At 74.1% G+C, this 42,713-nt stretch carries 36 protein-coding genes and 1 pseudogene; 18 read left to right on the forward strand and 19 right to left on the reverse strand.

Features of this window, described 5'->3' with window-relative positions:
* Together ACIRBY_RS37525 and ACIRBY_RS37530 are read left to right on the forward strand one after the other, a co-directional pair.
* Positions 1-137 (forward strand): adenosylhomocysteinase (locus ACIRBY_RS37525; RefSeq protein ID WP_366450250.1); only part of this gene is annotated, 137 nt, incomplete at its 5' end.
* Positions 138-151: 14 nt separating this feature from the next.
* Positions 152-847: a maleylpyruvate isomerase family mycothiol-dependent enzyme gene (locus tag ACIRBY_RS37530; protein ID WP_403909551.1), complete on the forward strand. Its 696-nt coding sequence runs from the start codon at positions 152-154 to the stop codon at positions 845-847.
* A 42-nt stretch (positions 848-889) separates the two neighbouring features.
* Here ACIRBY_RS37530 and ACIRBY_RS37535 read toward each other — a convergent pair whose 3' ends face one another.
* Positions 890-1,636 carry a PIG-L deacetylase family protein gene (locus ACIRBY_RS37535; RefSeq protein WP_403909553.1) on the reverse strand — a complete coding sequence of 249 codons (747 nt, stop codon included), beginning with the start codon at positions 1,634-1,636 and terminating at the stop codon, positions 890-892.
* 144 nt (positions 1,637-1,780) lie between these two features.
* Between ACIRBY_RS37535 and ACIRBY_RS37540 the strand changes: the two genes are divergently transcribed.
* The 3 genes from ACIRBY_RS37540 (at position 1,781) to mshA (ending at position 6,940) form a co-directional block, all read left to right on the forward strand.
* The gene (locus ACIRBY_RS37540; RefSeq protein WP_403909556.1) at positions 1,781-3,595 is read left to right on the forward strand and encodes an asparagine synthetase B family protein; all 1,815 of its coding nucleotides are present in this window, start codon (positions 1,781-1,783) and stop codon (positions 3,593-3,595) included.
* Between the two features lie 254 nt (positions 3,596-3,849).
* Positions 3,850-5,424: a class I tRNA ligase family protein gene (locus ACIRBY_RS37545; protein WP_403909559.1), complete on the forward strand. Its 1,575-nt coding sequence runs from the start codon at positions 3,850-3,852 to the stop codon at positions 5,422-5,424.
* Positions 5,425-5,617: 193 nt separating this feature from the next.
* A complete protein-coding gene (mshA, locus tag ACIRBY_RS37550; protein ID WP_403909646.1) occupies positions 5,618-6,940 on the forward strand; it encodes a D-inositol-3-phosphate glycosyltransferase in 1,323 nt (440 codons plus the stop codon).
* Between the two features lie 344 nt (positions 6,941-7,284).
* Here the strand turns inward: mshA and ACIRBY_RS37555 are convergent, their stop codons facing one another.
* The 9 genes from ACIRBY_RS37555 to ACIRBY_RS37595 form a co-directional block, all read right to left on the reverse strand.
* The gene (locus ACIRBY_RS37555; RefSeq protein WP_403909562.1) at positions 7,285-8,337 is read right to left on the reverse strand and encodes a LuxR C-terminal-related transcriptional regulator; all 1,053 of its coding nucleotides are present in this window, start codon (positions 8,335-8,337) and stop codon (positions 7,285-7,287) included.
* A gap of 200 nt (positions 8,338-8,537) precedes the next feature.
* Positions 8,538-8,978 (reverse strand): Fur family transcriptional regulator, encoded by a 441-nt coding sequence (locus ACIRBY_RS37560; protein ID WP_403909565.1) that lies wholly within the window; start codon positions 8,976-8,978, stop codon positions 8,538-8,540.
* Positions 8,979-9,087: 109 nt separating this feature from the next.
* Positions 9,088-9,993: an SAM-dependent methyltransferase gene (locus ACIRBY_RS37565; protein ID WP_403909568.1), complete on the reverse strand. Its 906-nt coding sequence runs from the start codon at positions 9,991-9,993 to the stop codon at positions 9,088-9,090.
* Positions 9,994-10,192: 199 nt separating this feature from the next.
* Entirely contained in the window at positions 10,193-10,672 is a 480-nt protein-coding gene (locus ACIRBY_RS37570; RefSeq protein ID WP_403909571.1) for a GNAT family N-acetyltransferase, read from the reverse strand.
* 130 nt (positions 10,673-10,802) lie between these two features.
* Positions 10,803-11,711, reverse strand: a complete 909-nt coding sequence (locus tag ACIRBY_RS37575) for a M56 family metallopeptidase (RefSeq protein WP_403909574.1) — start codon at positions 11,709-11,711, stop codon at positions 10,803-10,805.
* Entirely contained in the window at positions 11,708-12,103 is a 396-nt protein-coding gene (locus ACIRBY_RS37580) for a BlaI/MecI/CopY family transcriptional regulator (RefSeq protein WP_403909577.1), read from the reverse strand. Before ACIRBY_RS37580 ends, ACIRBY_RS37575 begins: the two co-directional genes overlap by 4 nt.
* Positions 12,104-12,269: 166 nt before the next feature.
* Positions 12,270-12,551 carry a metal-sensitive transcriptional regulator gene (locus tag ACIRBY_RS37585; protein ID WP_403909580.1) on the reverse strand — a complete coding sequence of 94 codons (282 nt, stop codon included), beginning with the start codon at positions 12,549-12,551 and terminating at the stop codon, positions 12,270-12,272.
* A gap of 9 nt (positions 12,552-12,560) precedes the next feature.
* Entirely contained in the window at positions 12,561-14,828 is a 2,268-nt protein-coding gene (locus ACIRBY_RS37590) for a heavy metal translocating P-type ATPase (RefSeq protein WP_403909583.1), read from the reverse strand.
* A gap of 96 nt (positions 14,829-14,924) precedes the next feature.
* A complete protein-coding gene (locus ACIRBY_RS37595; protein ID WP_403909586.1) occupies positions 14,925-15,212 on the reverse strand; it encodes a cation transporter in 288 nt (95 codons plus the stop codon).
* Between the two features lie 177 nt (positions 15,213-15,389).
* Here ACIRBY_RS37595 and ACIRBY_RS37600 point away from each other — a divergent pair, with 177 nt between their 5' ends.
* Complete coding sequence (locus tag ACIRBY_RS37600; protein ID WP_403909589.1) at positions 15,390-16,352, forward strand: hypothetical protein; 963 nt, start codon at positions 15,390-15,392, stop codon at positions 16,350-16,352.
* 87 nt (positions 16,353-16,439) lie between these two features.
* Positions 16,440-16,721, forward strand: a complete 282-nt coding sequence (locus ACIRBY_RS37605; RefSeq protein ID WP_042816407.1) for a metal-sensitive transcriptional regulator — start codon at positions 16,440-16,442, stop codon at positions 16,719-16,721.
* A gap of 96 nt (positions 16,722-16,817) precedes the next feature.
* Here the strand turns inward: ACIRBY_RS37605 and katG are convergent, their stop codons facing one another.
* Complete coding sequence (gene katG / locus ACIRBY_RS37610; protein ID WP_403909592.1) at positions 16,818-19,016, reverse strand: catalase/peroxidase HPI; 2,199 nt, start codon at positions 19,014-19,016, stop codon at positions 16,818-16,820.
* Positions 19,017-19,168: 152 nt separating this feature from the next.
* On the opposite strand from katG, the gene ACIRBY_RS37615 reads away from it, so the two are divergent.
* Positions 19,169-19,579 carry a Fur family transcriptional regulator gene (locus ACIRBY_RS37615; protein WP_403909596.1) on the forward strand — a complete coding sequence of 137 codons (411 nt, stop codon included), beginning with the start codon at positions 19,169-19,171 and terminating at the stop codon, positions 19,577-19,579.
* A gap of 216 nt (positions 19,580-19,795) precedes the next feature.
* Positions 19,796-21,841: a DNA helicase RecQ gene (gene recQ / locus ACIRBY_RS37620; RefSeq protein WP_403909599.1), complete on the forward strand. Its 2,046-nt coding sequence runs from the start codon at positions 19,796-19,798 to the stop codon at positions 21,839-21,841.
* 45 nt (positions 21,842-21,886) lie between these two features.
* On the opposite strand, the gene ACIRBY_RS37625 is transcribed toward recQ, so the two are convergent.
* Positions 21,887-24,274 (reverse strand): ATP-binding cassette domain-containing protein, encoded by a 2,388-nt coding sequence (locus ACIRBY_RS37625; RefSeq protein ID WP_403909602.1) that lies wholly within the window; start codon positions 24,272-24,274, stop codon positions 21,887-21,889.
* Positions 24,275-24,558: 284 nt separating this feature from the next.
* Here ACIRBY_RS37625 and ACIRBY_RS37630 point away from each other — a divergent pair, with 284 nt between their 5' ends.
* Both ACIRBY_RS37630 and ACIRBY_RS37635 read left to right on the forward strand, forming a co-directional pair.
* Entirely contained in the window at positions 24,559-25,500 is a 942-nt protein-coding gene (locus tag ACIRBY_RS37630) for an NAD-dependent epimerase/dehydratase family protein (RefSeq protein ID WP_403909604.1), read from the forward strand.
* Between the two features lie 17 nt (positions 25,501-25,517).
* On the forward strand, positions 25,518-28,886 hold the full coding sequence (locus ACIRBY_RS37635) for an aminotransferase class I/II-fold pyridoxal phosphate-dependent enzyme (protein WP_403909607.1): 3,369 nt from the start codon (positions 25,518-25,520) through the stop codon (positions 28,884-28,886).
* Positions 28,887-28,895: 9 nt separating this feature from the next.
* Here ACIRBY_RS37635 and ACIRBY_RS37640 read toward each other — a convergent pair whose 3' ends face one another.
* The 5 genes from ACIRBY_RS37640 to ACIRBY_RS37660 form a co-directional block, all read right to left on the reverse strand.
* Entirely contained in the window at positions 28,896-29,474 is a 579-nt protein-coding gene (locus ACIRBY_RS37640; RefSeq protein ID WP_403909610.1) for a toxin, read from the reverse strand.
* A complete protein-coding gene (locus ACIRBY_RS37645; protein WP_403909613.1) occupies positions 29,471-29,950 on the reverse strand; it encodes an XRE family transcriptional regulator in 480 nt (159 codons plus the stop codon). The genes ACIRBY_RS37640 and ACIRBY_RS37645 overlap by 4 nt, the downstream gene beginning before the upstream one ends.
* Positions 29,951-30,251: 301 nt before the next feature.
* Complete coding sequence (locus tag ACIRBY_RS37650) at positions 30,252-31,412, reverse strand: MAB_1171c family putative transporter (RefSeq protein WP_403909616.1); 1,161 nt, start codon at positions 31,410-31,412, stop codon at positions 30,252-30,254.
* Positions 31,413-31,454: 42 nt separating this feature from the next.
* Positions 31,455-32,171: a TetR/AcrR family transcriptional regulator gene (locus tag ACIRBY_RS37655; protein ID WP_403909619.1), complete on the reverse strand. Its 717-nt coding sequence runs from the start codon at positions 32,169-32,171 to the stop codon at positions 31,455-31,457.
* Between the two features lie 135 nt (positions 32,172-32,306).
* Positions 32,307-32,810 (reverse strand): GNAT family N-acetyltransferase, encoded by a 504-nt coding sequence (locus tag ACIRBY_RS37660; protein ID WP_403909622.1) that lies wholly within the window; start codon positions 32,808-32,810, stop codon positions 32,307-32,309.
* 137 nt (positions 32,811-32,947) lie between these two features.
* On the opposite strand from ACIRBY_RS37660, the gene ACIRBY_RS37665 reads away from it, so the two are divergent.
* Both ACIRBY_RS37665 and ACIRBY_RS37670 read left to right on the forward strand, forming a co-directional pair.
* Positions 32,948-33,517, forward strand: a complete 570-nt coding sequence (locus ACIRBY_RS37665; RefSeq protein ID WP_403909625.1) for a PadR family transcriptional regulator — start codon at positions 32,948-32,950, stop codon at positions 33,515-33,517.
* Between the two features lie 36 nt (positions 33,518-33,553).
* Positions 33,554-35,272: an acyl-CoA dehydrogenase family protein gene (locus ACIRBY_RS37670; protein ID WP_403909628.1), complete on the forward strand. Its 1,719-nt coding sequence runs from the start codon at positions 33,554-33,556 to the stop codon at positions 35,270-35,272.
* A gap of 67 nt (positions 35,273-35,339) precedes the next feature.
* On the opposite strand, the gene ACIRBY_RS37675 is transcribed toward ACIRBY_RS37670, so the two are convergent.
* Positions 35,340-36,512, reverse strand: coding sequence for an agmatine deiminase family protein (locus tag ACIRBY_RS37675; protein ID WP_403909631.1), 1,173 nt, complete (start codon positions 36,510-36,512; stop codon positions 35,340-35,342).
* 222 nt (positions 36,513-36,734) lie between these two features.
* On the reverse strand, positions 36,735-37,316 hold the full coding sequence (locus ACIRBY_RS37680) for a TetR/AcrR family transcriptional regulator (RefSeq protein ID WP_403909634.1): 582 nt from the start codon (positions 37,314-37,316) through the stop codon (positions 36,735-36,737).
* Positions 37,317-37,446: 130 nt separating this feature from the next.
* Between ACIRBY_RS37680 and ACIRBY_RS37685 the strand changes: the two genes are divergently transcribed.
* The 5 genes and pseudogenes from ACIRBY_RS37685 to ACIRBY_RS37705 form a co-directional block, all read left to right on the forward strand.
* Positions 37,447-39,135: a serine/threonine-protein kinase gene (locus ACIRBY_RS37685; protein ID WP_403909637.1), complete on the forward strand. Its 1,689-nt coding sequence runs from the start codon at positions 37,447-37,449 to the stop codon at positions 39,133-39,135.
* A gap of 117 nt (positions 39,136-39,252) precedes the next feature.
* Entirely contained in the window at positions 39,253-40,416 is a 1,164-nt protein-coding gene (locus ACIRBY_RS37690) for an agmatine deiminase family protein (protein ID WP_403909640.1), read from the forward strand.
* Between the two features lie 83 nt (positions 40,417-40,499).
* The gene (locus ACIRBY_RS37695; protein ID WP_042810795.1) at positions 40,500-41,081 is read left to right on the forward strand and encodes a TetR/AcrR family transcriptional regulator; all 582 of its coding nucleotides are present in this window, start codon (positions 40,500-40,502) and stop codon (positions 41,079-41,081) included.
* Between the two features lie 215 nt (positions 41,082-41,296).
* The gene (gene ureA, locus ACIRBY_RS37700; RefSeq protein ID WP_403909643.1) at positions 41,297-42,001 is read left to right on the forward strand and encodes an urease subunit gamma; all 705 of its coding nucleotides are present in this window, start codon (positions 41,297-41,299) and stop codon (positions 41,999-42,001) included.
* Positions 41,998-42,713, forward strand: a pseudogene (locus ACIRBY_RS37705) (urease subunit alpha); the annotation flags it as partial. The gene ureA and the pseudogene ACIRBY_RS37705, both read left to right, overlap by 4 nt.

Consider the following 42,713-nt stretch of genomic DNA (forward strand, 5'->3'; position numbering starts at 1 on the left):
AGCACCTCGACGAGAAGGTCGCCCGCCTCCACCTCGACGCCCTCGGCGTCAAGCTCACCACGCTGCGCCCGGAGCAGGCCGAGTACATCGGCGTCGAGGTCGAGGGCCCGTACAAGCCCGACCACTACCGCTACTGACCGACGGGAACACCGTGGACACCATCGTGGAGACCGCTCCGGACACCGCCGCCGTCCCCGACGTGCGGGACCCGTGGCTCCCGGACCTGCTGCTGCGCACCGAACGGGACGCGCTGATCCCGCTGTTGCGGCGCACGCCGGAGGCCTCGTACGGACTGCGCACCGCCTGCCCGGGCTGGACCGTGCGGGAGGTCCTCGCCCACTGCGCGGCCGCCCTCGTACGGATCGTCGAGGACCGCCTGGAGGAGGGCGTCTTCCTCCCCGCGGCCAACGCCGCCGACGTCGCCGAGCGCGCGCACTGGCCGCTGGGCCGGATCGTCGACGAACTGGAGCGCGGGTTCGGCGAGGCCGGCCCGGTCATCGCCGCCGGCGACGGCCGGCTGGACACGGTGGCCCTGGGGGAGTGGATCCACGCCGGCGACGTCCGCGAGGCGTTGGGGGAGCCCGGCGCGTACGCCGGGGACAGCCAGCCGCTCGCCCTGCCCCTCCTGCGCACCGCCAGCCGCAAGCGCGAGACGCCCCGGCTGATCGCCGACCTCGGCGGTCGCACCGGAGCGCTGGAACTGGGCAACGAGGTGGACGGCCGGCCCCCGGCCCGGTTCAGCGGCGACGCGGCGACGCTGATCCGGATCTACTCGGGCCGTCCCCTGGTCGCCACCCGCTACGAACTGGCGGGCGCGACCGAAGCGGAACTGCTCGTCTACCGGTGAGCCCGGGGGTGCGCCCGGGCCGGGTCCCGGCCCGGGCGGCCCTCATCCCTCGATCCGCACGACCTGGAAGGCCTCCGCCATCCGCCCCGCGGGCAGCCCCGCCGCCCGCGCGTGCTCGCCCAGCCACTCCCGCAGCAGCCCCGCCAGATCGTCGAAGTGGGCGGTCTGCGAGGTGTGGATGCGCAGTGCCTCCACCTTCCGGTCGAAGACCGGGGTGACGTCCACGTACTGGTTCGGGGTCGGGCCGGTCATCAGCCACAGCTCGGGCACGATCCACGGCTCCAGCCCCTCCTCCTTGAGCAGGGACGGGTGGGCGAAGGGGTTGCGGGCCTCGGGGTAGACCGCCCGGAGGGCGGCGTCGCCCACGGCGCGGTGGTCCGGGTGCAGGTCGGCCACGCGGGACCAGTTGATCTCCGGGCTCGGGATGACGGCCCGCTGCGGGCGGACCTCCCGGATCACCCGGCACAGGTCGCGGCGCAGTTCCACGCTCGGCTCGACGTAACTGTCGGGGTAGCCGAGGAAGCGGACGTCGTCGACGCCGCTGCGCTTGGCCGAATGGACCTGCTCGGCCCGGCGGAGGTCGCCCATGGCCTGGCGCGGGAGCCGCTCGTCGTAGCCGCCGGCGCCGCCGTCCGTGACGATGCAGTACGTCACGCGCCGGGTGCCCTGCGCGATCCACCGCATGACCGTCCCGCTGACGCAGAACTCGATGTCGTCCGGGTGCGCGGCCACGACCAGCAGGGATTCCGGTGCGCTGCGGTCAATGTGATGGGTCGCGAAGTGTTCCATGAGGTCAGCCTGTTGGGCGTGACCGTGGGCCGCAAGGCGGCCCCTTTGGCGTACTCGCGACATGTCGTCCGTACGCCACCCGAGGACTTCACCGCACCACATCGCTCAGGAACCACGCGCGCGTGGGAAGCGGAGGCGCCCGTCATGTGCAGGATCTTCGGCTCCTTCTCGGCCGCTCCGGCCGACCCCGACCCGGCCGAACTCGCCGCCGTCTCCGCCCGGCAGCGGCACGGCGGCCCCGACGAGCACCGGGTGCTGCGCGGGCCCGGCTGGTCGCTCGGCTGCGACCGGCTCGCCGTGACCGACCCGCGCGGCGGGAGCCAGCCGTACCGGCTCGCGCACCTGCCGGGTATCACGGCCGTCCTCAACGGCCAGATCTACAACCACGCGGCGCTTCGCGCCGAACTCGCCGCACGCGGCCACCGGTTCCCCGACCGCTGCGACGGCACCCTGCTGCCCGCGCTGTACGCCGAGTACGGGCCGGACTTCGCGCGGCGGCTCGACGGGATGTTCGCCGTCGCCGTCCTCGACCTGCGCGCGGCCCCCCGGCTGGTCCTCGCCGTCGACCCGCTGGGGACGAAGCCCCTCCACTACCACCAGGGCCCGGACGGCACGTTCCGCTTCGCCTCGGAGATCCCGGCGCTGCTGGCCTTCGACGGGGTGCGGGCCGCTCCGCGCGAGGACAGCCTCGACACCGTCCTGTGCCTGCGCACCCCGGTCTCCGCCCGTACCGCCCTGGAGGGGATCGGGCTGCTGCCGCCCGGCGCGACCGCCGTCGTACGCCCCGGCCGGGCACCCGTCGTACGGCGCAGGCCCCCCGGGCCGCCGATCCCCGCGCAGGCTCCCGGGGAGGAGTGCGAGGACGCCGGGGACCTGCTGCGCCGGGAGGTGCGCGCCCTGGCGCGGGCCGACGTGCCGGTGTGCGTCCTCACCAGCGGCGGCCTGGCCTCCGGCCTGGTCACGGCCCTGGCCGCCGAGTACGCGCGGGAGACCGGGGCGCCCGCCCCGCACACCTTCCACCTCGCCCTGCGCGGCCGGTGGCCCGGTGCCGAGCACGGCCGGGCCCGGCAGACCGCCCGGCACGCCCGCACCCTCCACCAGGAGGTCGCCCTGGACCCGGCCGAACTGCCCTCGCTGCTCACCCGGACCACCCGCCACCTGGGGCAGCCGGACGCGGACCCCGCCGCCCCCGCCGCGTACGCCCTCTTCCGGGCGGTCCGGCAGGCCGGCTACACGGTCGCGCTCACCGGGGACGGCGCGGACGAGCTGTTCGGCGGGCCGGCGCGGCTGCACGCCGCCTCCCGCGCACCCTCCGGACCGGACTGGGCCGCCTCCTACACCGACGCGCTGGGCGCCGCGCCCCGGATGCTGCGCGAGTGGCTTTACACACCCGCATACCGGGCGTTCCTCGCCGACGAGGGCTCGGCCGCCGACCGCGTCGAGCGGGAACTGCGCTCCTGTCCGGACGGCGACCGGCGGGCCGCCGTGACCGCCTTCGAGACCCGCTGGCGGCTGCCCGCCGGGCCCCTGCGCCGGGCCGACCACCTGGGCATGGCCTGGGCGGTCGAGGCCAGGATGCCCTTCTGCCGCCCCGCCGTCGCCGCGTACGCCCGCACCCTCGCGCCCGGCCGCGTGCAGGACCGGCCGGCCCTGCACGCGGCCGGGGGCGAGCTGCTGCCCAGGGCCGTGGCGCAGCGCGCCCGGCAGCCGGCCGCCCTGCCCGTGGCCGCCCTGGTCTCCCCCGGAGGCCCGCTCCTGGACCCCGTACGCGAACTGCTCTCCGCCGAGCGCCTGGCGCGGGCCGGACAGGTCCGGCCGGAACGCGTCCGGGCGCTGCTCGCGCGCCAGTTGGAACGCCCCTCGGAGCGCGACGCGCTCGCACTGTGGGCGCTGGCCGCGCACGAGCTGTGGACCGAGGTGGTCCGGGGCATGCGCGTCCCGCTGGACTGCGCCGCCTGAACGGCCGTACGGGCCCGCGGGAACGGGCCCGACGGGCCGGGGGAGCACCCGGCCGACCGGCCGGTACCTCCTGGCGTGTCCACGCAACGGCGTGAACGCGCACCCGCATATCAGACCGTACGGTTCGTTTCTCTGCCACGCTGGTACGGCACCCCGGGCTTCCCGGCGGCCGGGCAGCGGCCCGCCCGCCCCGACCGCTCATTCCCGTTGCAAGCCCCGCTGCGTACTGCGCACCACAACGTCAAGGAGGTCCCATGAGCACCCCCGTATGGATCACCGCGACCCCGCCGGCCACCCACGGCGAACTCCACGTCGGCCACCTCGCGGGCCCCTACGTCGCGGCGGACGTCCTGTCGCGCTTCCTGAGGGCCGAGGGCGAGCCCGTCCTGTTCACCACGGGCACCGCCGACCACAACAGCTCCGTGCACGCCCGGGCCCTGCGCGCGGGCCGCAAACCGGAGGAGGTCGCGGAGGGGTACCGCGCCGCGATCACCTCGGACTGGCTCCGCTCGGGCGTGGAGTTCGACCACGTCGTGCGCCCCCGCCAGGACAAGGGCTACGGACGCTGGCTCGCGGACCTCTTCCGGCGCCTGCACGCCGAGGGCGTCATCGCCGCCCGCACCCGCCTGACCCCGTACTGCGAGCCCTGCGCACGCTGGCTGCACGGCGCCCACGTCACCGGCGCCTGCCCGCACTGCGCGGCCTCCAGCGACGGCGGCATGTGCCACGAGTGCGCCCGCCCCAACGACGGCGGCGACCTGCTGGAGCCCCGCTGCGCCCAGTGCGGCTCCCCGGCCGTGCCCCGGCGCTGCCGACGCCTCTACATCCCGCTGGAGCCGCACCGCGAGGCCCTCGCCGAGTACTGGGCCGGCACCGGCCTGCCGCCGCGGCTGGCCGCGCTGTGCGAGTCCCTCGTCGAGGACGGGCTGCCCGACATCGCGGTGGCCCACCCGGCGGAGTGGGGGCTGCCCGTCCCGGTCGACGGCTTCCCCGAGCACCGGATCGACGGCTGCTTCGAGGCCGCCGCCATGCACCTGTTCGGCTACGGGGACCAGGCCCTGCCCGAACGGGCCATCCACTTCTGCGGCTTCGGGCACGCCTTCTGCCACGCCGTGCTGCTGCCGGTCCTGCTCTTCGCCCAGGGCGTCAAGCTGCCGCAGCACTTCTGCGTCAACGAGGCGTACGTGGTCGAGGACGAGGCCCTCGTCTGGGGCTCCGGCCAGAAGGCCTGGGCCCTGGACCTGATCACCGAGTACGGATCGGACACGCTGCGCCGGCACGTCCTCCAGGCACGCCCGCTGGGCCGCCGCACGGAGTTCCACCCCGAGCGGCTCTCCGCCGCCCGCCGCGAGCTCGACGAGAGCTGGAACAGCTGGCTGGCGCGGCTGTTCGCGGCCGTCCGGGAGGAGTGCGCCGGGCTGGCCCCGGCCGCCCTGCCCGGCGGCGCCGGCTGGGAGGTGCTGGAACGCCGGCTGCTGCGCGCGGTGGAGGACCTGCGCGACGCGTACGCGCCGGAGTCCTTCGACCCCCGCAGGGCGGTCGCCCTGCTCGACGAGGCGGTGCGCTCGGCCGCCGACTTCGGCCACGTCAACGCGCACGAGGCGCACCGCCCCACCGCCGACAGCCGCCACCTGCCGGCCCTGGCGGCGCAGCTGGCCGTGGCCCGGGCGCTCGCCGCCTGGGCGCGGCCGGTGATGCCGGAGGGCGCGGACCGGCTGGCCGCGGCCCTCACGTCGCAGCCGGGCGGGCCGGTTTCGGCGGCGGCCCTCGTCCCGCCCGCCCCGGGCACCCGGCTGGCCCCGCCCTCGGGTCCGGTCTTCGGCTTCTGAACCGGCCCGGTCCGGCCCCGGCTCCACCCGGCCCGTGCCGCCGCCCCCCACACGGCGGCACGCCGGGAGCACCACCCGCACCCCAGCGAGACGACCACCCTCCTTCGCCGCGTGACCGCGCGCCGGTCACCCGGCGGTGCGGGGCGCACGCGGCCCCTCCCCGTAGGAGCTCCACGTGTCCCTGCGCGTCGCCATGCTCAGCGTCCACACCTCACCGCTGCACCAGCCCGGCACCGGGGACGCGGGCGGCATGAACGTCTACATGGTCCAGCTCTCCCGCGCCCTGGCCGAACAGGGCGTCGAGGTGGACCTGTTCACCCGCTGCCGGGGCGAGGAGCACCCGGACCCGGCCGGCCTCGGCCCCGGCGTCCGGGTGCGCCACCTGGAGGCCGGACCGCGCGCACCCCTCCCCAAGGAGGACATGCCCGCCCTGGTGGTGCCGTTCTCGCTGGCGCTGCTCAAGGAGGAGCGGCGCTACGACCTGGTCCACTCGCACTACTGGCTCTCCGGTCAGGCGGGCCGCATCGCGGCCGCCGGCTGGCGGATCCCGTTCGTGCACACCGCCCACACGCTGGCCCGGGTCAAGAACGCCGCCCTCGCCGAGGGGGACACCCCCGAGCCGGAGCTGCGCGTCCGCGGCGAGCACCAGGTCGTCGGCTCCGCCGACCGCCTGATCGCCAACACCGGCGACGAGGCGCGGGCGCTGGGCGAGCTGTACGGGGCCGACGCGCGCCGGACCCGGATCGTGCGGCCGGGCGTGGACCTGACCACCTTCGGCCCCGGCCGGGGGAAGGCGCGGGCGCGGGCCCGGCTGGGCCTGCCCGCCGACGCGTTCGTCCCCCTGTACGCGGGGCGCATCCAGCCCCTCAAGGGACCCGACGTGATGGTGCGCGCGGTCGCCGCACTGCTGGAGCGGGCCCCGCACCTGCGCCGGCGCACCCTCGTCCCGGTGGTGGGCGGCAACTCGGGCGCCGGACCGCGCGGGGAGGCCTGGGAACTGGCCCGCGAGCTCGGGGTCTCGGACGTCCTGCGCCACCACCCGCCGGTGCCCCAGGAGGAGTTGGCCCTGTGGTACCGGGCGGCGGACGTGCTGATGGTGCCCTCGCGCAGCGAGTCCTTCGGACTGGTCGCCCTGGAGGCGCAGGCGTGCGGAACCCCGGTGCTCGCCTCGGCCGTCGGCGGGTTGCCGACCGCGGTGCGGGACGGGGTGACGGGCGTGCTCGTCCACGGCAACGACCCGGCGGAGTACGCCCGCAGGCTGCTGTGGTTCGCCGAACACCCGGCGCGGGCCGCGGTGATGGGCCGGGCGGCGGTGGCCCACGCCCGGAGCATGAGCTGGGGGAGCGCCGCGGCCAGGACCCTGGAGGTCTACCGGGACGTCCTGCGGGAGGAAGGGGCGCGGCCGGCCCCGGACGGGAACGAGGCAGGAGCGGCGGCACGCTCCTGCCTCGCCGGCGCCTCTCCCCTGGAGGGCCGAGAAGGCCGGAATTCCAGCCTAGCAGCAGTTTTGGGCTGACCAAAGATGCGCAGGCGTAACGTCTGTATGAACTCCTTCAGATCCGCCTCAGGTGCGCTATAGGGAAGTGGCCCGCCCCCGGAATCCGTACGACAATAGAGAGGTCTTCGAAGGAATACCGGCGGCACGGATCCGCGGAGACGGAAAAGCCCTTTCGTAATTCCTGGAGGAATCATGTCCGCTGCGCACACCGCCCCCGCCCGCCCGCTCTGTACGGTCCGCACCAACGGCAACGGCTGGGACTGAACAACCGGTCACGTCGGCGGACACGACCCCGCGATCGCCCGTCCGGGCGGCCGCGGGGTCTTTTCGTTCCCCTTCCCGGCGGATGAACGGCCCGTAGGTCAATCGAGCCAGCCGAGGCGCTGCGCGCGTACTCCCGCCTCGAACCGGCTGGACGCCCCCATTTCCTGCATGAGCTCGGACAGCATGCGGCTCACCGTGCGCAGGGAAACTCCCAGGGTCCGGGCGACCTTTTCGTCCTTCATTCCCGAGGCCAGCATTTTCAGGGCCGCCCGCTGCTGCTCGGACAGTCCGTCGCCGCCGAGTTCCGGCGCCGCGTCGTCGCCGTAGGGGGTGGCGGCGTGCCAGCAGTGCTCGTACAGCGCGAGGTAGGAGCGGACCAGGGCCGGGCCGCGGGCGAGGATCGCGCCGGCCGCCCGGTCGTCGGGGTGCACGGGCAGGACGGCGAACTGCTGGTCCGCGATGATCATGTTCATCGGGACGGCGGGGGAGAGGCGGATCTCCACGCCCGCCTCGACCCGGCGCCGGAGCATCTCCACGGCCTCCGGGGAGGTGGTGATCCGCTGGTGGTAGATGGCGCGGATGCGCACCCCGTTGTCGATCTGCCGGCGGTCCCGGCTCAGCACCCGGTCGGCCACCTCCCGTACCAGGGCGGTGACGTGCATGGACGTCAGGTCGTGCCGGATGACGTCGGTGATGTCCTCCAGGACCTGCTGGATCCGCCCGTAGTCGTCGAGGATCTCCACCTCGACCTCGGAACCGCTCAGCGCGCCGGGCCGCAGGAACCTTCCGACCAGCGTCTCCAACGCGCTGTACGCGCGGTCCGACTCGTCCAGGTGCTCGCGCAGCCGCTCCCGTTCGCGCTGGAGCATCCGCAGCAGGGCGATCTCGGGGTCGACGGCCGCGACCGCGTCCGGACCCGGCCGCCACGCACCGGACTGGAGGTCGGCGCGGGTGGCGTGGGTGGTGCCGGTCGGCACGATGAGGCCGAGCGAGATCAGCTCGGCCCGCCACTTCTCGCGCTCCTCGGCCGAGAGGCCGAGCTCCTCGAAGGCGTCGCCCAGGCTGGACACCCCGCGCAGGCGCAGCTCCTGATAGAGGGCCAGCACCTTGTCGGCCGACTGGATGCCGTCCCTGCCATCGCCCGATGCCATCGCGAAGCGACCCCCTCGTCTTACGAATCGACAGTCACACTTTGGCACATGCCAATGGGGGAGCCACCGCCCCCCTGTTTCGGATGTGACGGGGGTCACTCAACGCCTCTGAGGTGCGGGCCTTGCCCGCCTGCCGCCCGCAACGGCCGCCGCGCCCGGCCCCCGCGGTCGCGGGGAAACGGGCGCGGAGGGGTCCGGGCTCAGTCGCGGGCCGCGGCGAGGCAGTCGGGGCACAGCCCCTTGAAGACGACCTCGGCGCCGTCCATCCGCCAGGCGGTGAGCGCCTCGCCGGCCGGCTCCGGCACCTCGGCCTCCACGTTCTCCACCCGCCCGCAGCGCAGGCACAGCGCGTGCTGGTGCGGCGGGCCGGAGATCTCGAAGACGGCCGGCAGGCCCGGGCGGTCGAACTTCGCGGCCAGGCCGGTCTCCAGGAAGTGCCGCAGCATCTCGTAGACGGCCTGGCTGGTCAGGGTGCCGAGCCGCTCGCGGGCGGTGGCCGTGATGGACTCGACGTCCATGTGGCCGCCGGCGGACAGGACCTGGAGCACTTCGAGGCGCGGGCCCGTCACCCGCAGTCCCACGTCGCGGAGGCGCTGGATCACTGCCTCGCGGCCGGTCGACTCCTCCACGACAGCCCTCACTGCGCCACCATCCGCCATCTGGTCCACTCAAACCTTTGGGGGCATCGTACCTCTTGCGAGTCCTCCTCGAGCGGGAGGAGAGGGAAGGGGCCGCGGGGGCGCCGGGCCGTCAGCCGCCGGCCCGGCACACGAGCAGGACGCTCTCGGTCCGCTCGTCCAGCCGGTGGGTGCGCCGCCGTTCCACGCGCAGCCCCGCCGCGTGCAGTTCGGCGGCCAGGCACTCCGGATCGATGATCCACTTGTCGGTGGTCCGCGCCACCCGCTCGGTGCGCACCTTGCCCGTGCGCACGGAGTGGTAGGTGATCCGCTCGCTCATCCCGTCCAGGTCGAAGACCTGCCGGGCCACGGTCCACTCCTCGACCCCGTCGAACCGGGGTACCTGGAACGCCCAGGTGCGCTCGGGCTCCTCGGACAGCCCGCGCAGCCCGTGGGCGGTGTAGTCCAAGGCCAGCACCCCGCCCGGCTCCAGGCGGCCGGCCACCTCCCGCAGCAGGCCGGGGCGGGCGCGGGGCGGCACGGCAGCGATCATCGTCCCGGCCAGCAGGGTCAGCCGGTACGTCCCCCGCAGCCTCAGCCGCGCCAGATCGGCCCGCGTGGTGACCAGGCGCCGCGACACCTGGGGGCCGATCCGCCCGCCCCACGCCCGCAGCCGCTCCAGGCTGGCCGCGTCCCGGTCCACGGCCTCGACGTGGAAGCCCTGCCGGGCGAACGGCACCGCCAGGCGCCCCGCCCCGCACCCCAGGTCCAGGACCGGCCCGCCGCAGCTGCGGGCGAGGCCCAGGTAGCGGACGATGTCCGCGCTGTGCGGGCCCAGCAGCGCGTCGTGCAGCCAGCCGGAGTCCTCGTCCACCGGGGCGGCCGACTCCAGGCCGGGCAGGTAGTCCGCCGGGGGCGGCACGGCCGTCCCCCCGTACGGGGGGAGGCCGGCGCCCTCCGGCGCGGAGGGCGCGACCGGTGCGAACGCGGCGGGCACGACCGGCATGACGGGCAGGGAAGTGCCGCTCGGTGTGTGCATCGCTCCTCCAGGGGCTCGCTCGGTCCAGCCGTCCGGGGCGTGGCTCCCGTGCCGCCGGGGGACCGCGCCGCTGGGGAAATCCTGTCCTGCGGGCGGGTGGCGGGGCCAGCGTTGCGGGCTGCGTGAACACGCGATGGCGTGGATCTGCCACGGTCCCGGCGGAGCGGGGGGGGGGGAGAGAGGAGGAGGAGGGCAGTCGCTAGAGCGCGCGGCCGAGCCGGAGCGGGGTGAGCGCGGTGAACCCGTGGTGCGTGAAGAACGGCAGGCCCGGGGCCCGTTCGGCGGGCAGCGTCATCCGCTGGGACGTCGCCCCGTGCGCCCGCATGCGCTCGCCGGCGGCCGCCAGCAGGGCCGTGCCGACGCCCTGCCGGCGGCGGGCGGGGGCGGTGCACAGGGCGTAGAGCTCGCCCCCGGAGGCCACGGGGACACCGCCCGAGACGGCACCCACCACCGCCCCGTCGGCATCGGCGGCCACCAGCCAGCCGAGCCAGGCCGGCGCCCCGCCGGGAATTTCTATTTCCGCTCGAATGCGGGGGAGTGAGCAATGGTCCGACACCAGTCGGCCGACGGGCATTTCACCGAGCAGGCCGGCGTAGTCCTCGCGTATGGCCTCGGCGAGGAGTCGGGAAATCGCCGCCGCGTCACGCGGAGCTGCCGTCCGCACGTCAGCCAGCAGCATCTATCCCCCACCTCTCGCCGTACCGGTCCTGAGCCCGCACGCGCCCACAATAGCGGCCAATTCGAGTGGTCGGGGTCGGGGGGAAATCTACGAATTGGCTTAGTAAATAGCCGGGTTGGGTGATCCTCTATCAACGGGTCCAACAACAGAGCGCGACCAGGGGAAGGATGGCGGACGCCGAGGCGGCCACCGCGAACAGCCCCCGCAGCACCGGGCGCCCCGCCCGGCGCGGCCCCAGGATGCGCCGCATCCGCACCGCCGCCGACGGACCGCCCGCCGCGAACGCCCGCTGCGGCGCGTGCCCGGTCGCCAGCGCGTACAGCGCCGAGGCCAGGGCGTCGCTCGAACAGCGGCGCAGCGCCCGGTCGTCGGCGGCCATCTCCAGCAGCAGCGGCACCGTCCGCCCGCCGATCCGGGCCAGCGGCAGCCGGCGGAACACCGACGCGTACGCCCCCGCCGCCGCCACCATCAGATGGTGGCGGCCACCGATGTGGGCCCGCTCGTGCGCGAGCGCGGCGGCCAGCTCCCGCTCCGACAGCACCTCCAGGGCCCCGGTCGAGACCACAACCCGGCGCGAGCGCCCCGGCAGGCAGTACACCGCCGGGCGCGGGTCCTCCAGTACGGTCACCCCCAGCCGCTCGTCGTACCGGCCCACCAGCCGCAGCAGTTCGGCATGGCGCGTACGGGCCCGGCGCGCCCGCACCAGCTCCCGGACGAAGCCGGTCCCCGGCACCGCCAGCACCACGAGCGCCGACAGCGCGGCGAGGGCCTCGCGCGGCGTCGCACCGAGCAGCCGGCGCGGCGAGGGAAGCTCCAGGGTCAGGGCCATGTCGACGAGCCGGTGGCTGGTCCGCGCGGGCAGCACCAGCTGCGCCGGCAGCAGCGCCGTGGCCGCCGCGAACAGGGCGCCGCACAGGATCCACACGGCCAGCCCCAGCCGGGGCGCCTGCTGCGCCCACACGGCGCGGACCAGCATCAGCGGCAGCACCAGCCCGGTGATCAGGGCCAGCCCCAGCGGCGGCAGCACGTGGTGGTTCACAGGGCGTCACCCGCCGCGCCGGACGGGCGTTCGGAGCGGGCCGTGCGCAGGGCCTCGTCCAGCGCCTCCACGTCCTCGCGGGACATCCTCTCCACGAACCGCAGCAGCGTGGCGCGGCGGTCCTGGCTGTCTCCGAGGGCGTCCTGCATGAGCGCCGCGGTGTACTCCTCGCGGCTGCGCACCGCCTGGTACATCCAGGCCCGGCCGGACTTCTCGCGGCTCAGCCAGCCCTTGCGGTACAGGATGTCGGCCACGGTCATGACGGTGGTGTAGGCGACCGTGCGGCCCCGGTTGATGTCGTCGACGATCTCGCGGACGGAGGCGGGCCGTTCCCACAGCCACACCCGGTCCATGATCTCGGCTTCCAGCTCTCCCAGCCGGCGTACGCGCATGCTTGTCGCCCTCCCCCTCGCGAGCGGCTCATCGTACGGCCCGCCCTCCCGCCGGGGGCACACCCCCACCCGGTATCAGGGGCCCGGGCGGCCGGGCCGTGGAACGCCGCGAGCCCCTCCGCACGGACACCGTGGGGAGGGGCTCGCGGACCCTGCGGCCGCCGGGCTACGCGCGGATCAGCCGGGCTATGGCCCTGCTCGCCTCGCCGACCTTGACCCGGGCCTGGTCCCCGCCCTGGGCGATGGCCTCGGTGACGCAGCAGGCGAGGTGCTCGTCGAGCAGGGTCACGGCGCAGGACTGGAGCGCGGCGTTGACCGCGGACACCTGGGTGAGCACGTCGATGCAGTAGACGTCCTCGGCGACCATCCGCTGGACGCCGCGGACCTGGCCCTCGATCCGCCGCAGGCGCCGGATGACGTCTTCCTTGTGTTCTACGTAACCGGCCACGGGGGCTCCTCAGTTGGCGGCGGCCCTGAAGCCGCGCAGACGCAGGCTGTTGCCGACGACGAAGACCGAGGAGAAGGCCATGGCCGCTCCGGCGATCATCGGGTTGAGCAGTCCGGCCGCGGCGAGCGGCAGGGCGGCCACGTTGTAGGCGAAGGCCCAGAACAGGTTCGAGCGGATCGTGCCGAGCGTCCTGCGGGCGAGCCGGATGGCGTCGGCCGCCGCCCGCAGGTCGCCCCGTACGAGGGTCAGGTCGCCGGCCTCGATGGCGGCGTCGGTGCCGGTGCCCATGGCCAGGCCCAGGTCGGCCTGGGCGAGGGCGGCGGCGTCGTTGACCCCGTCGCCGACCATCGCGACGCTGCGGCCCTCGGCCTGGAGCCGCTTGACCACGTCCACCTTGTCCTGCGGCATGACCTCGGCGATGACCTCGTCGATGCCCACCTCGCGGGCCACCGTCTCGGCCACGGCCTGGTTGTCGCCGGTCAGCAGGATCGGGGTCAGGCCCAGGGCGCGCAGCCGGCGGATGGCCTCGGCGCTGGTGTCCTTGACGGCGTCCGCGACCTCCAGCACCGCGCGCGCCTCGCCGTCCCAGGCCACCGCGATCGCGGTGCGGCCGGCGGACTCGGCGTCGGACTTGGCGCGCTCCAGGTGCGGGGGCAGCTCCATCGCCCACTCGGCGAGCAGCTTGCCGCGGCCGACGAGGACGGCATGGCCCTCGACGACGCCCTGGACGCCGAGGCCGGGGATGTTGGCGAAGTCCTCGGGGGCGGGCAGGGTCCCGACGCGGGCGGCGGCGCCGGCGGCGACGGCCTGGGCGATGGGGTGCTCGGAGGCGTGCTCCAGGGCGCCGGCCAGGCGCAGCACCTCGGTCTCGTCGGTGCCCTCGGCGGTGTGCACGTGCAGCAGGGTCATCCGGCCCGTGGTGACGGTGCCGGTCTTGTCGAGGACGATGGTGTCGACCTTGCGGGTGGACTCCAGCACCTCGGGGCCCTTGATCAGGATGCCGAGCTGGGCGCCGCGGCCGGTGCCGACCAGGAGGGCGGTGGGGGTGGCCAGGCCCAGGGCGCAGGGGCAGGCGATGATCAGGACGGCGACGGCCGCGGTGAAGGCGGCCGAGAGGCCGGAGCCGGTGCCGAGCCAGAACCCGAGGGTGGCCAGGGCGATCGCGATGACGACGGGCACGAACACGGCGGAGATCTTGTCGGCGAGCCGCTGGGCGGCGGCCTTGCCGTTCTGCGCGTCCTCGACCAGCCGGGCCATGCGGGAGAGCTGGGTGTCGGAGCCGACGCGGGTGGCCTCGACGACCAGGCGGCCGCCGGCGTTGAGGGTGGCGCCGGTGACGGAGTCGCCGACGGAGACCTCGACCGGGACGGACTCGCCCGTGAGCATCGAGGCGTCCACGGCGGAGGAGCCCTCGACGACGGTGCCGTCGGTGGCGATCTTCTCGCCCGGGCGGACCAGGAAGCGGTCCCCGACCTGGAGGTCGGCCGTGGGCACGGTCACCTCCAGGCCGCCGCGCAGCACGGTGACCTCCTTGGCGCCCAGTTCCAGCAGCGCCTTGAGGGCGGCGCCGGCCTTGCGCTTGGACTTCGCCTCGAAGTACCGGCCGGCCAGGATGAAGGTGGTGACGCCGGCCGCCGCCTCCAGGTAGATGTTCCCGGCGCCGTCGGTGCGGGCGATGGTGAACTCGAAGGCGTGCCTCATGCCGGGGGTGCCGGCCGTGCCGAAGAACAGGGCCCACAGCGACCACAGGAACGCGGCGATCGTGCCCACCGAGATCAGGGTGTCCATGGTGGCCGCGCCGTGCTTGGCGTTGGTCCAGGCGGCGCGGTGGAAGGGCCAGGCGGCGTAGGTGACGACGGGCGCGGCCAGGGTCAGCGAGAGCCACTGCCAGAAGTCGATCTGGAGCGCCGGGACCATCGCCATCGCGATGACGGGCACGGAGAGGACGACGGCGGTGGTGAGCCGCTGGCGCAGCGGGGCCAGCTCGTCGGCCTCGGCCGGCGGCTCCTCCCCGGCGCCGGACGGGGCGGAGGAGCGGGGCGGCGCGGGCTCGTGCGCGGTGTAGCCGGTGGCCTCGACGGTGGCGATCAGGTCCGCGACGGAGATGTCGGCGTCGGCGTCGAAGGTGACCTTGGCCTTCTCGGTGGCGTAGTTGACGGTCGCCTCGACGCCGTCCATGCGGTTGAGCTTCTTCTCGATGCGTGCCGCGCACGAGGCGCAGGTCATGCCGCCGATGGCGAGCTCTACCTGGGCGGCGCCGGGAGTGATGGTGGTCATGAGTGCTGCTCCTCGTTCGAGCGCGGGGTCGGTGCCGGGGCCCGGTGGACGGACGGGGCCCCGGCGTCCGGGGCGGGTCGGGGTCGGTCCGGGGTGTCAGGCCCGGCCGGTGAGCTCGTAGCCGGCGTCGTCCACGGCCGCGGCGACCGCGGCGTCGTCCGGCTCGCCGGCGGTGGTCACGGTGACCACGCCGCCGTCCACGTCCACGTCCACCGAGAGGACCCCGGCGAGGGCGCCGACGGACGCGGTGATGGCGGTCCGGCAGTGTCCGCAGCTCATGCCGGACACGCGGTAGACGGTGGCGGTGCTGTCGACGACGGCGACGGTGGTCGTGGTCTCACCGTTCGAGGCGCAGGCGCCATCGGGGGAACAGCAGGAAGACATGGGCTTCTCCTTGATCGTGCAGATACCCTCTGGGGGTATCCGGGCTGACTCCAGATATACCCCCCGGAGGTATCTGTCCGCAAGAGTTTCCCCCGCTTGACTTGATACCCCCTGGGGGTATGGTGGAGATCCATTGAACCGCTGTACGCGGCACCTACGTCGTACGGGAGACCAGGCATGAACACCGGAGTGAAGATCACCGCCTTCGCCGCCGCACTCGCGGCGGCCTTCGGCGCCGCCTACGGGGTCGGCGCGGGCGTCGGCCCCGTGGGCGCGCCGGCGAAGGCGGAGCACGCGGGCCACGCGACCCAGGCGAAGGCGCCCGGGGGCGGGCACGGCGGCCACGACCAGGCCGCGGCCCAGGGCCCGGCGGCCGGCGGCCTCCAGGTCTCCGACGGCGGCTACACCCTGAGCCTGGACACCCCGCAGGTGGCCCCGGGCCAGGGCGAGCTCAGGTTCTCGGTGAAGGACGCGGCCGGGCGCAAGGTCACCGGCTACAAGACCGAGCACGGCAAGGAGCTGCACTTCATCGTCGCCTCACGCGACCTGACGGTCTTCCGCCACCTCCACCCCGTGCGTGCGCAGGACGGGACCTGGTCGACCCCGGTGGACCTGCCCGCCGCGGGCGCCTACAAGGCCTTCGCCGACTTCGCCCCGTCGGCCGGGGACGCGAAGAACGTCACCCTCGGCGCGGACCTCGCGGTCCCCGGGGCGTACGCGCCCGCCCCGATGCCCCCGGTCGCGCCCGCCGCGGAGGTGGACGGCTACCAGGTGGCGCTCGGCGGGACCCTCGACCCCGGCAAGCCCGGCGAGCTGAAGCTCACCGTCAGCAAGGACGGCAGGCCCGTCACCGACCTGGAGCCCTACCTCGGGGCGTACGGGCACCTCGTCGCCCTGCGCGACGGCGACCTCGCCTACCTGCACGTCCACCCCAACGAGGGCGGGCCCGGCCCGGACGTCTCCTTCACGGCCACCGCCCCCAGCGCCGGCACCTACCGGCTCTTCCTGGACTTCCAGCACCAGGGCAAGGTCCGCACCGCGGCCTTCACCGTCCGGGCGGGCGGCGATCAGACGGCCCCTGAGGCCGCCCCGCAGCCCGCACAGCCGGCCGGGGAGGAGCAGGGCGGTCACTCCCACTGACCGCCCGGCGGAACATCCCGCGGCCCGTCCTCGTTGTCGACATACCCCCGAGGGGTACAGAAGGCCCGATGAAGGGAAGCGATCGCCGTGCCCGGTTACACCTCCCACAAGGACGACGTCCTCAAGCGGCTGCGCCGGATCGAAGGCCAGGTGCGCGGCCTCCAGCGCATGGTCGAGGAGGGGACGTACTGCATCGACGTGCTCACCCAGGTCAGCGCCGCCACCAAGGCCCTGCAGTCCTTCGGGCTGACCATGATGGAGGACCACCTGCACTCCTGCGTCGCCGACGCCATCGCCGAGGGCGGCGACCAGGCCCGGGGCAGGGTCGAGGAGGCCTCGCGGGCCATCGCCCGCCTGGTCCGCGCCTGACGCGGCGCGCCCCGGCCGCCCGGGGCCGGCCCCCGGAACGGGTCCGGGCCGGCCCCCTGGCGGGGCCGGCCCCCGGACGCGTCGTACCGGAGGGCGTCAGACGAGGTCGAACCGGTCCAGGTCCATGACCTTGGCCCAGGCCGCGACGAAGTCCTTCACGAACGCCTCCTTCGCGTCGTCGCTCGCGTAGACCTCCGCCAGGGCCCGCAGCTCGGAGTTGGACCCGAAGACCAGGTCCGCCCGGCTGCCCGTCCACCGGACGGCGCCCGTCGCGGCGTCACGGCCCTCGAAGAGGGTCTCGTCCTCGGACACCGCCTTCCAGGTCGTGCCCAGGTCGAGCAGGTTGACGAAGAAGTCGTTGGTCAGCGTCCCGGGGGTGTCGGTGAGGACGCCCAGCGACGACTGCCCGTGGTTGGCGCCCAGGACGCGCAGGCCGCCGACGAGGACGGTCATCTCGGGCGCGCTCAGGGTCAGCAGGTTGGCCTTGTCGAGCAGCAGGTACTCGGCCGGCAGCCGGTTGCCCTTGCCGAGGTAGTTGCGGAAGCCGTCGGCCGCCGGCTCCAGCGCTGCGAAGGACTCCACGTCCGTCTGCTCCTGCGAGGCGTCCACCCGGCCCGGGGTGAAGGGCACCTCCACCTCGAAGCCCGCCCGCCCGGCCGCCCGCTCGACCGCGGCGCCGCCCGCGAGCACCACCAGGTCGGCCAGCGAGACCCGCCGGCCGTCCGAGCGTCCCTCGTTGAAGGACCGCCGGATCCCCTCCAGGGTGCTCAGCACCGTCGCCAGCCGGTCGGGGTCGTTGGCCTCCCAGCCGCTCTGCGGCTGGAGGCGGATGCGTCCGCCGTTGGCGCCGCCGCGCTTGTCGCTGCCGCGGAAGGAGGAGGCGGCCGCCCACGCGGCGGACACCAGGTCGGACACCGACAGGTCCGACGCGAGCACACGGGCCTTGAGGTCGGCGACCTCCGCGGCGCCGACGGGCTCGTGCGTCCGGGCCGGCAGCGGGTCCTGCCACAGCAGCTGCTCGGCCGGGACCTCCGGGCCCCGGTAGCGGACGACGGGGCCCATGTCGCGGTGCGTCAGCTTGTACCAGGCGCGGGCGAACGCGTCCGCGAACGCGGCGGGGTCGGCCCGGAAGCGCCGCGAGATCGGCTCGTAGACCGGGTCGAAGCGCAGCGACAGGTCCGTCGTCAGCATGGTCGGGGCGTGGCGCTTCGCCGGGTCGTGGGCGTCCGGGACGGTGCCCGCGCCGGCGCCCTCCTTCGGCCGCCACTGGTGGGCGCCGGCGGGGCTCTCGAACAGCTCCCACTCGTAGCCGAAGAGGATGTCGAAGAAGCTGTTGTCCCAGGTGGTCGGGGTGTCGGTCCATATGCCCTCGAGACCGCTGGTGATCGCGTCCCCGCCCTTGCCGGTGCCGTACGCGTTCGCCCAGCCCAGGCCCTGCGCCGCCATCGGGGCGCCCTCCGGGGCCTCGCCGACGTTCTCGGCCGGGCCCGCGCCGTGGGTCTTGCCGAAGGTGTGGCCGCCCGCGATGAGGGCGACCGTCTCCTCGTCGTTCATCGCCATCCGGTGGAACGTCTCGCGGATGTCGCGGGCGGCGGCGATCGGGTCCGGGTTGCCGTTGGGGCCCTCCGGGTTGACGTAGATCAGGCCCATCTGGACCGCGCCGAGCGGGTTCTCCAGCTCGCGGTCGCCGGTGTAGCGCCGGTCGTCGAGCCAGGTGGTCTCGGGGCCCCAGTACACGTCCTCGTCGGGCTCCCAGACGTCCGCGCGGCCGCCGCCGAAGCCGAAGGTCTCGAAGCCCATCGTCTCCAGGGCGACGTTGCCGGCGAGGATCATCAGGTCGGCCCAGGAGAGGCTGCGGCCGTACTTCTTCTTCACCGGCCACAGCAGGCGGCGGGCCTTGTCGAGGTTGCCGTTGTCCGGCCAGCTGTTGAGGGGCGCGAAGCGCTGCTGGCCGGCCCCGGCGCCGCCGCGGCCGTCGCTGATCCGGTAGGTGCCCGCGCTGTGCCAGGCCATGCGGATCATGAACGGCCCGTAGTGGCCGAAGTCGGCCGGCCACCAGTCCTGCGAGGTCGTCAGGACCTCCGCGATGTCCTGCTTCACGGCGGGCAGGTCGAGGGTGTCGAACGCCTTCGCGTAGTCGAAGTCCTCGCCCAGCGGATTCGCCACGGCGGGGTTCTTCGCGAGGATCTTCAGGTTGAGTGAATCCGGCCACCACTGCCGGTTCCCGCCGCCCTGGGTGGGGTGCGGGGCACGGCCGTGGGCGACCGGACAACCTTCGGCTTGCTTCTCAGACATGGGAATCCTTCCGCACCGGCGGGTAACGCGGTGCTCGGAAATCGCTGGAGTGTTTTCCTGTCCCTTGGCCATCGGCGAAACCGATCCTACGATGGACCGATTCCAAGTCAAGAAGCACGCCAAACAGCGCTTCCCCGGGAATGGGTGACCCTATGAGTGACCTGCTGGAACGACTTCGAACCCGCGGCTGGCGGATGACCGCCCAGCGCCGCGTCGTCGCGGAGGTCCTGGACGGGGACCACGTGCACCTGACGGCCGACGAGGTCCACGCCCTCGCGGCGCGGCGGCTGCCGGAGATCTCCCGGGCCACCGTCTACAACGCCCTGGGGGAGCTGGTCGCCCTGGGCGAGGTGGCGGAGGTGTCCACGGACGGCCGCGCCAAGCGCTACGACCCCAATGCCCGCACGCCGCACCAGCATCTGGTCTGCTCCGGGTGCGGGACCATCCGCGACGTCCGCCCGGCCGGCGACCCGCTGGCCGGGCTCCCGGAATCGGAACGGATGGGATTCACGGTGTCCAAGGCCGACGTCACCTACCGGGGCCTTTGTCCGTCCTGTTCCTGATTCCCTTTCCGCCGTACGCGGAGTTCGCTTTTCGGCCACGCGAAAAGGGTTCGTCCACGGCGGCGCAATTCACCCCGCCGCATTCCGGTCCCGTCCGGCCGCGGTGCGGGAGGGCCGCCCGTACCGCCCACCCGTCACGGTGAGTAGTCGTACCGCGTTGTCCACAGGCCAGACGGACGGGACGGGAGTGTCCCAGGGTGCCGCTAGGCTTCTCGGATGGCCCTTTCGGACGCTTCCCCCGAGATCTCAGACGACGTCTCCGACGCATTGCGGGTGCTCCACCGCGTATTCGGCTACAGCTCCTTCCGCGGTGAGCAGCAGGAGATCATCGAGCAGCTGATCGGCGGCGGCGACGCCCTCGTCCTGATGCCCACCGGCGGCGGCAAGTCGCTCTGCTACCAGATCCCGGCGCTCGTCAGGGAGGGCACGGGCATCGTGATCTCCCCGCTGATCGCGCTGATGCAGGACCAGGTGGACGCGCTCACCGCCCTCGGGGTCCGGGCCGGGTTCCTCAACTCCACGCAGGACCCCTACGAGCGCCAGGCCGTCGAACAGGCCTTCCTCGCCGACGAGCTGGACCTGCTCTACCTGGCCCCCGAGCGGCTGCGCACCGAGGGGACCCAGCGCCTGCTCGACCGGGGCAGGGTCTCCCTGTTCGCCATCGACGAGGCGCACTGCGTCGCCCAGTGGGGCCACGACTTCCGGCCCGACTACCTCGCGCTGTCGATGCTGCACGAGCGCTGGCCGAAGGTCCCGCGGATCGCCCTGACCGCGACGGCCACCGAGGCCACCCACACCGAGATCGCCGCACGCCTCGGCCTCCAGGACGCCCGGCACTTCGTGGCCAGCTTCGACCGGCCGAACATCCAGTACCGCATCGTCCCCAAGGACAACCCCACCCGGCAGCTGCTGGAGCTGATCCGCAGCGAGCACGACGGGGACGCGGGCGTCGTCTACTGCCTCTCCCGGTCCTCCGTGGAGAAGACCGCCGCCTTCCTGGTGGAACAGGGCATCGACGCCGTCCCCTACCACGCCGGCATGGACGCCCGGGCGCGCGCCGCGAACCAGGCACGCTTCCTGCGCGAGGACGGCGTCGTGGTGGTCGCCACCATCGCCTTCGGCATGGGCATCGACAAGCCCGACGTGCGCTTCGTGGCCCACCTCGACCTGCCCAAGTCCGTCGAGGGCTACTACCAGGAGACCGGCCGCGCCGGCCGCGACGGCGAGCCCGCCACGGCCTGGCTCGCCTACGGGCTCCAGGACGTCGTCCAGCAGCGCAAGCTCATCGACGGCTCCGAGGGCGGCGACGCCCACCGCCGCTCCCTGGGCATGCACCTGGACGCCATGCTCGCGCTGTGCGAGACGGTCGACTGCCGCCGGGTCCGGCTGCTGGAGTACTTCGGCCAGCAGGGCGGCCCCTGCGGCAACTGCGACACCTGCCTGACGCCCGCCGAGTCCTGGGACGGGACGGTCGCCGCGCAGAAGCTGCTGTCCACCGTGTGGCGGCTGGCCAAGGAGCGCCGCCAGAAGTTCGGCGCCGGCCAGGTCATCGACATCCTCCAGGGCAAGAAGACCGCCAAGGTCATCCAGTTCGACCACGACGCGCTCTCGGTGTTCGGTATCGGCGCGGACCTGGGCACCGCGGAGTGGCGCGGGGTCGTGCGCCAGCTGCTGGCGCTGCGCCTGCTGGCCGTCGAGGGCGACTACGGCACGCTCGTCCTCACCGACGCCAGCGGTGACGTGCTGGGCGGGCGCCGCACCGTCCAGATGCGCAAGGAGAAGAAGGCGCCGGCTGCGTCCCGCAAGGAGTCGGGGGCCCGCTCCGGGAAGGCCGCCCGCGTCCCCGTCGACCTGCCGGCCGCGGCCGTCCCGGTCTTCGAGGCCCTGCGCGCCTGGCGGGCCGCCACGGCCCGCGAGCAGGGCGTCCCGGCGTACGTGGTGTTCCACGACGCCACGCTGAGGGAGATCGCCACGGTCCTGCCGGGCACGGTCGAGGAGCTGGGCGGGATCGGCGGCGTCGGCGAGGCCAAGCTCGCCAAGTACGCCGAGGGGGTCCTGGAGGCCCTGGCCGGCTGCCGGGCCGACGGAGCCGCCGCCACCGAGGCCGCCCAGGCGCCCGCCACCGCCGCGCCGGCCGCCGCGCCCCGGGCGGCGGCGCCCCGGCAGGGCGAGCCGTCCCCGTCCCACGAGGAGCCCCCGTTCGAGGACGAACCGCCGTTCGACCTGGACGAGATGGATCCCCCGTGGGACGACTGGCGCTAGCGGCGCCGGGGCGGCCCCTGCCGGGCCGTCCCGCGACCGCGCCCGTCAGGCGCCGACGTACGCCGCCAGGTGCTCGCCCGTGAGGGTGGACCGGGCGGCCACCAGCTCGGCCGGGGTGCCCTCGAAGACGATCCGGCCGCCGTCGTGGCCGGCCCCCGGCCCGAGGTCGATGATCCGGTCGGCGTGCGCCATGACCGCCTGGTGGTGCTCGATCACGATCACCGACTTGCCGGAGTCCACGAGCCGGTCCAGCAGCCCCAGCAGGTGCTCGACATCGGCCAGGTGCAGGCCGGCGGTCGGCTCGTCCAGGACGTAGATCCCGCCCTTCTCGCCCATGTGCGTGGCCAGCTTCAGCCGCTGCCGCTCACCGCCGGACAGGGTGGTCAGCGGCTGGCCGAGGGTCAGGTAGCCGAGTCCGACGTCCGCCAGCCGCTCCAGGATCCGGTGCGCGGCCGGCGTGCGCGCCTCGCCCGAGCCGAAGAACGCCTCGGCCTGCGCCACCGGCATCTCCAGCACCTCGCTGATGTCCCGGCCGCCGAGCCGGTACTCCAGCACCGACGCGTCGAACCGCTTCCCCTCGCAGTCCTCGCAGGTGGTGGCGACCCCGGCCATCATCGCCAGGTCGGTGTAGACCACCCCGGCGCCGTTGCAGGTGGGGCACGCGCCCTCGGAGTTGGCGCTGAAGAGGGCCGGCTTCACCCCGTTGGCCTTGGCGAACGCCTTGCGGATCGGCTCCAGCAGCCCCGTGTACGTCGCCGGGTTGCTCCGCCGCGAACCGCGGATCGGCGCCTGGTCCACCGACACCACCCCCGCCGAGGCCGGGACCGAGCCGTGGACCAGCGAGCTCTTGCCCGAGCCGGCCACGCCGGTGACCACGGTGAGCACCCCGAGCGGGACGTCCACGTCGACCCCGCGCAGGTTGTGCGCCGACGCCCCGCGGATCTCCAGGACGCCGGTGGGCTCGCGGGTCGACTCCTTGAGGCGGGCCCGGTCGTCGAAGTGCCGGCCGGTGACGGTGCCGCTGCCCCGCAGCCCCTCCACCCCGCCCTCGAAGCAGACCGTGCCGCCCGCCGCGCCGGCGCCGGGACCGAGGTCGACGACGTGGTCGGCGATCGCGATCACCTCCGGCTTGTGCTCCACGACCAGCACCGTGTTGCCCTTGTCCCGCAGCCGCAGCAGCAGGCCGTTCATGCGCTCGATGTCGTGCGGGTGCAGCCCGGTGGTCGGCTCGTCGAAGACGTACGTGACGTCGGTGAGCGCGGAGCCGAGGTGGCGGATCATCTTGACGCGCTGTGCCTCGCCGCCCGACAGCGTGCCCGCCGCGCGGTCGAGCGAGAGGTAGCCCAGTCCGATCTCCACGAACGAGTCGAGGGTGTGCCGCAGGCTCGCCAGCAGCGGAGCCACCGAGGGCTCGTCGAGACCGCCCACCCACGCGGCCAGGTCGCTGATCTGCATCGCGCAGGCGTCGGCGATGCTCACCCCGTCGATCTTCGAGGACCGGGCCCCCGCGCCGAGCCGGGTCCCGTCGCACTCGGGGCAGGTGGTGAAGGTGACCGCCCGCTCCACGAACTCCCGGACGTGCGGCTGCATCGCCTCCTTGTCCTTGGCCAGCATCGACTTGCGGATCCGCGGGATCAGCCCTTCATAGGTCATGTTGATGCCCGCGATCTTCATCCTGACCGGCTCGTGGTGCAGGAAGTCCTGCCGCTGCCGCTGGGTGAACGAGCGGATCGGCGCGTCCGGGTCGAAGAAGCCCGACTCGCTGTAGAGCCGGTGGTTCCAGCCGCCCGGCTTGTAGCCGGGGACGGTCAGCGCCCCGTCGTTCAGGGACTTGGAGTCGTCGAAGAGCTGGGCGGGGTCCAGGTCGTTGACCGTGCCCCGGCCCTCGCAGCGCGGGCACATGCCGCCGGTGACGCTGAACGCGCGCCGCTCCTTCACGGTCTGCCCGCCCCGCTGCAGGGTGACCGCGCCCGCCCCGCTGACCGAGGCCACGTTGAAGGAGTACGCCTTGGGGGAGCCGATGTGCGGGTCGCCGAGCCGGCTGAAGAGGATGCGCAGCATCGCGTTGGCGTCGGTGGCGGTGCCGACCGTGGAGCGGGGGTCGCCGCCCATCCGCTGCTGGTCGACGGCGATCACCGTCGTCAGCCCGTCCAGCACGTCCACGTCGGGACGGGCCGCGGCGGGCATGAAGCCCTGGACGAAGGCGCTGTACGTCTCGTTGATCAGCCGCTGCGACTCCGCGGCGACCGTGTCGAACACGAGGGAGCTCTTGCCCGAGCCGGAGACGCCGGTGAACACCGTCAGCCGCCGCTTGGGGATCTCGACGCTGACGTCCTTGAGGTTGTTCTCGCGCGCGCCGTGCACGCGGATCATGTCGTGGCTGTCGGCGGCGTGCGGCGCGGGCGGCCGGTCGTTCGTCGTGCCCCTGCTCATCGTCTCTCCCTCGTCGGCGCGGCCGCGGCGGCGTCCCTCGGCGCCCCGGCCCGCTCCACGCTACGCGAGGGCCCGGGAGCGCCGCTTCTCCGTTCGTGACGGGCCGGGCCCGGGGGAGCGGCGGGCCGGGCGGCCGCAGGGTTCCGGCCAATCGCACCGCACCGGGCGATCCGCGCACGTGCGGGAGCACTGCCGCGGGAGCTCCGGGCAGGGGTGGGGGTTTCGGCCGTCGCCGCGGGGGGCACCGGCGCGACCCGACCGGGGGCCCGCGCTAGTGTGCACGCGTGAACTCTCATGTCGTCATAGGTTTCGGACCCGCCGGCGCCGCCACCGCCCGCCTGCTCGTCGAGCAGGGCCACACGGTGAAGGTCGTCACCACCTCGGGCCGCAGTCCGGAGCCCGGGCTCGAGCACATCGCGCTGGACGCCAGGGACGGCGCACGGCTGACCGAGGCGGTACGGGGCGCGGCCGCGCTCTACGCCTGCGCTGCTCCGCCCTACCACCGCTGGGCGGGGGAGTGGCCGGCGCTGGCCTCCTCGCTCTGTACGGCGGCCGAGGCGACCGGCGCGGTGCTGGTCATGCTCGGCAACCTCTACGGGTACGGGCCCGTGGACGGCCCCCTGACCGAGGACCTGCCCCTCGCGGCGACCGGCACCAAGGGACGGGTCCGCGCCGCCGTCTGGGAGCAGGCGCGGAACCTGCACGAGCAGGGCCGGATCAGAGCGGTCGAGGTGCGCGCCTGCGACTTCTTCGGACCCGGCGTCACCGACGGCGGGCACCTGGCGGCGCGGGTCCTGCCGCAGCTGCTGCGCGGCAAGCCCGTCTCCACGCTCGGCGACCCGGACGCCCTGCACAGCTGGACCTACCTCCCCGACGTGGCCCGGGCCCTCGCGGAGGTCGCGGGCGACGAGCGGGCCTGGGGCCGGGCCTGGCACGTCCCGACCGAACCGGCCCTGTCCGTCCGGGACATGGTCGACCGGCTCGCCGCGCAGGCGGGCACGGGCCCGGTCGCGGTGCGCGGCGTCCCGCCCCTCGTGTTGGGCCTGGGCGGCCTGTTCTCCCCGCTGCTGCGCGAACTGAAGGAGATCCGCTACCAGTTCGACCGTCCGTTCGTGGTCGACTCCAGCGCCTACGAGACCGCGTTCGCCGTCCGCGCCACCCCCCTGGACCAGCAGGTCAAGGCCACGGTGGACTGGTGGCGCGAACGCCTGGCCACCACCGGGTGACGGTTCCAGTGAGAGGGATGAATTCCACAGTGGACCCCAGCGGAGCGGGGCAGGGACGCGAACGGGGCCGGGACGACATAGCCGTCGTCGGCATGGCGTGCCGGTTCCCGGGGGCGCGGAACCCCAACGAGTACTGGCGGCTCCTGATGGACCCGCGGGCACAGTTCGGCCGCGTCCCCGACACGCGGTGGCGCGCCGACTCCTTCCTCGGCGACGACTTCCGCGACACCTCGGCCGCCTACACCGACACCATGGCGCTCCTGCCCGACGTGGACCGCTTCGACGCGGCCCACTACGGCATCCCGCCGCGCCGGGCGAAGGCGATGGACCCCCAGCACCGGCTGCTGATCGACCTCGCCCGCGAGGCGATCCAGGACGCCGGATGGGAGGCCGACGGCTTCGACCGCGAGGAGACCTCGGTGATCACGGCCCTCACCGACAGCGGCTACCGCGGCCTGACCACCCTGCAGATCCGCATGCGCCAGCTGGCCGGCGGGGAGTTCGGCGCCCGGCCGGGCGACCCCGGCTGGCGCCAGACGGTCCGCGCCGTCGACGGGATGCAGGGCACCTCCGTGGCCGGGATCCTGCTCAACATGGGCCCGAACACGATCAGTTCGGTCTTCGACCTGCACGGCGAGAGCTACGCCCTGGACTCCGCCTGCTCCGGCGGGCTCATGGCCGTGGCCAACGCCGTCCACGCGCTGCGCTCGGGCCGCACCCGCATCGCCCTCGCGGGCGGCGCCCAGCTGATCGTCACCCCCGACCTGCTCGTGGGGCTGTGCCGGATCGGCGCCCTCTCGCGCAGCGGCCGCTGCCTGCCCTTCGGCGCGGACGCCGACGGCTTCGTCCTCGGCGAGGGCGCCGGGGTGCTGGTGCTCAGGACCCTGGCCGACGCGCAGGCGGCCGGCGACCGGGTGTACGCGGTGATCCGCGGTGTGGGCAGCGCCAACGACGGGACCGTCCAGGGCGGTATGCACCCGCAGGCCGCCGGACAGCTGCGCGCCCTGCGCCGCGCCTACCGCGACGCGGGCCTGGCCCCCGGCGAGGTCGGCTACCTGGAGGCGCACGGCACCGGGACCACCGTCGGCGATCCGGTGGAGCTCGCCGTCCTGCGCGAGCTGCGCGGAGAGGCGGCGGCCCCCGCCCACCTCGGGGCGGTCAAGGCCGTGGTCGGACACTCGCTCAACTCCGCGGGGCTGGCCGGGCTCATCAAGTCCGTGCTGGCCGTCCAGCGGGGCGTGATCCCCCCGCAGCCGGGATTCGGGCTCGCCGACCGCGCCCTGCTGGAGTCCGCGCGGCTGACCGTGCCGACGGAGCCCGTCCCCTGGCCGCGGGACGGCCGGCCGCGCCGGGCCGGCGTCAGCGCGTTCGGCTTCGGAGGCACCGGTGTGCACCTGGTCGTGGAGGAGCACCCCGCGGCGCCGGCCCGCCCGGCGCCGTCCCCGGGTCCGTACGTCCTGGCCCTCGGCGCGCGCGACCGGGCCGGCCTGGCCCGGTACGCCCGGGACCTGGCCCGTACCCTCGCCGAGGAGCGGCCGCCGCTGGACGCCGTCGCCGACACCCTGGCCCGCCGCGCCCCGCTCACCGAACGCCTCACCGTGGAGGCGGCCGACACCGCCGAGGCGGTCGCCCGGCTGACCGAGGCGGCCGGGGCCGTGGAGGCGGGCCAGGGTGTCGGCGCCTGCGGGGAGGCGTTCGTCCCCGCCGGCCTCCGGACACCCCCGTGCACCCTGCCGCCGAGCCCGCTCGCGCCGCGCCGGCACTGGATCGTGGACGAGTCGGCGCGCGGGACCGCCGACCCGGAGCCCGCTCCGGCGGCGCCCGCCTCCGCCCCGCCGCCCCGGGAGGCGCGGTTCGACGGGGCGAGCGCCCGGGCGGTCGTCCTCGAAGAGGTGTCGCGGACCGGCGTCTACCCCCTGTCCGACCTGCACGAGGGCCAGACGCTCGTCGCCGACCTCGGCTTCGACTCCCTGATGCTGCACGAGCTGGACACGCGCCTCGCCCAGCGGGTACCGGGGTTCAGGACCGAGGAGATGTTCTCCCCGGAGCTCACCGTCGGCCGCCTGATCAGGCTCGTCGACCCGGAGCGCACCGGGCCGGAGGGCGCCCCGGCGGCCCCCGCACCGTCCGCGCCGGCGCCGGCCGGCCCCCCGGACCCGGCCGTGCGGTGGAGCGCCGACACGGCGGACGTCGACGACTTCCCGGAGGTGGGCAAGCTCGAACAGCTCCTCGGGTCCATCGCCGACACCGGGGCGGACTTCCCGTACTTCCGGGTCCACGAGGGCAACATCCGCGACACCACGGTGATCGGCGGCCGCCCGTACCTCTCCTTCGGCAGCTACAACTACCTGGGCCTGTCCGGGCACCCCGCCGTCAACGAGGCCGTGCACCGGGCGGTCGAGCGGTACGGTACCTCCGTCTCCGCGAGCCGGGTCCTGTCCGGCGAGCGGGACCTCACCGTCCGCCTCGAACGGGCCCTGACCGAGTTCCTCGGGGTCGGGGACTGCCTGACGCTGGTCAGCGGCCACGCCACCAACGTCACCGCGATCGGGCACCTCGTCGGCGCGGGGGACCTCGTCCTGCACGACGCGCTCGCCCACGACAGCATCCTCCAGGGCTGCGCCCTGTCCGGGGCCGCGCGCCGCCCGTTCGCCCACAACGACACGGAGCAGCTGGAGCACCTGCTGCGGCTCAACCGGTCCCGGTTCCGCCGTGTGCTGATCGCCGTCGAGGGCGCCTACAGCATGGACGGCGACCTCGTCGACCTGCCCGCCGTGATCGAGTTGAAGAAACGCTACGGCGCCCTGCTGATGGTGGACGAGGCGCACAGCATCGGCACCGTCGGCGAAAGGGGCCGGGGCGTCGGAGAGTTCTTCGGGGTGGACCGCCGCGACGTGGACCTGTGGATGGGCACCCTCTCCAAGGCCTTCGCCAGCTGCGGCGGCTACCTCGGCGGCTCGGCCCGGATGGTGCGCTGGCTGCGCCACACCCTCCCCGGCTTCGTCTACAGCGTCGGCCTGACCCCGCCCAACGCGGCGGCCGCGCTGGCCGCCACCGAGCTGATCGCGGCGGAGCCGCACCGGGTGGGCGCGCTGCGGCGCAACTCCGAGCTCTTCCTGCGCCTGGCCGCCTCCGCCGGCCTGGCGACCGGCTCCAGCGCCCACACGCCCATCGTGCCGTGCATCCTCGGGGACTCGGCCCGGACCCTGCGCGTCGCGGACGGCCTCTACGCCCGGGGCGTCATCGCCGACCCGATCTTCCACCCCGCCGTGGAGGAGGGGCTGTCGCGGCTGCGGTTCTTCGTGACCGGCGAGCACCGCGAGGAGGACGTGCGCAGGGCCGTGGCGGTCCTGGCCGAGGAGGTGGCGTCCGCCGCCGCGCCGTGAGCGGTCACGTTAGAAGAGGGTGCGTTCGATCCGGCTGAGCAGGGCGCTCTTCTCCGGGTCGCCGTCCTCGCCCGCCTCTGCCTCCGGGGGCGCCGGATGCCGCTGCTCGGCGCCCTCCATCCGCTGGGCGAGCAGATAGGCGATGATCTCCGCCTCCTGCTCCTGCACGTCGTCGTAGGTCGCGCGCAGGAGCATGTCGCGCACGAGGTCGGGGTCGAGGTCGGGGAAGAGGAGGCGGGCGGCCGCCTCGTCCAGTCCGCCGGCCCCGCGATGGCAGCAGATGATGTGGCCCAGCTCGTGCAAGATGATGTGCTCCTGATGCGCGCTGGTGGTGTTGGCGTCGTAGAAGATCAGGTCCTCGTCGCGGGCGGCGACCCACATGCCGCACGGGTGCGAGGAGGGCATCTGCATCGGGACGAGGAGGATCGGCCGGTCGCGCGCCTCACCGAGGTGGCGGCAGAGTTCGGCGACGTCGGACACCTCGGGGAGGCCGAGTTCGGCGAGCCGCCGGGCGCCGGCCTTGCGGAGCTTCTTGAGCCGGCTGCGGCGGTCGTGATCGGCGGCCCGCTCCTTCCACGCGCCCCTCATACGGGCTCGGAGGGGCCGGGTCCGTCGGCCGAGGGGGACTCGGCGACGGGGGCGTCGGTGACCGGCGGGAGGCCCTGCATCTGCCGGTACTGGTCCATGATGGCCGTGATGGCCGCGAGGTTCTCCTTCTTCATCCCGGCCGCGCGCATCGCCACGGCCCGGACCCCGGACTGCCGCAGCGCCTCGATGGCGGCGACCTGGCTGAGCACGGACTCGGCGACCTTGTCGTCGAAGAAGTAGGCGACCGAGACGCCGAAGAACTTGGCCAGGGCCGCCAGGAGGTCGGGCGACGGGTTGGAGCGCTTCCCCGTCCGCAGTTGCGAGAGGTAGACGCCCCCGGCCTTGAGCTCGGGGTTGGCCCGCTTCAGTTCCTCCGCCACCTCGGCGTTGGTCCAGTGCTTGCCCTTGGGACGGACCGTCTTGAACAGGTCGTCGAGGCGCCTGGCGAGCAGGGGCCGGTCGTCGCTCTCGGTCATGGTGAATCTTCCTCCCGTCACCTCCTCGGTATAGCCCTTGGCTATACGCCAGTTTCACAGAATAGCGGTCAGTTGACAATTGGCCTGGACTCCGCCAACGTTGGGTCTCGCCGATAGCTGCCAGCTAACTCGTCACGGGGGAAGTCCGACGGGGGCAGGCGGTGAAAAGCGGACTGGCCCGGCCCTCGGGGGATGGGCCGGGCCAGTCCGGGCATGAACCACCCGTACGGCCCACGTCGCACGCGGGGGGAACGGGGGAGGCCCGCCCGGTTCGACGGGGGATACGAACCGGGCGGGAGCTTCAACTCGCGGTGCCGAGTTTACTGTAGGCGGCCGCGACTTTGGTGAGCCAGGCCACCTCTGCCGTGAAGTTGTCCGTGTCGCGGTCGTCGAAGTCGCCCGCGTCCTTGTTGTCGTGCGGCATGGTCCCGGCCTGCTTGGCCGTCAGGGCCCGCTTGATCCGCGCCGCCTCCGTGAAGGCCTGCCGCGACTCCTCGCTCTCCTCGCGCCCCGCCGACCCGTCCGAACCGCCCACCGTCGTACGGTCGATGTACGGGCGCAGGTCCCGCCATCCGTCGCGTATCTCGACGACCCGGCGGTGCAGCCGGTAGTCCAGGTCCGAGACCGAGGCGCCCGGCGGCTCCAGGGCGATGTCCGGGGAGGACTCGTACAGGTCCCGCCAGAGCGGGTACAGCGCCCGGTACGAGCGGTAGCTGCGCCCCCACGCCAGCAGCCGGGAAGCCGCCGGACCCCACGAGGAGTTGGTGAGGCCGAGCGACAGGATGACGATGCCGGCCGCGCTGAAGAGGTTCGAGGCCAGCTTCCAGGCCCCGATGTCGACCCCGGCCGCCGCCGTGAGGATGTTGAGCGTCCGGCACGAGCAGTAGAGGAACAGCACCACGGCGGCCACCCGCAGCACCCGCAGCGCCTGCCGCAGCGAGTCGTTGTCCGTCATCCGCGCGTACGAGCCGCACTGGCGGAAGATGGTCACGCAGGGCAGCGCCTGGGACGCCATGAAGGCCAGGAGGTAGACGAGGACCAGCGGTTGCCCGCTGCCCGTGTCGAAGTCCGAGGCCGGCCGGGAGGTCCCGTCGGCGAGGAGGAAGAGCGCCACCAGGGCCACGTCGAGCGCGGTCCCGGTGATCAGCCACCACCGCGTCTTGCGCCGGGCCTCCTCGTCGGACGCCGCCCACCGCAGCAGGATGATCTCCGCGGCGACGCAGTACGCCACCGCCGAGAGGTGCATGAGGAGGATGGCGAGGTTGCCGACGCCCAGGAAGGTCGGGCCGCCCATGGCCACGGCGCCCATGGTGAAGGTGAGGCACTGGAGTACCAGTGTGGTGATCAGCGTCCAGTAGGCGCTGTCGTGCCGGCTGCGCCGCGCCTGGCACAGCCGGTAGAAGAGCGCGGCGTACGAGGAGAGCGCCGCGATGACGAAGCAGAGGGTTCTGATGGTGTTCAAGGCCTGGTTTCCTACAGGGGGCCGCGGGGGCTGCGGCCGGGGTCAGTCGGTGGGTTCGCCCAGCGGGACCTCGAGCCCGATGCTCTCGGCCGCCACGGCGATGGCGTAGTCGAAGTACGCGGCCTCGTCCTTGACGCTGTCGTGGGTGCGGCTGAAGACCTGGAAGACCAGGAGTCCGATGAGGTTGCTCCACAGCACGATGCCGCGCTCGATGATGTCCGAGAACGGAGCCTGCGGGACGCCGCCGAAGGCCTCGACGGCGGAGGGGAGCAGCAGCGGCGGACCGGGCACCGCGCGCCGCGGCGGGGTCAGTTCGCCGGCCTCCAGGGCCGCCCGGATGATGGCGGCGAGCACGGCGGGGGTCCGCGCGGCGGCCGGGACGGTGTCCTGCGGGGCGTGGTAGCCCGGCACCGGCGAACCGTAGATCAGCGTGAACTCACCGGGGTTGGCGAAGGACCACTGCCGCAGCGCGCGCGTGACGGCGAGCAGCCGCGCCCCCGCCGTGCCGCCCGCCGCGTCGGCCCGCTCCATCGCGGCGCCCGAGGCGTCGTAGGCGTCGATGACCAGTGCGGTCAACAGGTCGTCCCGGTGGGGGAAGACGGCCTCGACCTCGGGGAGCCCGAGCCCGGCCGCCCGTGCCACGCCCTCCAGGGACAGCCCCGCGGCCCCCAGTTCCACCAGCTGCCGGCGGGCGGTCTCCTTGACCGCCCCCGCCGTCGTCGGGCCGTCGTCGTTCGAACTGATTGCTGAAACGTCCATGCCGGAACCGTACCCGCCGCCCCGAACCGCCGGGGCCCCAGCACCGCGAGCGCCCCGGCGGACCGCTGCGATCCGGCCACGGGGCGGCCACCGGCCCGCCACCGGGCCGTAGGCTCCCGCCGTGTCTCCCGCCGCTCAGGTCCGGCGCAGGGTCAGCACCCGGGTGGTGCTGCCGTCGTCCTCGGTCAGGTCCCGGACGTGCGCGAAGCCCATCCGCTCCAGCAGGACGAGGGAGGCGCCGTTCTCCGCGGCCACCGTGGCGTGCACCTCCTCCAGGCCGAGGGTGTCGAAGCCGTGGGCCACCACGGCCCGCGCCAGCTCGGTGCCCAGACCGCGGCCCCAGGCCGAGGGGGCCAGCGCGTAGACGATCTCGTGGCCCCCGGCCGTGTCGGTGTGCTTGATCTCGGCGTGCCCGACCAGCTCGCCGTCCCTGCGGACGGCCCAGACGTCGAACAGCTCCTGGGCGTAGACCTTCGTGAAGATCCGGCCGAACAGGGCCCGGTCCTCCTCCTCGGAGACGGGGCCGTCGCCCATCCACCGGGAGACCCGCGCGTCCTGGAACAGGGCCACGAAGTCCTCCTCGTCCTGCGGGACGTAGGGGGCGAGGTGCAGGCGCTCGGTGCGCAGGGTGGCAGTCATGATCGGCGACGCTAGCCACCGGCCGCGGGGGCGGGCAAACGGATTTGCCGGGCGCCGCGCCCCCGGACCGGGTGAGCCGTGTCTCACCCGGGCGGCGCCCCTTGTCTATGCAACTCGTTGCATAGAAAGATCGGGGCATGGCGCTCGACCACGCGATCCTCGTCTCCCTCCTGGAGATGCCGGGCTCCGGCTACGAACTGGCCCGGCGGTTCGACCGGTCCATCGGCTACTTCTGGACCGCCACGCACCAGCAGATCTACCGCGTCCTGGGGCGCATGGCGGGCGACGGACTGCTCTCCGTCCGGGAGGTGCCCCAGCAGGGGCGGCCGGACAAGAAGGAGTACTCCGTCGCCGCCCCCGGCCGCGCCGCCCTCGCCCGGTGGCTGCACGAGCCGATCGAACCCGAGAGCATGCGGCACGAGCTCGCCGTGAAGATCCGCGGCGCGGCCTTCGACGACCCCGCCGCCCTGATCCGCGAGGTCGAGCGGCACCACCGCGCCCACAGCGACCGCCTCGCGCACTACCTCGCGGGGGAGCGGCGCGACTTCACCGGCCCCGGCGCACCCGACCCGCTCGACGCCGGGCAGGAGCTCCAACACGTCGTGCTCCGCGGCGGCATCGCGTACGAGCGGATGACCGTCGCCTGGCTGGACGACGTCCTCGCCACCCTGCACCGCCTGGGCGCGACGCCCGCACCGTCCGCCTGACCGCACCCACCCACCCCTCCCGGAAGGCGACCCCTCATGGCCGACCCCCTCCTCTTCAACCCGCGCACCTACGACCCCGCGCACTTCGACCCCGAGACCCGCAGGCTGCTGCGCGCCACCGTCGACTGGTTCGAGGAGCGCGGCAAGCGCCGGCTGCTGGAGGACTACCGCACCCGCGCCTGGCTCGCGGACTTCCTCGCGTTCGCCGCGAAGGAGGGCCTGTTCGCCACCTTCCTCACCCCGGCCGCCGCCGCGACCGGCGAGGACCAGCGCTGGGACACCGCCCGGATCGCCGCCCTCAACGAGATCCTCGGCTTCTACGGCCTCGACTACTGGTACGCCTGGCAGGTGACCATCCTCGGCCTCGGACCGGTCTGGCAGAGCGAGAACGCCGCCGCCCGCGCCCGCGCCGCCGAACTGCTCACCGAGGGCGAGGTGTTCGCCTTCGGCCTGTCCGAGCGGACGCACGGCGCCGACATCTACTCCACCGACATGCTCCTGGAGCCCGACGGCGACGGCGGCTTCCTGGCGAGCGGCTCCAAGTACTACATCGGCAACGGCAACGCGGCCGGTCTCGTCTCCGTCTTCGGCCGCCGCACCGACGTCGAGGGCCCGGACGGGTACGTGTTCTTCGCCGCCGACAGCCGCCACCCGGCGTACCGCCTCGAGCAGAACGTCGTGCACTCGTCCAAGTACGTCAGCGAGTTCCGGCTCCAGGACTACCCGGTCGCCGCCGAGGACGTCCTGCACACCGGCCGCGCCGCCTTCGACGCCGCCCTCAACACCGTCAACGTCGGCAAGTTCAACCTCTGCACCGCCTCCATCGGCATCTGCGAGCACGCGATGTACGAGGCCGTCACCCACGCGCAGAACCGCGTCCTCTACGGCCGCCCCGTCACCGCCTTCCCGCACGTGCGCCGCGAGCTGGCCGACGCGTACGTCCGCCTCGTCGGCATGAAGCTGTTCAGCGACCGCGCCGTCGACTACTTCCGCTCCGCCGGTCCCGAGGACCGCCGCTACCTCCTCTTCAACCCGATGACGAAGATGAAGGTGACCACCGAGGGCGAGAAGGTCATCGACCTCATGTGGGACGTCATCGCCGCGAAGGGCTTCGAGAAGGACACCTACTTCGCCAACGCGGCCGTCGAGATCCGCGGCCTGCCCAAGCTCGAGGGCACGGTCCACGTCAACCTCGCGCTGATCCTGAAGTTCATGCGCAACCACCTGCTGGAGCCGGTGGAGTACCCGGCCGTGCCGACCCGCCTCGACGCGGCCGACGACGACTTCCTCTTCCGGCAGGGCCCGGCCCGCGGCCTGGGCTCCGTACGCTTCCACGACTGGCGGCCCGCCTTCGACGCGTACGCCGACGTGCCGAACGTCGCCCGCTTCCGCGAGCAGGCCGACGCCCTCTGCGCGTTCGTCGCCACCCTCGCCCCCGACGAGGCGCAGAGCCGCGACCTGGACTTCCTGCTCTCCGTGGGCCAGCTCTTCGCCCTGGTGGTCCACGGCCAGCTGATCCTGGAGCAGGCCGGCCTGACGGACCTGGACGGGGACGTCCTCGACGAGCTGTTCTCCGTCCTCGTCCGCGACTTCTCCGGCCACGCCGTCGAACTGCACGGCAAGGACTCCGCCACCGGGGCGCAGCAGGCCTGGGCGCTCGGCGCGGTGCGCCGCCCGGTCGTCGACGAGGCCCGCGCGGCCCGCGTCTGGCAGCGAGTCGAGGCGCTGTCGGGGACGTACGAGATGGCGCCGTAGCGGCGGGCCGCGGGCCGGGCCGGGGGACACCGTCCCCGACCCGGCCCCGGGCCCGGCCCGCGCCGGGTCAGGCGGCCGGCTTCCCGGGCTGGTCGTGGGTGGAGCAGTGGATGCCCCCGCCGCCCGAGGCGATCGTGTCGATCTGCACCTGTACGACGTCCCGCTTCGGGAAGTGCTCCTGGAGGATGCCGCGGGCACGGTCGTCGGCCTGCCGGTCGCCGAAGCGGGGCAGGAACACGGCGTCGTTGGCCACGTAGAAGTTGGCGTAGGTCGAGACGAAGTCGTCGCCCCGGCCCGTGATCCGGTCCAGGTCGGGCTGGGGCAGGTCGATGATCTCGAAGCGTCGGCCGCGGGCGTCGACGGCAGTCGACAGGACGGACTTCGCCTGGTCGGCGGAGCGGGACCAGGAGTCCGGCGGGGTGTTCGGGTGGGCGCGGTCCAGCAGGACCACCCCGGGCGCCGTGAAGCGGACGAGGCTGTCCACATGGGCGTCGGTGATGTCCTGGCCGCGCACGCCGGCCAGCCAGACGACCTTCCCGACACCCAGGGTCTTCTTCAGCTCGGCCTCGATCGTGTCCCGGGACTTCCCGCGGTTGCGGTTGTCGTTGACGATCGAGCTCTCGGTCACCAGGAGGGTGCCCTCGCCGTCGGTCTCGAAGGAGCCGCCCTCCGCGACCAGCGGGGCCTGGACCCGGGGGATCCCGTACGTGCGCAGCAGGGTCCGGCCGACCTGGGCGTCGTTCCCGTGCTGCTGCTTGTTGCCCCAGCCGTTGAAGTTGAAGTCGACGCCGACGACCTTGCCGGCCTCCTCGACGAAGACGGGGACGGTGTCGCGGGCCCACAGGTCGTCCACGGCCAGCGGGATGACCTCGACCTGGGAGCCGCACGCCCGCTGGGCCGCGTCCGCCTGGTCGGGCCGGGCCATCATGACCACCGCCTCGTACTTCCCGACGGCCCGTGCGATCCGCGCGATGTCCTCGCGCACGTACGGCAGGTCCTGGTCCCACACGCCCGCGGCCAGGGCCGGCCAGGCCATGAACGTACGGGTGTGGCTCTCCCACTCGGCGCCGAGCCGGCGCTTCGCACCGTTCGCGGCGGCCTGCTCGGGGGTGCCGGCCGGGCTGCCGGGCCGCTCCGCGGCGTCGTCGACGGGGCCGCAGGCCGCCGCGCCGAGGGCGAGGGCGCCGAAGCCGGCGAGGGTGCGCAGGACGGTCCGGCGGGTGGGGGGAGGGTTCGACACGGGATGACTCCGATCGTGGACTGGCGGACCAGGTGCGTCCGGCCAGGGCGGGCCCGGCGGACGGACCCGCGCTCCTGGGACGAGGGTGCGCTCCCGGTCCCGCGAAGGGCCAGTGCGGGAGGAAGCGGAACGACCTCGTACCGCCACTGTGGCACTGACTGAAAATTCAGTCAAACCGCCGCGCCGGGCGGGATCGGTCGTCCGACGCGCCCCGCGGGCCGGTCAGCCCAGCCGGTCGACCTCCACGCGGACCGCCTCGCGCATCAGGTGCCGGGCGTGCCCCAGGGGCAGCAGGCCGCTGAGCCAGCGCACGCTGAGTCCCTCCAGCAGTGCGGTCAGCCGCTGGGCGGCGCCCGTGGCGGCGGCGGGGGGCGCCGCCGGACGGACGGCCGCGACCAGCTCCGCGACCTCGGCCGTCCAGGCCGCGCCGGCCGCCGCGAGCTCCTCGCGCAGCTCCGGGTCGAAGACCGTGTGGGCCCGCAGCTCCCCCCAGGCCGTGCTGTTCTCCCGGACCTCGGGCAGGTCCTGGAACTCCAGGAGCAGGGTCCGCTCCAGCAGCTCGCGGGGATCGGCCGGGCATCGCGCGGCCTCCTCGTCCCCGGGCCCGGTGTACCGGTCGGCCCGGTCCCCGATGAAGGCCAGGGCCTCGCGCAGGATGCCGGGCCGGTCCTTGAAGTGGTAGTAGACCAGGGCGGTGGACACCCCTGCCTCGGCCGCCAGCTCCGCCACCCGCAGCCCCCGGACGCCGCGGCGTGCGATGACGCGGGCGGCGCCTTCGAGGATGACCCGTCTGCGGTCCGTCACGGTGTGGTCCCTCCTGGGTGAACCCGTTCGGCGAGGTGCGGCACGTATTGTCACACGTTGACTGAAACTTTAGTTAAGGAGACGATGAAAACCGGCCACCTGACCTGCCGCATCGTGGAAAGAGCACCGCATGTCCGACCAGCTTTCCGGCGCCCAGCCCGCCCCCGCGGGCCTGTCCGCCGACGACCCCCGCGAGATCGGCGGCTACCGCCTCCACGCCCGGCTCGGCGCCGGCGGCATGGGGGTGGTCTACCTCGCGTACACGCCCGGCGGCCGCCCGATCGCGCTGAAGGCCGTGCGCTCCGAGTTCGCGGCGGATCCGGAGTTCCGCGAGCGGTTCGCCCGGGAGGTGGCCAGCGCCCGCCGGATCCACGGCCTGTTCACGGCGCAGGTGGTCGACTTCGGGGTGGACGAGCGCACCCCGTGGCTCGCCACCGCCTACGTACCGGGCCCCTCCCTGCACGAGGTGGTGCGCCGGCACGGCCCGCTGCCCGTGCGGACGGTGCTGCTGCTGGTCGCGGGCATGGCGGAGGCCCTCCAGGCCATCCACGGGGCCGGAGTCGTCCACCGCGACCTGAAGCCCGCCAACGTCCTCCTCGCGGGGGACGGCCCCCGCGTGATCGACTTCGGCATCGCGCACGCGGCGGACTCCTCCGCGCTGACCGGCACCGGGCTGCGGATCGGCACGGCCGCCTTCATGGCGCCGGAGCAGGCCCTCGGCCACCGGGTGACCCCGGCCACCGACGTCTTCGCCCTCGGCGCCCTCGTCGCGTTCGTCGCCGGCGGCGCGCCGCCCTTCGGTGCCGGACCGGAGTCCACGGCCCTGTACCGCGTGGTCCACGAGCACCCCGACCTCTCGCGGATCCCCGCCGCGCTGTACGACCTGGTGGCGTGGTGCCTGGCCAAGCAGCCCCAGGACCGCCCGACCACCGCCGAGCTGATCGCGTACGTCCACGCGCACCCCGCCGTCGGCCGGCGGCCGGAGTTCACCGACGGCTGGCTGCCCCGGCCGGTCCGGGAGGAGGTAGGCGGGGCCCCGCGGGCCTCCGCCGACGGGCCCGCGACCCACGCGCCGACGGCGATGGCCGCCACGGCCACCGCGTCCGCGCCCGGTGCGCCCCCGGCCCGCACCCCCCGGCCCGGCGCGCACCCGGCCGCCGCCCCCGTGGCCGCTCCGGTGCCCGCCGCCCCCGCCCCCGCCCCCGCCCCCGCGCCGGCTCCGGCGCCGGAGCCCGCCCCGGAGCCGTCCCCCGGCCGCCGGGCGGCCCGGCGCGGACGGCGCCTGCCCGCGGTGGCCGGGGCGGTGGCGGCGACCCTGCTGGCCTGCGGCGCGGCCGCGTACCACCTGGACGGCGCGGACGGCCCCGAGGAGGGGGCCGCCGCCTCCGCCGAGGACCGGGTCCCGGCCGACGGCGAGGCCGACACCGACCGGCCGTCCCCGTCCCCCACCCCCTACCCGGCGGGCTACACCCAGGTCGAGCTGACCGCCCCCGACACCGGCTACGAGTTCGACCTGAAGGCCGGGAAGGTGGTCCCCGCGGACACGGCCACCTGGTTCCTCGCCCGCGACGGCCAGGCCTTCGTGCCCTCGGAGGAGTCCGACTCCTTCGTGGCCGACGGCCGGACGCTCACGGTGCCCGGCTGCCTCCAGGGCATCGGGACGAAGCCCGTCACCGCCCTGCCCTTCAGCGCCCTGGCGGGGGAGCGGCCGTTCTGCGTCCGCAGCCCCGACCGGCGCGAGCTGGCGGTCGTCCGGCTCCGCAAGGCGGCCGCCTCCGGGCCCGTGACGGTCGTCGTGGACCAGTACCACCTCGGCTGATCCGGGGGCGGCGACACGGAACGAGTTCCTCCAATCTCCCTCCCATGTATTGACTGAATTTTCAGTTAACGCAAGGATGCCGATCATCCCCGCCCCTTCCTCCTCAGGGAGCCCCCCATGGACATGCCCACCACCTCCCGCCGCCGGCTGCTCCGGCTCGGAGCGGCGGCCCTGCCGTTGGCCGCCCTCGGCACCGCCCTGCCCTCCGCCCTCGCCCGGGCGGCCACCGCCGGCGCCCCGGCCGGGCTGACCATGCCGGCCGAGACCGACGCGCACGTCCGCACGTACATGGCCTGGCCCGCCCTCTCCCGGGTCTGGGGCAGCGCGCTGGAGGGCGTCCGCGCCGACATCGCGGGCGTCGCGTACGAGATCTCCCGCTTCGAGCCGGTCGTCGTGCTGGCGCGCCCCGGCCAGGCCGCCGACGCCCGCTACCAGTGCGGCCGCGGCGCCCGCCACGCCATCGACGTCATCGAGATCCCGGTCGACGACCTGTGGATCCGCGACTTCGGGCCCACCTTCCTGGCCGGCCCGGGAGCCGTGGCCGGCGTGGACACCCACTTCAACGGCTGGGGCAAGACGGGCACGAAGTACGCCCAGCCCTTCGCCAACGACGCCGCGGCCGCCGGCATCCTCCTCGGCGAGTACGCCGTGAACCGGGTCCAGGCGGGCTTCACCGGCGAGGGCGGCTCGCTGGAGACCGACGGCGAGGGGACGCTGCTGGCCACCGTCAGCTCGCTGGTGAACCCCAACCGCAACCCGGGCATGACGCAGCAGCAGGTGGAACAGGAGCTGAAAGCGGCGCTCGGCATCGACAAGGTCATCTGGGCCCCGGGCCTGGCGGGTGCGGACATCACCGACTGCCACATCGACTGCCTGGCCCGTTTCACGGCCCCGGGCAAGGTCATCCTCGACCGTCCCGGCCCCGGCGCGGACGCCAGGTGGATCGCGGTCTACGAGGAGACCAGGAGGGTCCTGCAGGCCGCCACCGACGCCCGGGGCCGCAGCCTGGCCGTCACCGAGCTGCCCGGCCCGGACCGCACCAAGATCATCGGCCAGGGGGACGAGTTCCTGTCCAGCTACACCAACTACTACACGCCGAACGGCGCGGTGATCGCCCCGCGGTTCGGGGACGCCTCCGCGGACGGCACGGCCCGCGCCATCCTCCAGGCCGCCTACCCCGGCCGGCAGGTGGTCCAGATCGCCATCAACGGCATCGCGAGCGGTGGCGGCGGCATCCACTGCGCCACCCAGTCCCACCCGGCCGTTCCGCCGGCCTCCTGATGCCCGCCGAGCCCCGGCAGGTCCGCCGGTCCGGGGACGGGCCGGGTGCGTCCGTACCCGAACGCCCCGGTAAGGTGCGGGTCATGGCGTCTCGCAGCACTCAGATCCTCGAAGCGGCCGCCCGGGTGATCGCCCGGCGCGGGGTCCGCGGGCTGCGCGTGGAGGAACTCGCGGCCGAGGCCGGCGTGTCCACGGCCCTGATCTACTACCACTTCAAGGACCGCACCGGCGTCCTGCGCCAGACCCTCGAGTTCATCAACGACCGGGCCGAGCGCTACACCACCGACCGCGACCCGGACGCCCCTCCCCTCACCCCGCGGGAGGAGCTGGACGAGACCCTCCTGCTGGAGCTCCAGGACACCGTGGAGGTGCGGGAGAACAGCTCGGCCTGGGGCGAGCTGCGGGCCAGTGCCGTCTTCGACGAGGTGCTGCGCGAGGACCTCGCCCGGGCCACCCTGGTCTGGGTCCAGGAGGTCGCCGCACTGCTGGGGCAGGTCCAGCCGATGGCGACCGCCTCCTCGCTCGCCGCGGCCGCCGAACGCCTCACCGCCCTGCTGGAGGGGCTGAGCATGCGCTGGCTGAGCGGCGGCATCCGGATCGACCACGCGCGCGAACTCATGCGCGGGGCCATCGACGCCGAGCTGGCCGGACTCCGGCAGTACTGAGGTCTCCGCCTCCCCTCCCCACGTCCCGGTGGGCCGCTCCGGCCTGCCCGGACGCGACTCCGTCGTGTCCTCCCGCAGGCCGGGGCCTTTCCTTGCCCCAACTATTGACTGAATTTTCAGTCAGTGCCACAGTTCCTCGCGTCGCCCGGCGCACCACCGAGGCGGCGCGATCCCAAAGGAATGATCATGAACGTTTCCCGTACCCGGTGGGCCCCGTGCCCCTGACACCCACCGAACGCGACCGGCTCCTGCTGTTCACCGCCGCGGAACTGGCCCGGGCCCGGCGGGCGCGGGGCCTGCGGCTCAACGTCCCCGAGGCCACCGCGCTGATCGCGGACACGGTGTGCGAGGCCGCCCGCGACGGCGTCCGCCTCGCCGAGGCCCTCGAACGGGGCCGCGGCGTGCTCGGCCCCGACGACGTGCTGCCGGGCGTCGTGGACATCGTGACCGAGGTGATGGTCGAGGCCGTGTTCGAGGACGGCACCCGGCTCGCCGCGGTCGGCGACCCCTTCGGGGCGCAGCCCCGCGACGACGGGGCCCCCGGCGCCGTCCTGCCGGGCGCGGACACCGTCGACGAGCCGGAGCCCGTGCTCACCCTGGCCGTCCGCAACACGGCGTCCGTGCCGGTGAGCGTCACCTCCCACTTCCACTTCTTCGAGGCGAACCCGCGCCTCGACTTCGACCGGGCAGCCGCGTACGGCATGCGGCCGGCGGTCGCGGCCGGTTCCTCCACCCGCTTCGACCCCGGTGCCACCGTCGAGGTGGGCCTGGTCCCGATCGGCGGCGCGCGGATCGCGATCGGCTTCGCGGGCCTGGTCGACGGTCCGCTCGACGCCCCCGGCGCCAAGGAGCGGGCCCTGGCCCGCGCCGCCGCCCGCGGCTACCTCGGCGCCGTGGCCCCGGAAGGGATCCCGACATGAGCAGACCGTCCCGCCACGGCGACCACTGCGCTCCCGGCAGCCGGCACATCGACCCGTACGAGTACGCCACGGTGCACGGCCCCCGCGCGGGCGACCGGGTCCGGCTCGGCGACTCGGGGCTGACCGTCCGGGTGGAGTCCGACGCCCAGAAGCCCGGCGACGAGTTCCTGGCCGGCTTCGGCAAGACCGCCCGCGACGGCCTCCACCTCAAGGCCGCCGCCGTCCGCGAGACCTGCGACGCGGTCATCAGCAACGTCCTGGTGATCGACGCCGTCCTCGGCATCAAGAAGGTGTCCATCGGCATCCGCGAGGGCCGTATCCACGCCATCGGCCGGGCCGGCAACCCGGACACCCTCGACGGGGTCGACGTCGTCGTCGGCACCGGGACGACGATGATCTCGGGCGAGGGCCTGATCGCCACGGCGGGTGCGGTCGACACCCATGTCCACCTGCTCTCCCCGCGGATCATGGAGGCCTCGCTCGCCAGCGGTGTGACCACGGTCATCGGCCAGGAGATCGGGCCCACCTGGGGCGTCGGCGTGAACTCGCCCTGGGCGCTGCGGCACGGGTTCAACGCCTTCGACGCCTGGCCGGTGAACGTGGGCTTCCTCGCCCGGGGCTCCTCCTCGGACGCCGCGCCCCTGGTCGAGGCCCTGGCCGAGGGCGGTGCCTGCGGTTTCAAGGTGCACGAGGACATGGGCGCCCACACCCG

The sequence above is a fragment of the Streptomyces sp. NPDC096136 genome, assembly GCF_044763325.1.
Lineage (GTDB): Bacteria > Actinomycetota > Actinomycetes > Streptomycetales > Streptomycetaceae > Streptomyces.

Excerpts from the sequence above, each read along its gene's own strand:
- ACIRBY_RS37535 (WP_403909553.1), bottom strand. The coding sequence starts at position 1,636 with ATGGAACACTTCGCGACCCATCACATTGACCGCAGCGCACCGGAATCC.
- ACIRBY_RS37540 (WP_403909556.1), top strand. The coding sequence starts at position 1,781 with ATGTGCAGGATCTTCGGCTCCTTCTCGGCCGCTCCGGCCGACCCCGAC.
- ACIRBY_RS37545 (WP_403909559.1), top strand. The coding sequence starts at position 3,850 with ATGAGCACCCCCGTATGGATCACCGCGACCCCGCCGGCCACCCACGGC.
- mshA (WP_403909646.1), top strand. The coding sequence starts at position 5,618 with ATGCTCAGCGTCCACACCTCACCGCTGCACCAGCCCGGCACCGGGGAC.
- ACIRBY_RS37555 (WP_403909562.1), bottom strand. The coding sequence starts at position 8,337 with ATGGCATCGGGCGATGGCAGGGACGGCATCCAGTCGGCCGACAAGGTG.
- ACIRBY_RS37565 (WP_403909568.1), bottom strand. The coding sequence starts at position 9,993 with ATGCACACACCGAGCGGCACTTCCCTGCCCGTCATGCCGGTCGTGCCC.
- ACIRBY_RS37570 (WP_403909571.1), bottom strand. The coding sequence starts at position 10,672 with ATGCTGCTGGCTGACGTGCGGACGGCAGCTCCGCGTGACGCGGCGGCG.
- ACIRBY_RS37580 (WP_403909577.1), bottom strand. The coding sequence starts at position 12,103 with ATGCGCGTACGCCGGCTGGGAGAGCTGGAAGCCGAGATCATGGACCGG.
- ACIRBY_RS37590 (WP_403909583.1), bottom strand. The coding sequence starts at position 14,828 with ATGACCACCATCACTCCCGGCGCCGCCCAGGTAGAGCTCGCCATCGGC.
- ACIRBY_RS37595 (WP_403909586.1), bottom strand. The coding sequence starts at position 15,212 with ATGTCTTCCTGCTGTTCCCCCGATGGCGCCTGCGCCTCGAACGGTGAG.
- ACIRBY_RS37600 (WP_403909589.1), top strand. The coding sequence starts at position 15,390 with ATGAACACCGGAGTGAAGATCACCGCCTTCGCCGCCGCACTCGCGGCG.
- katG (WP_403909592.1), bottom strand. The coding sequence starts at position 19,016 with ATGTCTGAGAAGCAAGCCGAAGGTTGTCCGGTCGCCCACGGCCGTGCC.
- ACIRBY_RS37615 (WP_403909596.1), top strand. The coding sequence starts at position 19,169 with ATGAGTGACCTGCTGGAACGACTTCGAACCCGCGGCTGGCGGATGACC.
- recQ (WP_403909599.1), top strand. The coding sequence starts at position 19,796 with ATGGCCCTTTCGGACGCTTCCCCCGAGATCTCAGACGACGTCTCCGAC.
- ACIRBY_RS37625 (WP_403909602.1), bottom strand. The coding sequence starts at position 24,274 with ATGAGCAGGGGCACGACGAACGACCGGCCGCCCGCGCCGCACGCCGCC.
- ACIRBY_RS37635 (WP_403909607.1), top strand. The coding sequence starts at position 25,518 with ATGAATTCCACAGTGGACCCCAGCGGAGCGGGGCAGGGACGCGAACGG.
- ACIRBY_RS37640 (WP_403909610.1), bottom strand. The coding sequence starts at position 29,474 with ATGAGGGGCGCGTGGAAGGAGCGGGCCGCCGATCACGACCGCCGCAGC.
- ACIRBY_RS37645 (WP_403909613.1), bottom strand. The coding sequence starts at position 29,950 with ATGACCGAGAGCGACGACCGGCCCCTGCTCGCCAGGCGCCTCGACGAC.
- ACIRBY_RS37655 (WP_403909619.1), bottom strand. The coding sequence starts at position 32,171 with ATGGACGTTTCAGCAATCAGTTCGAACGACGACGGCCCGACGACGGCG.
- ACIRBY_RS37660 (WP_403909622.1), bottom strand. The coding sequence starts at position 32,810 with ATGACTGCCACCCTGCGCACCGAGCGCCTGCACCTCGCCCCCTACGTC.
- ACIRBY_RS37665 (WP_403909625.1), top strand. The coding sequence starts at position 32,948 with ATGGCGCTCGACCACGCGATCCTCGTCTCCCTCCTGGAGATGCCGGGC.
- ACIRBY_RS37670 (WP_403909628.1), top strand. The coding sequence starts at position 33,554 with ATGGCCGACCCCCTCCTCTTCAACCCGCGCACCTACGACCCCGCGCAC.
- ACIRBY_RS37685 (WP_403909637.1), top strand. The coding sequence starts at position 37,447 with ATGTCCGACCAGCTTTCCGGCGCCCAGCCCGCCCCCGCGGGCCTGTCC.
- ACIRBY_RS37690 (WP_403909640.1), top strand. The coding sequence starts at position 39,253 with ATGGACATGCCCACCACCTCCCGCCGCCGGCTGCTCCGGCTCGGAGCG.
- ACIRBY_RS37695 (WP_042810795.1), top strand. The coding sequence starts at position 40,500 with ATGGCGTCTCGCAGCACTCAGATCCTCGAAGCGGCCGCCCGGGTGATC.